General features: G+C 37.1%; 53 protein-coding genes, 2 tRNA genes and 1 riboswitch. Of the genes, 44 read left to right on the forward strand and 11 right to left on the reverse strand.

The window, feature by feature from the left end; all coding sequences use genetic code 11:
- Nucleotides 1-227: 227 nt before the first annotated feature.
- The 6 genes from RUH74_RS16050 (at nt 228) to tsaD (ending at nt 3,326) form a co-directional block, all read left to right on the forward strand.
- A tRNA-Met gene (locus tag RUH74_RS16050) sits at nt 228-301 on the forward strand.
- 3 nt (nt 302-304) lie between these two features.
- Nucleotides 305-381 (forward strand) — tRNA-Asp (locus RUH74_RS16055).
- A 309-nt stretch (nt 382-690) separates the two neighbouring features.
- A complete protein-coding gene (tsaE, locus tag RUH74_RS16060) occupies nt 691-1,146 on the forward strand; it encodes a tRNA (adenosine(37)-N6)-threonylcarbamoyltransferase complex ATPase subunit type 1 TsaE (RefSeq protein ID WP_313801763.1) in 456 nt (151 codons plus the stop codon).
- Complete coding sequence (tsaB, locus tag RUH74_RS16065) at nt 1,143-1,850, forward strand: tRNA (adenosine(37)-N6)-threonylcarbamoyltransferase complex dimerization subunit type 1 TsaB (protein ID WP_313801765.1); 708 nt, start codon at nt 1,143-1,145, stop codon at nt 1,848-1,850. The genes tsaE and tsaB overlap by 4 nt, the downstream gene beginning before the upstream one ends.
- Nucleotides 1,851-1,854: 4 nt before the next feature.
- Nucleotides 1,855-2,304: a ribosomal protein S18-alanine N-acetyltransferase gene (rimI, locus tag RUH74_RS16070; protein WP_313801767.1), complete on the forward strand. Its 450-nt coding sequence runs from the start codon at nt 1,855-1,857 to the stop codon at nt 2,302-2,304.
- Complete coding sequence (gene tsaD / locus RUH74_RS16075; protein WP_313801769.1) at nt 2,301-3,326, forward strand: tRNA (adenosine(37)-N6)-threonylcarbamoyltransferase complex transferase subunit TsaD; 1,026 nt, start codon at nt 2,301-2,303, stop codon at nt 3,324-3,326. Before rimI ends, tsaD begins: the two co-directional genes overlap by 4 nt.
- Nucleotides 3,327-3,687: 361 nt before the next feature.
- Here tsaD and RUH74_RS16080 read toward each other — a convergent pair whose 3' ends face one another.
- On the reverse strand, nt 3,688-5,610 hold the full coding sequence (locus RUH74_RS16080; protein WP_313801771.1) for an ABC-F family ATP-binding cassette domain-containing protein: 1,923 nt from the start codon (nt 5,608-5,610) through the stop codon (nt 3,688-3,690).
- A gap of 146 nt (nt 5,611-5,756) precedes the next feature.
- Between RUH74_RS16080 and moaC the strand changes: the two genes are divergently transcribed.
- The gene (gene moaC, locus RUH74_RS16085; protein WP_313801773.1) at nt 5,757-6,245 is read left to right on the forward strand and encodes a cyclic pyranopterin monophosphate synthase MoaC; all 489 of its coding nucleotides are present in this window, start codon (nt 5,757-5,759) and stop codon (nt 6,243-6,245) included.
- Between the two features lie 26 nt (nt 6,246-6,271).
- Nucleotides 6,272-6,928: a redox-sensing transcriptional repressor Rex gene (locus RUH74_RS16090; protein ID WP_313801774.1), complete on the forward strand. Its 657-nt coding sequence runs from the start codon at nt 6,272-6,274 to the stop codon at nt 6,926-6,928.
- Nucleotides 6,929-6,951: 23 nt separating this feature from the next.
- Here the strand turns inward: RUH74_RS16090 and RUH74_RS16095 are convergent, their stop codons facing one another.
- Complete coding sequence (locus RUH74_RS16095; protein ID WP_313801776.1) at nt 6,952-7,170, reverse strand: YdiK family protein; 219 nt, start codon at nt 7,168-7,170, stop codon at nt 6,952-6,954.
- Nucleotides 7,167-7,898 (reverse strand): CPBP family intramembrane glutamic endopeptidase, encoded by a 732-nt coding sequence (locus tag RUH74_RS16100; protein WP_313801778.1) that lies wholly within the window; start codon nt 7,896-7,898, stop codon nt 7,167-7,169. Before RUH74_RS16100 ends, RUH74_RS16095 begins: the two co-directional genes overlap by 4 nt.
- 298 nt (nt 7,899-8,196) lie before the next feature.
- Here RUH74_RS16100 and groES point away from each other — a divergent pair, with 298 nt between their 5' ends.
- From groES to RUH74_RS16115, 3 genes are all read left to right on the forward strand, one after another.
- Entirely contained in the window at nt 8,197-8,484 is a 288-nt protein-coding gene (gene groES, locus RUH74_RS16105) for a co-chaperone GroES (RefSeq protein WP_313801780.1), read from the forward strand.
- Nucleotides 8,485-8,544: 60 nt separating this feature from the next.
- On the forward strand, nt 8,545-10,173 hold the full coding sequence (gene groL, locus RUH74_RS16110) for a chaperonin GroEL (RefSeq protein WP_313801782.1): 1,629 nt from the start codon (nt 8,545-8,547) through the stop codon (nt 10,171-10,173).
- A 599-nt stretch (nt 10,174-10,772) separates the two neighbouring features.
- On the forward strand, nt 10,773-11,207 hold the full coding sequence (locus RUH74_RS16115) for an SRPBCC family protein (RefSeq protein ID WP_313801784.1): 435 nt from the start codon (nt 10,773-10,775) through the stop codon (nt 11,205-11,207).
- Between the two features lie 290 nt (nt 11,208-11,497).
- Here RUH74_RS16115 and RUH74_RS16120 read toward each other — a convergent pair whose 3' ends face one another.
- On the reverse strand, nt 11,498-13,153 hold the full coding sequence (locus RUH74_RS16120; protein ID WP_313801786.1) for a glycosyl hydrolase family 18 protein: 1,656 nt from the start codon (nt 13,151-13,153) through the stop codon (nt 11,498-11,500).
- 297 nt (nt 13,154-13,450) lie between these two features.
- On the opposite strand from RUH74_RS16120, the gene RUH74_RS16125 reads away from it, so the two are divergent.
- The 9 genes from RUH74_RS16125 (at nt 13,451) to RUH74_RS16165 (ending at nt 20,471) form a co-directional block, all read left to right on the forward strand.
- On the forward strand, nt 13,451-13,603 hold the full coding sequence (locus RUH74_RS16125) for a hypothetical protein (RefSeq protein WP_313801788.1): 153 nt from the start codon (nt 13,451-13,453) through the stop codon (nt 13,601-13,603).
- 156 nt (nt 13,604-13,759) lie between these two features.
- Complete coding sequence (locus RUH74_RS16130) at nt 13,760-14,077, forward strand: PadR family transcriptional regulator (RefSeq protein ID WP_313801790.1); 318 nt, start codon at nt 13,760-13,762, stop codon at nt 14,075-14,077.
- On the forward strand, nt 14,074-14,613 hold the full coding sequence (locus RUH74_RS16135; RefSeq protein ID WP_313801792.1) for a DUF2812 domain-containing protein: 540 nt from the start codon (nt 14,074-14,076) through the stop codon (nt 14,611-14,613). The genes RUH74_RS16130 and RUH74_RS16135 overlap by 4 nt, the downstream gene beginning before the upstream one ends.
- 377 nt (nt 14,614-14,990) lie before the next feature.
- Complete coding sequence (locus RUH74_RS16140) at nt 14,991-15,563, forward strand: glycerol-3-phosphate responsive antiterminator (RefSeq protein ID WP_313801794.1); 573 nt, start codon at nt 14,991-14,993, stop codon at nt 15,561-15,563.
- Nucleotides 15,564-15,820: 257 nt separating this feature from the next.
- Nucleotides 15,821-17,137 (forward strand): ABC transporter substrate-binding protein, encoded by a 1,317-nt coding sequence (locus RUH74_RS16145; protein WP_313801796.1) that lies wholly within the window; start codon nt 15,821-15,823, stop codon nt 17,135-17,137.
- A gap of 22 nt (nt 17,138-17,159) precedes the next feature.
- On the forward strand, nt 17,160-18,044 hold the full coding sequence (locus RUH74_RS16150; RefSeq protein ID WP_313801798.1) for a carbohydrate ABC transporter permease: 885 nt from the start codon (nt 17,160-17,162) through the stop codon (nt 18,042-18,044).
- 12 nt (nt 18,045-18,056) lie between these two features.
- Nucleotides 18,057-18,842 carry a carbohydrate ABC transporter permease gene (locus tag RUH74_RS16155; RefSeq protein WP_313801800.1) on the forward strand — a complete coding sequence of 262 codons (786 nt, stop codon included), beginning with the start codon at nt 18,057-18,059 and terminating at the stop codon, nt 18,840-18,842.
- Nucleotides 18,843-18,870: 28 nt separating this feature from the next.
- Nucleotides 18,871-19,641 carry a sugar phosphate isomerase/epimerase family protein gene (locus RUH74_RS16160; RefSeq protein WP_313801802.1) on the forward strand — a complete coding sequence of 257 codons (771 nt, stop codon included), beginning with the start codon at nt 18,871-18,873 and terminating at the stop codon, nt 19,639-19,641.
- Nucleotides 19,642-19,685: 44 nt separating this feature from the next.
- Entirely contained in the window at nt 19,686-20,471 is a 786-nt protein-coding gene (locus RUH74_RS16165) for an HAD-IIA family hydrolase (RefSeq protein ID WP_313801804.1), read from the forward strand.
- Nucleotides 20,472-20,664: 193 nt separating this feature from the next.
- On the opposite strand, the gene RUH74_RS16170 is transcribed toward RUH74_RS16165, so the two are convergent.
- Genes RUH74_RS16170 through RUH74_RS16180 form a run of 3 tightly spaced genes read right to left on the reverse strand, consistent with a single transcriptional unit; the run spans nt 20,665 to nt 23,094 of the window.
- Nucleotides 20,665-21,492, reverse strand: a complete 828-nt coding sequence (locus RUH74_RS16170; protein ID WP_313801806.1) for a DUF4097 family beta strand repeat-containing protein — start codon at nt 21,490-21,492, stop codon at nt 20,665-20,667.
- Nucleotides 21,492-22,181 (reverse strand): ABC transporter permease, encoded by a 690-nt coding sequence (locus tag RUH74_RS16175; protein ID WP_313801808.1) that lies wholly within the window; start codon nt 22,179-22,181, stop codon nt 21,492-21,494. Before RUH74_RS16175 ends, RUH74_RS16170 begins: the two co-directional genes overlap by 1 nt.
- Complete coding sequence (locus RUH74_RS16180; protein ID WP_313801810.1) at nt 22,159-23,094, reverse strand: ABC transporter ATP-binding protein; 936 nt, start codon at nt 23,092-23,094, stop codon at nt 22,159-22,161. Before RUH74_RS16180 ends, RUH74_RS16175 begins: the two co-directional genes overlap by 23 nt.
- Nucleotides 23,095-23,246: 152 nt before the next feature.
- On the opposite strand from RUH74_RS16180, the gene RUH74_RS16185 reads away from it, so the two are divergent.
- From RUH74_RS16185 to RUH74_RS16205, 5 genes are all read left to right on the forward strand, one after another.
- Complete coding sequence (locus tag RUH74_RS16185; protein ID WP_313801812.1) at nt 23,247-23,969, forward strand: response regulator transcription factor; 723 nt, start codon at nt 23,247-23,249, stop codon at nt 23,967-23,969.
- Nucleotides 23,966-25,063, forward strand: coding sequence for a sensor histidine kinase (locus RUH74_RS16190; protein WP_313801814.1), 1,098 nt, complete (start codon nt 23,966-23,968; stop codon nt 25,061-25,063). The genes RUH74_RS16185 and RUH74_RS16190 overlap by 4 nt, the downstream gene beginning before the upstream one ends.
- A gap of 182 nt (nt 25,064-25,245) precedes the next feature.
- Nucleotides 25,246-25,893 carry a TetR/AcrR family transcriptional regulator gene (locus tag RUH74_RS16195; RefSeq protein WP_313801816.1) on the forward strand — a complete coding sequence of 216 codons (648 nt, stop codon included), beginning with the start codon at nt 25,246-25,248 and terminating at the stop codon, nt 25,891-25,893.
- A gap of 133 nt (nt 25,894-26,026) precedes the next feature.
- Nucleotides 26,027-28,378, forward strand: coding sequence for an ABC transporter permease (locus tag RUH74_RS16200; protein WP_313801818.1), 2,352 nt, complete (start codon nt 26,027-26,029; stop codon nt 28,376-28,378).
- 38 nt (nt 28,379-28,416) lie between these two features.
- Nucleotides 28,417-29,184 (forward strand): ABC transporter ATP-binding protein, encoded by a 768-nt coding sequence (locus RUH74_RS16205; RefSeq protein ID WP_313801820.1) that lies wholly within the window; start codon nt 28,417-28,419, stop codon nt 29,182-29,184.
- A gap of 70 nt (nt 29,185-29,254) precedes the next feature.
- Here the strand turns inward: RUH74_RS16205 and RUH74_RS16210 are convergent, their stop codons facing one another.
- Nucleotides 29,255-30,610 (reverse strand): sigma-54 interaction domain-containing protein, encoded by a 1,356-nt coding sequence (locus RUH74_RS16210; protein WP_313801822.1) that lies wholly within the window; start codon nt 30,608-30,610, stop codon nt 29,255-29,257.
- A 372-nt stretch (nt 30,611-30,982) separates the two neighbouring features.
- On the opposite strand from RUH74_RS16210, the gene RUH74_RS16215 reads away from it, so the two are divergent.
- The 8 genes from RUH74_RS16215 to RUH74_RS16250 all read left to right on the forward strand — a co-directional run bounded on the left by RUH74_RS16215 (nt 30,983) and on the right by RUH74_RS16250 (nt 41,271).
- On the forward strand, nt 30,983-32,068 hold the full coding sequence (locus RUH74_RS16215; protein WP_313801824.1) for an aromatic ring-hydroxylating oxygenase subunit alpha: 1,086 nt from the start codon (nt 30,983-30,985) through the stop codon (nt 32,066-32,068).
- Nucleotides 32,065-33,513, forward strand: a complete 1,449-nt coding sequence (locus RUH74_RS16220) for an aldehyde dehydrogenase family protein (RefSeq protein WP_313801826.1) — start codon at nt 32,065-32,067, stop codon at nt 33,511-33,513. Before RUH74_RS16215 ends, RUH74_RS16220 begins: the two co-directional genes overlap by 4 nt.
- 2 nt (nt 33,514-33,515) lie before the next feature.
- Entirely contained in the window at nt 33,516-34,604 is a 1,089-nt protein-coding gene (locus RUH74_RS16225) for a tartrate dehydrogenase (protein ID WP_313801828.1), read from the forward strand.
- Nucleotides 34,605-34,764: 160 nt separating this feature from the next.
- On the forward strand, nt 34,765-36,312 hold the full coding sequence (locus RUH74_RS16230; RefSeq protein WP_313801830.1) for a BCCT family transporter: 1,548 nt from the start codon (nt 34,765-34,767) through the stop codon (nt 36,310-36,312).
- 281 nt (nt 36,313-36,593) lie between these two features.
- The gene (locus RUH74_RS16235) at nt 36,594-37,625 is read left to right on the forward strand and encodes an ABC transporter substrate-binding protein (RefSeq protein WP_313801832.1); all 1,032 of its coding nucleotides are present in this window, start codon (nt 36,594-36,596) and stop codon (nt 37,623-37,625) included.
- A gap of 23 nt (nt 37,626-37,648) precedes the next feature.
- Nucleotides 37,649-38,785 (forward strand): ABC transporter ATP-binding protein, encoded by a 1,137-nt coding sequence (locus RUH74_RS16240; RefSeq protein WP_313801834.1) that lies wholly within the window; start codon nt 37,649-37,651, stop codon nt 38,783-38,785.
- Nucleotides 38,782-40,476, forward strand: coding sequence for an ABC transporter permease (locus RUH74_RS16245; protein WP_313801836.1), 1,695 nt, complete (start codon nt 38,782-38,784; stop codon nt 40,474-40,476). Before RUH74_RS16240 ends, RUH74_RS16245 begins: the two co-directional genes overlap by 4 nt.
- Before the next feature lie 21 nt (nt 40,477-40,497).
- A complete protein-coding gene (locus RUH74_RS16250; protein ID WP_313801838.1) occupies nt 40,498-41,271 on the forward strand; it encodes an HAD-IIA family hydrolase in 774 nt (257 codons plus the stop codon).
- On the opposite strand, the gene RUH74_RS16255 is transcribed toward RUH74_RS16250, so the two are convergent.
- Nucleotides 41,266-41,829: a glycerol-3-phosphate responsive antiterminator gene (locus tag RUH74_RS16255; protein ID WP_313801840.1), complete on the reverse strand. Its 564-nt coding sequence runs from the start codon at nt 41,827-41,829 to the stop codon at nt 41,266-41,268. The genes RUH74_RS16250 and RUH74_RS16255 overlap by 6 nt on opposite strands.
- A gap of 188 nt (nt 41,830-42,017) precedes the next feature.
- Between RUH74_RS16255 and RUH74_RS16260 the strand changes: the two genes are divergently transcribed.
- Nucleotides 42,018-43,661: a glycerol-3-phosphate dehydrogenase/oxidase gene (locus tag RUH74_RS16260; protein ID WP_313801842.1), complete on the forward strand. Its 1,644-nt coding sequence runs from the start codon at nt 42,018-42,020 to the stop codon at nt 43,659-43,661.
- Nucleotides 43,662-44,112: 451 nt separating this feature from the next.
- The gene (locus RUH74_RS16265; RefSeq protein WP_313801844.1) at nt 44,113-45,072 is read left to right on the forward strand and encodes a DUF2268 domain-containing putative Zn-dependent protease; all 960 of its coding nucleotides are present in this window, start codon (nt 44,113-44,115) and stop codon (nt 45,070-45,072) included.
- A gap of 192 nt (nt 45,073-45,264) precedes the next feature.
- Here the strand turns inward: RUH74_RS16265 and RUH74_RS16270 are convergent, their stop codons facing one another.
- The gene (locus RUH74_RS16270; protein ID WP_313801846.1) at nt 45,265-45,606 is read right to left on the reverse strand and encodes a DUF7668 domain-containing protein; all 342 of its coding nucleotides are present in this window, start codon (nt 45,604-45,606) and stop codon (nt 45,265-45,267) included.
- Between the two features lie 175 nt (nt 45,607-45,781).
- Here RUH74_RS16270 and RUH74_RS16275 point away from each other — a divergent pair, with 175 nt between their 5' ends.
- The gene (locus RUH74_RS16275) at nt 45,782-46,660 is read left to right on the forward strand and encodes a MerR family transcriptional regulator (protein WP_313801877.1); all 879 of its coding nucleotides are present in this window, start codon (nt 45,782-45,784) and stop codon (nt 46,658-46,660) included.
- An 87-nt stretch (nt 46,661-46,747) separates the two neighbouring features.
- Here the strand turns inward: RUH74_RS16275 and RUH74_RS16280 are convergent, their stop codons facing one another.
- Nucleotides 46,748-48,010, reverse strand: a complete 1,263-nt coding sequence (locus RUH74_RS16280) for a helix-turn-helix domain-containing protein (RefSeq protein WP_313801847.1) — start codon at nt 48,008-48,010, stop codon at nt 46,748-46,750.
- Between the two features lie 155 nt (nt 48,011-48,165).
- On the opposite strand from RUH74_RS16280, the gene RUH74_RS16285 reads away from it, so the two are divergent.
- The 8 genes from RUH74_RS16285 (at nt 48,166) to RUH74_RS16320 (ending at nt 57,297) form a co-directional block, all read left to right on the forward strand.
- The gene (locus RUH74_RS16285) at nt 48,166-48,924 is read left to right on the forward strand and encodes an SDR family NAD(P)-dependent oxidoreductase (protein ID WP_057767878.1); all 759 of its coding nucleotides are present in this window, start codon (nt 48,166-48,168) and stop codon (nt 48,922-48,924) included.
- 424 nt (nt 48,925-49,348) lie between these two features.
- A complete protein-coding gene (locus RUH74_RS16290; RefSeq protein ID WP_313801849.1) occupies nt 49,349-50,884 on the forward strand; it encodes an ABC-F family ATP-binding cassette domain-containing protein in 1,536 nt (511 codons plus the stop codon).
- A gap of 599 nt (nt 50,885-51,483) precedes the next feature.
- Entirely contained in the window at nt 51,484-52,290 is an 807-nt protein-coding gene (gene minD / locus RUH74_RS16295) for a septum site-determining protein MinD (RefSeq protein WP_313801850.1), read from the forward strand.
- Between the two features lie 403 nt (nt 52,291-52,693).
- Nucleotides 52,694-53,125 (forward strand): MarR family winged helix-turn-helix transcriptional regulator, encoded by a 432-nt coding sequence (locus RUH74_RS16300; protein ID WP_313801852.1) that lies wholly within the window; start codon nt 52,694-52,696, stop codon nt 53,123-53,125.
- Nucleotides 53,112-54,317, forward strand: coding sequence for an MFS transporter (locus tag RUH74_RS16305; RefSeq protein WP_313801879.1), 1,206 nt, complete (start codon nt 53,112-53,114; stop codon nt 54,315-54,317). Before RUH74_RS16300 ends, RUH74_RS16305 begins: the two co-directional genes overlap by 14 nt.
- Nucleotides 54,318-54,604: 287 nt before the next feature.
- On the forward strand, nt 54,605-55,603 hold the full coding sequence (locus RUH74_RS16310; RefSeq protein WP_313801854.1) for an ABC transporter substrate-binding protein: 999 nt from the start codon (nt 54,605-54,607) through the stop codon (nt 55,601-55,603).
- Between the two features lie 253 nt (nt 55,604-55,856).
- Nucleotides 55,857-56,363, forward strand: a complete 507-nt coding sequence (locus RUH74_RS16315; protein WP_313801856.1) for an RNA polymerase sigma factor — start codon at nt 55,857-55,859, stop codon at nt 56,361-56,363.
- Nucleotides 56,356-57,297, forward strand: a complete 942-nt coding sequence (locus RUH74_RS16320; RefSeq protein ID WP_313801858.1) for an anti sigma factor C-terminal domain-containing protein — start codon at nt 56,356-56,358, stop codon at nt 57,295-57,297. Before RUH74_RS16315 ends, RUH74_RS16320 begins: the two co-directional genes overlap by 8 nt.
- 210 nt (nt 57,298-57,507) lie before the next feature.
- Nucleotides 57,508-57,604: riboswitch (guanidine-I (ykkC/yxkD leader) on the forward strand.
- Nucleotides 57,605-57,671 lie beyond the last annotated feature (67 nt).

A 57,671-nucleotide genomic window follows, 5' to 3' on the forward strand; every position in this document is an offset into this window, starting at 1 on the left:
AGCGCCGATGGTAGTTAGGGGCTGTCCCCTTGTGAGAGTAGGACGTCGCTAGGCTGTTTTAGAAAACATTTATAATATTATTATCGCGGGGTGGAGCACGATCGAATAAGCATCGAGGAGTAATCTTCAGCGCACCGATTGAGCTGCTACTTAATAATCTCTCTGAAATTGGGGCGGTTATACAACCGCAAGCTATTAGCATGATCAATCTTCATAAATACTATTATCGCGGGGTGGAGCAGTTCGGTAGCTCGTCGGGCTCATAACCCGAAGGTCGCAGGTTCAAATCCTGTCCCCGCAATTTGGTCCGGTAGTTCAGTTGGTTAGAATGCCTGCCTGTCACGCAGGAGGTCGCGGGTTCGAGTCCCGTCCGGACCGCCATTATACACAAAGTGTAAGTGCGAAACAATGTTTCGTCTTTTTTTTTGTCCATTTTTATTAACGCTTTTTTGCTCAGTAACAAAAAATCATGTAGACTATACATATAATAGATATTCCTTAGGAACCATCCTAAGGTTTTTTTGTCAGAATAAGAAGAATTAGTTTTCAAACTAAAAATCGTTTTTTCTTTTGAAAACAATTTTAATAGAAGACTGTGGTAAATCTAAATGTCGATTATTATCCTTGTTGATTGCAGCGATAATCAACAGCCAAGTATAACAGCCAAATGAAAAAAGGTGAGTAGTTAATATGACGCAATTTGAGTTTATTTCGAGCCAGCCCGAAGAAACAATGAATTTTTCTAAACGTCTTGCAGAATTTTTAAAGCCAGGTGATGTGATTGCATTAGAGGGTGATCTTGGTGCAGGAAAAACGACGTTTACAAAGGGACTGGCTCTTGGTTTAGATATTAAAAGAAACGTAAATAGCCCTACCTTTACAATTATTAAAGAGTATCAAGGAAGAATGCCTCTTTATCATATGGATGTGTATCGAGTAGAGGATTCATTTGAAGATTTAGGATTTGATGAATACTTTGAAGGAAATGGTATTACTGTTGTTGAATGGGCACATTTAATAGAAGAACAGCTTCCACAAGAATTATTAATGATATCTTTGTTTTTAGGAGAAGATGGGGCAAGGAAAATTGTCGTAACCCCTAAAGGAGAAAGATATGAGGAATTATGTAAGGAGTTTTTTATATGAAGTTGCTTTCAATCGATACGTCTAATTATGCATTAGGAGTGGCTTTATTAGATGGAAACCAAGTGATAGGTGAATATATAACAAATATAAAGAAGAATCATTCTGTACGCGTAATGCCTGCAATTGAAGCATTGATGAAAGACTGTGATATAAAGCCAAGTGATCTATCAAAGATTGTTGTCGCGAAAGGTCCTGGCTCGTATACCGGAGTTCGAATTGGTGTGACTATTGCAAAGACATTAGCATGGACATTGAATATTCCTTTGACAGGCGTTTCAAGCTTAGAAGTATTAGCAGCATCTGCCGGCCGGTATTTCAATGGTGTAATATCCCCAATTTTTGATGCACGCAGAAATCAAATTTATACAGGTCTCTATCAATATGATAAGGGAGAAATAATCACAAAGAGTAAAGATCAGTTAGTGCTATCTAAGGACTGGGCTGCTGAATTGAAAGAAAGAAGTGAAAAGGTCCTTTTGCTTGGGAATGATTTGCCGCTTCATCAAGAAACATTTGAAGAAATAATCGGTGCACAAGCTGTTTTCGCTGAAATAACGGAGCATAATCCACGGCCAGCTGAGCTCGCATTATTGGGCAGGAATAAGGAAGCAGAGGATATTCACTCTTTTGTCCCTAATTATATTCGTCTAGCAGAAGCGGAAGCTAATTGGATTAAAGCGAATAAAGAGAAGATAAGGAAGTAGCAGTATGAATAAGTCTTTAACCTTTCGATTGATGGATATAAATGATGTAGATGACATTCTAAAAATTGAGCATGAATCTTTTACCCTTCCATGGAGCAGGGAGGCATTTCAAAATGAGTTAACGAACAATCAATATGCCTTGTATATCGGCTTAGAAGAAGAGGGAAAAGTCATTGGCTATTGTGGTGTATGGATTGTCTTTGATGAAGCACAAATTACGAATGTTGCCATTTTGCCTGCGTATCGTGGTAGAAAGCTAGGTGAGGCTTTAATGAGGCAAGTGATGGAGATTGCATCGGAAAAAGGGGCGAGGACGATGTCGCTTGAGGTGCGTGTATCCAACTATATTGCCCAATCCCTTTATCGAAAGCTTGGATTTCAAGATGGCGGAATTAGAAAGAATTACTATTCGGATAATCAAGAGGATGCTTTAGTAATGTGGGTGAATTTATGACAAATAAAGATCAGTTTATTATGGGAATTGAAACTAGCTGTGATGAAACAGCAGTTGCAATTATTAAGAATGGAAGAGAAATTGCTGCAAATGTAGTGGCATCACAAATTGAAAGCCATAAACGTTTTGGCGGAGTTGTCCCAGAGATTGCTTCACGTCACCATGTAGAGCAAATTACAATTGTATTAGAAGAAGCGTTAAATCAAGCAAAGATCCGTTATGAAGATTTAAGTGCCATTGCTGTAACAGAAGGACCTGGTTTAGTTGGAGCATTATTAGTGGGGGTAAATGCAGCAAAGGCGGTTGCTTTTGCTCATGGGATTCCATTAGTAGGCGTTCATCATATAGCTGGACATATATATGCAAATCGACTTGTAACGGAAATGACATTTCCTTTGCTCTCACTTGTTGTTTCGGGGGGACATACCGAACTTGTATATATGAAGGAGCACGGTCATTTTGAAGTTATTGGTGAAACAAGGGATGATGCTGCGGGAGAAGCCTATGATAAAGTAGCAAGAACATTAAATCTTCCCTATCCAGGCGGCCCTCATATTGACAGGTTAGCACAAGAAGGTAAACCTTCTATTTCATTGCCTCGTGCATGGCTGGAAGAAGGCTCTTTTGATTTTAGCTTCAGTGGATTAAAGTCAGCAGTTATCAACACAGTCCACAACGCAGAACAAAGAGGCGACAAGATTAAGCCTGAGGATTTGGCAGCAAGCTTTCAACAAAGTGTAATCGATGTACTTGTGACAAAAACAAGTAAGGCTGCAAAAGAGTATCAGGTGAAACAGGTACTATTAGCTGGCGGTGTAGCGGCAAACAAGGGGCTGCGTACGGCTTTACAGGAAGAGTTTATTAAGTTTCCTGAATGTAAGCTCGTTATCCCGCCATTATCCCTATGTACAGACAATGCGGCCATGATTGCTGCAGCAGGAAGTATTTTATTTGAAAAGGGGGTACAATCAACCATGGCTTTGAATGCAAATCCCGGTCTCGATATTACTATCCACAATTAAGGAACAGGTAGGAAAAAGTCCTCATTGAAAAATGAGGACTTTCTTGTGGATAAATAGAAAAATCAGATAATTTTTGTAGATAATGTGGATAAGAAGCTTGTTTCTTGTGGATAATGTGGAAAAGTCTGTGGAAGTCTTTTATTTCAGTCTATAAGATGTGAATACTTTTGTGGATAAAAAAGGAACGAAGGATGTATATATCCCCAGTTCCTTTTTCTTATGAGCGCCTATCGCCTATCAAACTTCAGGTCCCCTCCCTGCGATAAGTCGACATCCATTCACTATCGTTCATTGTGTCTCCTTTATCTCAGTCACGGCTTTCTGCGTTTGTACGGCGATGGCCAAGGCGCTTTCTCTTTTCTTAATCTGCTAGTTCGGTCCATTCTTCGACTAATTCGTCTAATTTTCCCTTAGCCTCATTGTTTTTATTAGTAATCTCCAGCACTTTTTCATGATCTTGATATACTTCAGGTTCACATAATTGCTGCTCATATTCAGATATTAAACCTTCTAATTCTCCGATTTGCTTTTCTACTTCTTCTAATCTTCTTTGGCGCTGCCTTTCAATTTTCTTTGCTTCCTTATCCCGCTGATAGCTGTTTTTTTCCTGATTGGGCTGAGGGGCTGTAGAATTCTTTTGAATGGAATCCAATGCCTTTAGCTCTTCTTGCTCTTGTTTCTTTTCAATATAATAATCATAATCACCGAGGTACTCGGTTGTGCCATCCTTGCTAAGCTCAATCACTTTTGTTGTAATTCGGTTAATAAAATAGCGGTCATGAGAGACGAAAAGAATCGTTCCTGGATAATCAATCAGTGCATTTTCTAATATTTCTTTACTATCTAAGTCAAGATGGTTAGTAGGCTCGTCTAGGATTAAAAAGTTTGCCCTTTGCATCATTAACTTAGCTAGTGCTAACCGAGCCTTTTCTCCTCCACTTAAGGTCGATACATTTTTTAATACATCATCACCGGAAAAGAGGAAATTTCCTAACACGGTTCGAATATCCTTTTCAGGCTTTAATGGATATTCATCCCATAGTTCATTTAAAACTCGCTTATTTGATGATAGTTCAGCCTGTTCTTGATCATAGTATCCAATGAAAACATTTGAACCATGCTGAAAATGACCTGCAATCGGAGACAATTTATCAATGATCGTTTTTAATAGAGTTGATTTTCCAACCCCATTTGGGCCAACAAGGGCAATGCTTTCACCTCTTGTAATGCGGAAGGAAATCCCTTTTGAAATTTCTTCCCCATGATAACCAATAGCAATTGAATCTGCCTTCAATACTTCATTTCCCGATTGTCGATCAATTTGGAAGCCAAAAGAGGCGGATTTTTCATCCCCTAATGGCCTGTCCATTACTTCCATTTTTTCAAGCTGTTTTCTGCGGCTCTGAGCTCTTTTCGTGGTAGATGCACGTGCAAGATTTCGTTGGATGAAATCCTGAAGCTTCGCTACTTCTTCCTGCTGTTTTTCATATTCTTTCATTTCCCGTTCAAAGTTAGCAGCCTTCTGGTCAAGATAGGCACTGTAATTCCCTGTATATTTGCGAATTTGAAGTCTAGAAATTTCGTAAACTTGGGAAACTACTTTATCTAAAAAATAGCGGTCATGCGAGACAATTAATATAGCCCCGTCATATCCCTGTAAATATTGCTCTAACCAGGTTAACGTATCTATATCTAAATGGTTAGTAGGCTCATCGAGGATTAAAATGTCAGGTTTTGTTAATAATAGCTTCCCAAGAGCAAGTCTTGTCTTTTGCCCTCCGCTTAGTGTTGAGATTTTTGTATCGTAGCTAAATGAATGAAAGTTTAATCCGTGGAGGACTGAGCGGATATCAGATTCGTATTGATAGCCGCCTTCCTCTTTGAATTGAACCTGGAGTTTATCGTATTCTGACAATATCCGCTCATATTCCTGCTGATTTCCCATTGCTTTGGGATCAGACATACGTTCTTCAAGTCTTCGCAATTCTCTTTCTTGGGTTTGAAAATGCGCAAACACTGTTAACATTTCATCCCAAATGGATTTATTGGATTCTAGGCCAGTATTTTGAGCTAAATAGCCAATTTTTACTTCCTTAGGTTTAATAATTTCTCCAGAATCGTAAGACATTTGTCCTGCAATAATTTTTAAAAGAGTAGATTTCCCGGCTCCATTACGGCCTACAAGGGCAATTCGATCCCTTGTTTGTACTTCTAGCTTTATATTCGATAAAATAGGATCAGCACCAAAATTTTTCATTAATTGATTTACTTGTAACAAAATCATTTTTTTCACCTCTATATTCTAGAGTTAGTGTAACTCATTCATATATGTTGGGCAATAACCGAAGCTTATTGCGAAAGTGAATGATTGTACAAATTGCATACAAATGGATAAAAATAGTGTATCATTTTGTAGAGAGGTGTATGTACATGACAGATTTTACTCATTTTAATCAAGAGGGCCGAGCAAAAATGGTCGATGTAAGTGATAAGCCTGAAACTGTCCGAACAGCGATTGCTCACTCAAGTATTATAGTAAATAAAGAAATATATGAAAAAATAACTTCGAATAAAATGAAAAAAGGGGACGTTCTTGCAGTTGCTCAAGTAGCAGGAGTAATGGCGTGCAAGAAAACCTGGGAAATCATTCCAATGTGTCATCCGATTCCGTTAACGGGTGTAGATATTTCTTTCTCATGGAAAATTGAACATGAGGAATATATACTATTAATTACCGCATCTGCAAAAACGAAAGGTAATACTGGCGTAGAGATGGAAGCGCTCACAGCGGCGTCTGTTTGTGCTTTGACCGTTTATGATATGTGCAAAGCGGTGGATAAGGGAATGATCATTGGCAGGACGTATTTAGTTGAAAAAACAGGCGGTAAAAATGGAGATTTTAAAAGAGACACTAAATAATGTAGCTTTGGGAGAGTGGATGAATAATGGCGAATGAATCAGTGAAAATTCCGCAAGCAACTGCAAAAAGGCTCCCTTTGTACTATCGATTTCTGAAAAATTTACATTCCTCTGGTAAGCAAAGGGTATCATCTGCTGAGTTAAGTGAGGCTGTAAAGGTTGACTCTGCAACCATCCGCAGGGATTTTTCCTACTTTGGAGCACTAGGGAAAAAGGGGTATGGATATAATGTCAATTATTTGCTTACCTTTTTTCGAAAGACATTAGACCAGGATGAACTGACAAAGGTAGCGTTAATTGGAGTAGGGAATTTAGGTACCGCATTTTTGAATTATAACTTTTTAAAAAATAATAATACAAAAATTGAAGTAGCTTTTGATGTAGATGAAAATAAAGTTGGTACAAAAATTGGGGAAGTGCCTGTTTTCCATATGGATGATTTAGAAAAAGTGATTGAAGAGCATAATATTCAAGTGGCGATATTAACCGTTCCTGCCCCTGTTGCTCAGTCGATCGCTGACCGGATTGTACAGGGAAGTGTTAATGGAATCTTGAACTTTACCCCAGCAAGGCTATCTGTCCCATCGACAATAAGAATTCATCATATTGATTTGGCTGTAGAGCTTCAGTCCCTTATCTATTTCTTAAAGCATTACCCAACAGAGAATGAAAAAGAAGAATAAATCGATAATAATAAATGAGCCTCTCACTTTGGAGGCTCATTATTTTTTAGACTTTTCTTTATTTTAAAATGAAAGGCGACCATTCGCAGACCGCCACCTAAGTCAAAGGTTGCAATGATAATCAGAAATACAGTGAAAATTCCCCAGCCTTGTTCTCTTTGTATATTTTGAATAGCAATGTATGTAAAGAGGAGACCGAGAATAATATAGATAATGCCCGAAAATAAAGGTGACCTTCTCATATAAATCCTCCAATAAAAGATTGTATTTTTTCCATTTTTTCTAGCCAGTTTTCTATAGGCTCCTTATTGAGCTGGAGAATGACAACGAGTGTATTCATTGTTACATGTGCGAAAATCGGTACGATAATCCGCTTTGTTTTTACATACAGAAAAGCAAACGTAAATCCCATAGCGGAATATAAAAGTGTATGCTCAATCTCTGCATGTGCAAGGGAAAAGATGACAGAACTGATTAGTGCTGATAAAAAGAAATTCAATCGCTTATGCAGTGATCCGAAAATAATTTTTCGAAAAACGACTTCTTCCAATATTGGGCCAATAATGGAACTGACAATGATTACGGCTGGAAAGGTTTGAATAAGCATTAGGATGTCTTGTGTATTTTCGGACCCCATTTCAATGCCGATCATGCTTTCGATACTTGCAGCCATTATTTGGGCAAAATAGGCTAGGAAGATTCCGCCAAAGGCCCATGCGATAGATGTTGGGACAGAAGCAGAATCCTGTAATTCCCGGACTGATTTCATTTCTTTCCTTAATAGCACAAGAGTAATAATTAAGGTAATTGAAAAGCTAATGACAATCCAATAGGGAACGGAAAGCATTTGCATGTCTTCAGGGCTCTTGCCAAAAAAACCACCAGCAAACATGAGAAGTGGTACACCTAGTATGCTTGAAAATTGCATGATTATATATGCAATAAGAATGATCCAGTATTCTTTTTTCAATGTATTGTCTCCTTCTATTAGGTTGGTTGGCCGAGATGATACTCACTCGATTCTATACCATCTTTCATTTTACTCATAATTAGGTCCTAGTTTCAAATGGAACAGTTCGATAGTCATAACTATTGCAAAATAATACGATGACGGGTGCAAATTTCTGCTGCAAATATTTTTTGTAAAAAATTGAGCTTTCGCCCTTGCAAATAGAGTCCGTTTTCTTTAATATAATAATTGTGTTAGCACTCAGATGGATAGAGTGCTAATAAAAAATATTACATATAAATTGAGGAGGTTGTTTCACTTGTTAAAGCCACTAGGTGATCGAATTATTATCGAGCTTGTTGAAACTGAAGAAAAAACTGCAAGCGGCATCGTTTTGCCGGACACTGCTAAAGAAAAGCCTCAAGAAGGTAAAGTTGTAGCTGTAGGTACTGGCCGCGTTCTTGAAAATGGTGAGCGTGTAGCCCTTGAAGTTGCAGACGGCGACCGTATCATCTTCTCAAAATATGCTGGAACAGAAGTGAAATACGAAGGCAAAGAATACTTGATTTTACGCGAAAATGATATTCTTGCTATTATTGGTAAATAAACAAAACGCAAATAGATTCTAAAAGATAATTTTTCATAATTTTAGAGGAGGTTTTTACAAATGGCAAAAGAGATCAAATTTAGTGAAGATGCTCGCCGCGCTATGCTTCGCGGTGTTGATACACTTGCAGATGCAGTAAAAGTAACTCTTGGACCAAAAGGACGCAACGTGGTTCTTGAGAAAAAATTCGGTTCTCCATTAATCACAAATGACGGAGTAACAATTGCGAAAGAAATCGAATTAGAAGATGCTTTTGAAAATATGGGAGCAAAGCTTGTTGCTGAAGTAGCAAGCAAGACTAACGATGTTGCTGGTGATGGTACAACAACTGCAACTGTACTTGCTCAAGCGATGATTCGTGAAGGACTTAAAAACGTAACTGCTGGTGCAAACCCAATGGGCATTCGCAAAGGAATTGAAAAAGCAGTTGCCACTGCAGTTAAAGAATTACAAGCAATTTCTAAACCAATTGAAAACAAAGAATCAATTGCACAGGTTGCTGCAATTTCTGCTGCTGATGAAGAGGTAGGACAATTAATTGCTGAAGCAATGGAACGCGTTGGCAACGACGGCGTTATTACCATTGAAGAATCCAAAGGCTTCACTACTGAACTAGATGTAGTAGAAGGTATGCAATTCGACCGTGGATATGCTTCTGCATATATGGTAACAGATACAGAAAAAATGGAAGCGGTTCTAGAGAATCCTTACATTTTAATTACTGATAAGAAAATTTCAAGTATTCAAGAAGTATTGCCTGTTCTTGAGCAAGTTGTTCAACAAGGCAAGCCACTATTATTAGTTGCTGAGGATGTTGAAGGGGAAGCTCTTTCTACATTAGTAGTAAACAAACTTCGCGGAACATTCAATGCTGTTGCTGTTAAAGCTCCAGGCTTCGGTGACCGTCGTAAAGCTATGCTTGAAGACATCGCTATCTTAACTGGCGGAGAAGTAATCACAGAAGAATTAGGCCGTGATCTTAAATCTGCTACAATCGATTCTCTTGGACGCGCTTCTAAAGTTGTCGTTACAAAAGAAAATACAACAATTGTTGAAGGTGCTGGAGACAGTGCACAAATCGCTGGTCGTGTAAACCAAATCCGTGTTCAAATGGAAGAAACAACTTCTGAATTTGACCGTGAAAAATTACAAGAACGCTTAGCTAAATTAGCTGGCGGTGTGGCAGTCGTTAAAGTTGGTGCTGCTACTGAAACGGAACTAAAAGAACGCAAGCTTCGCATCGAAGACGCTCTAAACTCTACACGCGCTGCTGTAGAAGAAGGTATCGTTTCTGGTGGTGGAGTTGCCCTTCTAAACGTATACAATAAAGTAGCTGCTCTTGAAGCTGAAGGTGACGTTGCTACAGGTATCAACATTGTCTTACGTGCAATGGAAGAGCCAGTACGCACAATCGCTCACAATGCAGGCCTAGAAGGATCTGTTGTTGTTGACCGCTTAAAGCGCGAAGAAATCGGCACAGGCTTCAACGCTGCTACAAACGAGTGGGTAAACATGGTTGAAGCTGGTATCGTTGACCCAACTAAGGTTACTCGTTCAGCTCTTCAAAACGCAGCATCTGTTGCGGCTATGTTCTTAACAACTGAAGCAGTTGTTGCTGACAAGCCAGAACCAGCTGCACCTGCAATGCCTGACATGGGTGGAATGGGCGGAATGGGTGGAATGATGTAAGGTTTTAAGCCAAACATCTGAGAAATAGTTCTGCTATTTTTCAACCATTTTGTGAACTAGTCATGTAAATAAATTTATAGCAATTGCAAAAACCACTTCCTATTAACATTAGGGAGTGGTTTTTTGGTTTTTAAAATTTGCATATTAAGCAAGGTGTATGTAAGGAAATTAAAGACTACTGTCTTGACTACTTTTCATATTTTTACCACTTCTTTATAATTCAAATTGAAGTTTTTTCTAAAGAAGTGGTTAGAGCTAATTGAATATAAGTAATACATGATTTTAAACACAGAGCTAGTTTTTCATTCTTTACAACAGAAGCTGTCGCCGGTAAAAGTAATAGATGCGATTGAAGGATTAACCGATCATTCGCAGTATTAATGGATGGAAATTGTTTGGTTCGTGAAATTAATAACTTTATAAATAAATAATGCTATTAAATATTTTTTAAATAATAAATCAAGGAAAAAACCTCCGGGTCATGGGATCAATAAGTTATTTGAGCGATTTAATATGGGAAATAAACAAAAATAGGCAATAATGGGTCAGGATTTGGCGTTGCAATATCAAAAAGAAAAGTTGCAGAGGAGTTGAATCGCATGGCAAGTATTGAACAATTGCAAAAAATAAACACACCAGCCCATCAGGTATACTTTGCATTAACAACGAAGGAAGGTTTGTCTGAAGTATGGACAAAGGATCTGAAAGTGGAAGCGGTCGTAGGAAAGGTGAATGAGTTTCGCTTTGGTCCTAATGATACAGCCAAACTGAAAGTCATTGAGCTTATTCCAGACAAGCGGGTCAGCTGGGAATGCGTGGACGCTGATACCGAACCGGAATGGATCGGGACTACAATCACATTTGAATTAACTGAATCTAACGGCACCACAAAGGTTGATTTTAGCCATGCCCAGTGGAAGGAAATTACGTCATGTTACAAGTTTTGCAATTACAACTGGGCGATGTTTTTGCTGAGCTTGAAGCAGTACTGTGAGCTTGGGAAAGGCACACCTTACCAAGAAAGAACTTTTTAGGGAAGAAGCGTTCCTGGAATTTTCGGAAAGAACGAATATACAGCCTCTGTTTAATGATTATGTAACACTCGAGTGCTTTTCTTCAATATCACAAATAATAAATATGCCAAATTTTATATTCAAAAAATATACTGCCATGAACAGCATTTTTTAATTGCCGAAAACAAGATAAAAGAGCAGAGAATTTTAAAAGTATAGCAAAAGGGTCAGTCCCCCGCTGAGTTAAATCAGTGGGGAACTGATCCTTTATTTCCTGGATATCTGTTAAGGCACTTTCGCTATCCTCATGTCTAGTCTACCAGTTCCCACACATCACTTTTGCCGGGTGTTTCACCAAGTGTCCACCATTTGGCTTTATATGTTTTGCCGTCGTATGTGACGAGATCTCCGGCTGTATAGGCGGCAGTGCTGCTCCATGCTTCAACTGGAGCGGGATTACCAGCGGCTTCGCCTTTTTTCCATGCATCACTGGAGCTAGGTTTTTCACCAAGTGTCCACCATTTCGCAGTATAGACATATCCGTTATAAAGGACCCGTTGTCCGGCGATATATACTTTGTTCTTATCCCAATCAGTTACAAAGTGAAAGATTGGAGAATCTGGTGTAGTCCCATTTTTAAATTCCTTACTAATTGCTGAAAGTAACGTGAATTGACGGTCTGATGATAATTCCCAAATCATTGCGCCGCCAAGACCAAGGTTTTCAATATAGGCTACTTTCGCTGCAATGGACTCTGCATCATCGTATGTGACGAATTGTTTATTTGCTGCATTGTAGAGGTAAGGGACCTGTGCAGCATCGTTCCAATACCGTTGATAGCCATTCTTATTGACGTAATTTGCTACTAAATCATCAAATTCTAATGCGCCTGCTTCCCATGTGCCCGTACCGGCTCCTTCACATGCTAAATACCCGCCATTGTTTGCATCACCATTACAGTTCGCCCAAGACTTCCCGTAGAAAGGGAGGCCCATGACTAGTTTTTTAGCTGGTACACCATTTTCTAAATGGCCTTTGATAGCCGTTGCTACATCTGCCCCGACGTTATCAACACCTGCGTTTGCTGCCTGATAATCACCGAATAATGGTGCGTTATGTCCGCTAGTAGACTGCCAAGTACCACTGAAATCGTAGGTCATAATGTTAATGAAGTCAACTGTCTCGGCGATTTTATCCAATTCATTGTTCTTAGGATAGGACAGACCCGCACTTGAAGCAATGGTTAATAGATATTTCTTGCCGTCTTCTTTCCCGGCTTTATCCAATGCTTTTCTAATATCTTGTAAAAGTAATGTATGATTTTGCTTATCTTCAGGGCGTTGACTATTGCCCTCCATTCCGCCAGATACCGGGTATTCCCAGTCAATATCTACACCATCCATTTTAAATTGACGAACGAAATCAACTGCCGAATTAGCAAAGTTTTTTCTCAATTGCGGATCTGCAGCAACATCAGAGAAGCGATTAGACCATGACCAGCCACCTACCGAAATCAATGTTTTGAGGTGTGGATTTTCTACTTTCAATTGTGCAAGTTTACCAAGGTTGCCGTAAATCTTGTTAACCCCGCCATTAAAGCTTCCTTCCCAGTCGCTCTGTGCATCAATCCATGGGTCACCAAGCACAATAGAGCCATTAGGAATATCTTTTGGAGCAGTCCCATCACCTTTATCACAAACCTCTTTTGCTGGATTGCCATGAATGCCATCAAAACAAATATCAGCGAAAGCATAGTTTATATGTGTCAATTTTGTTGGGTCTAAATCTTCAACTTGGAAATCTCTCCCGTAGGAACCCCATGAGATAAAGTACCCAACAACCTTATAGTCATCTTTAGTGGCTGCCTTAGCATTTGCCGGTGAGAAAACCGGCATTAAAGACAAGATTAAGAGCATGCATAAAGCGATAAGTGATGCTTTTTTACGATTTACGAAAGCTATTGTCATTAAATATACCTCCTTAGGTAAAAGTAAATAGATTGCCATTTTTTGTTCTTAAAAAAGAACGATTAGACATAACAGAGTTCGACCTAAAGGCGATAAACCTACTCTAGGATGGAAACGGACATTCTAAAGACTAAAAAATCCTTATTTCATCTACCACATACCTCCTAAAATCATTTTGTAGAAAATATGAAACTCCGTTTCACGTAAACTACATTGTATAAACAATAAGAGAGATTGATTGGAATTTCAACTATAATTTTAAATATTATGAAAATTTAGGTAATTAGGACTATATGTATGATCGGTTTTACTTTTGTCACTGTCTTCAGTCTTGTAATTGGATTAGCAAGTGGAATGATCATGGGAAAGTTAATGTTTTTGCTCTCAAATAATATTTTACAGTTTGAAGTGTCGCTTACGATTGTCTATCTCAAGCGTAAGTATGACTAAGAGGATTCATGATTTATTCGAGCGATGCACGAGTTTTGGCAAGAGGTGCTCTGTGTTTTAGAATGTGTGCCAAAAATTTCTTGACCGTTATATCGACTGCTGATATAATTTGTATATCAACATCCGATATAACGGTTTACGATAGGTGGTGTAAAGATGGAGGAAAAAGCTCCATTAACAGAAGGGGTATATTATATTCTTTTATCTCTGTATGAACCTAGGCATGGGTATGGAATTATGCAGTTTGTTTCTGAGCTGAGTAATGGCCGTGTTGTGCTTGGAGCGGGAACCATTTATGGAGCGATTAAAACATTAGTTAATAAAAAATGGATTGTTCCACTGGATGAGGACGGGCGAAAAAAAGAATACATGATTACAGATACTGGTAAAAGGGTAGTTAAATATGAAGTCAAAAGACTTTCTGAGCTGTATAACAATGGGTTGATGATTGCGAAGGGAGAGGACTTATCATGAGGAAAGTATTGTATCGCTTTTTTGTGGATTTTGAAAAAGAAGAAAAATGGGTTAATGAAATGGGCGCGCAAGGCTGGCATTTAGAGAAATATTCTTTCGCACGCTTTTCATTTACAAAGGGAGAACCAGGGGAATTTATTTACCGCAACGAATTTATTAGTGGGATGTCTTCGGCTGACAAAAAGGATTACTTTGAATTTTTGAAGGATAGCGGGATTTCAATTATTAATGAAATGGGTAGCTGGGTATACATGAAAAAGGCAGCTGCTGATGGGCCATTTGAGATATACACCGATACAAAGTCAAAAATCTCCTATTATAAACGCATGTTAAATATTTTTGCTTTACTCTTTTTCATTAATGCTTGGATGGGGATTGCAAACATAAGTATTTTTGGGGATAAAACAAGTCTCGAATTCGTTAATCAAAGCGCCGGGGTTTTTAATATCGCTGCAGCAACACTAATCGCATTCCCAATTTTAAAAATAATAAAGTGCAAAAGGTCGTTAGAGAAAGACCAGCAGTTCTTTGAGTAACTGTAAGAAATCATTCTCGAATCCATTTAAAATTAGTGGAAAATTGCATATTGAGCTAAATTAACGGAGGCTTCTCATGAGTTCAGTGAACTTTTGAAAAGTCCTTTTTTATTTTTTTTTGGACACGTTGGAGTACTATTTTTCGTAATCTGATCATCGGCATGACCAAGCCTGTCCGTGAGTTGCCTGAGTGATACACAAGATTCAGCCAGATTCGAGGTATGAAGAAATGCCAAATCTTCTTTATACTGAATTTGAATTATATCTTGATGCAACATTCACTATAAAATTTACAATAAATTTATTATTAGCTTATATGATCTTAACAATTTTTCTCTATTCTAAGTGATAGATGGTTTATACAAAGGGGCGTTTGAATGACAATCGAATCGATTTTCTCAGTTAACCGGATTATAGCAGCGTCACAATTAAAAGATATAGAAATAGCAGAGAAATCACTTTGTTCAGCTATTATTTTAATGAATGCTAAACTATCTGAATTAATGCATTTGCCAAAAGTCCAAAAGCCATTATTCATACATATTGATCTTTTAAAAGGGCTGAAGAATGATAAAGATGGAATTACTTTTCTTAAACATGTGTTACAACCAACTGGGATTGTTACGACAAAAGGGAATGTAATAGAAGCAGCAAAAAAGGAAGGCTTACTTACCATCCAGCGTATTTTTTTAATAGATTCTAATTCACTGAAGACAGCCATTCAAAATATTAAAGATAATCGACCGGATGCCATTGAGGTAATGCCAGGGATTGCTCCTTCCATTGTTAAGACTTTAAAGCAAGAGCTTGATATTCCAATTATTTTAGCGGGTTTAATATCAACAAAAGAGGCGATGCTGCAGGCGTTTAATGCTGGAGCTGAGGCTGTTTCCTTAAGTAATCAGCTGCTTTGGAGTGAAACACCGAAGGCGGTTATTAAAAGCATATAAATTTTATAAGGACTTGGGTGGAGACCATAGAAAACCCATTTGTTCCCCATTTGTTAGTGTATTTGGCATGAGAATTTTTGTCAAATAAAGGGAGTAAATGTGTTTGCTATTGTCTCCCTTTTTTGTCTACAGGGAAAGGAGGTACTAAACATTTTATTGAGTAATAGTTTTAACTAAGTGCGAGTTATCCGGAAATACGAAATTAGATCTACTAATGAATATACCAAAGTCTTTCACATTAGAAAGGAGAAATATTTATGAAACGTATTTCCATTTTATTAAGTGTCATCGTTTTAATGTTTGGTATTCTAGCAGGATGCAGCAGCAGTGCATCTGAAAGGTCGGGTGATGCAGATTCAAACAGCGAGACAATCGATTTAACTTGGTATTATCCAGTCAATGTAGGCGGAGCGATAACAGAGGTTATTGATCAATATGCTAAAGACTTTAATCATGCAGGAATTAAAGTAAATGGAAAAAAAGTATCAGTTACACCAGTATATAGCGGCAACTATGATGAAACGATGACGAAAGTTCAAACAGCTATTAAAAATGGAAAATCTCCAGACTTATCTGTTCAATTATCTGTTGATCTATTCCAAATAAAAAATTCTATCATTCCTTTAGATGACTTTATTAAGAATGATTCTGAAGCCCAAGAAATGGTAGATGACTTTTTTCCCGGCTTTATGAAAAATGCACAGACGGATGGAAAGACGTGGTCCATTCCATTCCAAAGAAGTACGGTCATTTTATACTATAACAAAGACATGTTTAAAGAAGCCGGATTGGATCCAGAAGCACCACCTACAACTTGGGAAGAAGTAATTGAATATGGGAAAAAACTGACCAAAAAAGGTCAGTGGGGGATTGAATTACCGGCTACTGTTAGTGGTTACTGGATTTACCAAGCACTATATTTACAAAATAGTGAGAGTAATATGATGAGTGATGATGGAAAAGAAGTGTATTTAAATACAGATGAAGCAAAGGAAGCTCTTCAGTATTGGGTTGATTTAAATAATAAACATAAAATTATGCCAGAGGGGGTACTGGATTGGTCTACTGTACCAACCGACTTTATTGAAGGGAAGACGGCAATGATGCTGTCAACTACAGGTAACTTAACAAATGTAAAAAATAATGCGAACTTTGACTTTGGTGTAGCATTTTTACCTGGAAATAAGCGTGTGGCTACTCCAACTGGAGGCGGTAACTTCTATATATTTAAGGATACATCTGAAGAAAGACAACAAGCAGCTTTTGAATTTATAAAATGGATAACTGAACCAACGCGTGCAGCTGAATGGAGTATGAATACCGGATATATTGCTACTCGCCAATCAAGCTATGAAACAGAAGCATTAAAGGAATACGTAGGGGCATTTCCACAAGCTAAAGTTGCCATGGAGCAGATCGAATTTGCAAATAAAGAAATTTCGGTCTATGAGCAAGGTAAAATTCAAAAAATTATTCATGATGCCTTACAGGCAGCCATTAATGGTGCTGATGTGAATGAAACATTAGACAAGGCTCAAGCGGAGGCGGAAGCAACTTTAAAAGCATATCAATAAACGATGTCGTGAGGTGAAGGATTTGAGGAGAAGTAATATTGTCAAAGAAAATTTGACTGCTTGGGTTTTCCTCCTTCCATCCCTCATTTTTCTTGTCATGTTTACTTTATATCCGATTTTGAGTACATTCATTTCAAGTTTTTATAAATCGGATTTATCGACGATAGAACCAATATTTATAGGGTTCGATAATTATACAATCATGATGAAAGATGAGGTATTTCGGAAGGCGTTTATCAATAACGTTTGGTTCACTATTGGTACTGTTCCGACAAGTGTATGTTTAGGCTTATTACTAGCAATATTAGTAAATCGGACTTTTGTTGGAAAAGCATTGTCTAGAGTGTTTTTCTTTTATCCAGTTGTTATTCCAATGGTTGCAGTATCTTTTATTTGGTTGTTCTTCTACACACCAGATTATGGGATGATTAATTCGATTTTGAAGCTTATTGGATTTGAAGAATTAAACTTATTAGGTAATTCAGATACAGCGCTTTTGTCAATTATTATGATGGTTATTTGGAAGGAAGCAGGCTTCTTTATGATTTTTTATTTAGCCGCTTTGCAAAACATTCCAAAAGATTTAATTGAAGCTGCACGTATGGATGGTGCTTCAAAATGGAGACAATTCCGCAGTGTGATCTTTCCTTTATTAATGCCAACGACTTTATTTTCAACCATTATAGCGACAACGAATGCATTTAAAACAGTGGATCAGCTAGTAGTTATGACACAAGGTGGTCCAAATAATGCAAGTAACCTGCTGCTTTATTACATCTATGAAAATACATTCCGTTTTATGGATTATGGAAGGGCAGCGACAGTAACTGTGATTGTATTAATGATCATGGTTAGTATTGCAGCTATTCAATTTTTCACTACAGATAAAAAAATTCATTATAGTTAAGGTGGGAGTTCATTGAATCGGCTCATATCAATTTCTACATATATATTAGCACTTTTATGGGCACTCCCATTTTTAGGTATTGTTTATATGGCCTTTAAAGACGCAAGTGAACAGGGATATTCTCTTACTTTTAGAAACTTTATTGATGCTTGGAATGCGGCACCTTTTGGTCAATATTATTTGAACACAATAATTATTGTAATAGCCATTTTGTGTGTACAGCTTATAACAATTACATTAGCTGCGTATGCTTTTGCCAGAATGAATTTCGTTGCCAAAGGTTTTACTTTTATGCTAATTCTAATTCAAATTATGATCCCAAGTGATGTTTTAATATTTCCAAACTCCAATACAATCGCACAACTAGGAATATACGATACTAAATTAGCAATTACGATCCCCTACTTCATTTCTGCATTTGGTATTTTTTTATTAAGACAAACGTTTAAAGGAATTCCTTATGAACTTGAGGAAGCAGCAAAGATGGAAGGGTGTAATCGTCTGCAAATTATTCGGAACGTATATATCCCATTAGCAAAACCGACATACCTTGCATTTGGGTTAATTTCAGTTAGTACGCAGTGGAGTAATTTCTTATGGCCACTGATTATAACAGATTCAGATGAGAATCGTCCGTTAACAGTCGGACTATCCATGTTTGCAAAAGCTAGTGATTCAGGAGCTCAGTGGGGGATTGTATGTGCTGGTACATTATTCATTATCTTTCCTTTATTGTTGGCCTTCTTACTCTTTCAAAAGCAATTCGTTTCAAGTTTTATGCAATCAGGCATCAAGTAAAACTAATTTTTATATTGGAGGAAGTATAGTGAAATTTTCTATCTCAACATATACTTTATTTTCCCAACCAATAGATAAAGCAATCACACAGTTGGTGAAAGGTGGATGGAAGTCGATTGAACTTATGGGTGAGGGAGAACACCATGGAGAACGGTTACTAGAAATGGATGATTCAAAACTTATGAGTATTGCACAATTTGCTAAAGAGAATGAGGTATCTTTTGGTTTTCATTTACCAATTAAACATTTTAATCCAGCATTAGTAGATAGAACAACTGAAGAGCTATGGAATAACTGTTTGCGAATTGTCCGTATCCTTGAAATGAATTATGTATTACTTCATCCTGGTTTAAATCCTTCAGTAGAAGATGGGATCGATTCAACTTCTCGATATATAACAGAAATGCTTAAAAACTTACCTAAACAGACAAAGCTTGCCATTGAAAATGTCCCTCTTGCTGAAAATGTAATTGGCTCATCGATTGATCAGCTAAATACAATCATTCAAAAAGTAAATGATAGCCGAGTGTCCATCATGTTAGATACAGGTCATTGCTATATGAATAGTCAAGATGCAATTCTTCAGGAATGCAGGAAAGCGCATAACCATCTTTTCGGCATACATATCAATGATAATCATGGAATCAGTGATGAACATCTTGCAATTGGAGAAGGGGATATCCCTTTTAAACAATTGCTTCAAGAATGTAAAGAAAAGGACTATGTATATGTATTAGAAACAAATTCTGTAGAAAGGGCAGAGAGATCAAGACGTGAAATAGCGCAATTTTTAAGATAGTCCCTTTACAGAATAGAAGTGCAACAGAGAGGAAGGAGAATCCTATGGTTCATGTTAATGACTATGATGCTTTTTGTTTTGATTTAGATGGAACGATTTATGTGGAAGATACATTATTACTAGGGGTAAAGGATCTTATAAGCAGTTTAAGAAACCATAATAAAAAAGTCTTATTTATCTCAAATACTTCTATTCACACTAGAGAAGCATGTAAAGAGCGTTTAGGGAAGATGGGGATAGAGACAAGCGTAGATGAGATCATTACAACGAATTATTTGGCTGCACGTCTTTTTAAACAAAACATTCCGAATGCTAAAGTGTATATTGTAGGTGAACATAGCTTAATAGAACAATTAATGAATGTTTCCATTAAATTAACTACTAATCCCCTTGAAGCAACACATGTTCTTGTTGGGCTAGACCGTGATTTTACGTACAATAAATTAGGTCATGCTATGCAAGCTGTTCGAAATGGTGCAAAAATTATCGTCACAAATCCGGATGTTGTTTGTCCTGTAATGGATGGTTATATTGCAGATACTTTCGTTTTAGCACAGGCAATTGAAACGGCATCAGAGAAGAAAATTGATATGATAATTGGGAAGCCTTCCGCTTATTATAGTCGTGCTATTATAGATTTGTTAAGAGTTCCATATGAGAAATGCTTAATTGTCGGTGATCGGTTGGAAACAGATATTATGCTTGGGTTAAATAGTGGAATGAAAACATGCTTAGTATTAACAGGAGTCACGAAGAGAGCAGATATTGAAGACACGAGAATTTATCCAGATTATGTTGTTGAAAACCTTTCAGAGCTCCTGTTTGCTTAATGTAAAAATTATTGAGGATAAAACAAATGAATTAGATCACGGGTGCATGATGTCATACGAACCAATTCATTGTATTTCAAGAATATTAACTACATACTAAGTATTTTACCCCCTCCTAATGAAAGAGGGGGGGTTCTTTTTATAAGCTGTATTCCGTTCGATTATCAATTTGTGAAATTCAAAAGATGGTGGGCTACTTTATCAAAACTGCACCATCTTCCGTTTCAGCTGTAAGGATGTTTACACCTTCACCAATCATATGTGTGCTCTTATTGTAATGGGGCAACAGTATTTTAATATCTTCACCATCCGTTGTTAACAGAAGGGAATTGGGTGTTTGTTTATAGTGAATTTGAATATCACCTGATGTACTTTTTGCTTGGACTTTTGGCTGTTCTATTGCCTCTGAAATATTAATTTGTCCATCAAATGTTTGTATCATATGGTTGATGCCTGTGCTGTCTTTTATGGATACATCACCAGCATTTGTTGTAATCGAAAAGTTTTCAATGGAACTTTTCGCGATGGATACACTGCCATCTTTTGATTGGATATCTGCATTTGAGACGGACATCCCTTCTAAAATGGCATCACCAGCAGAAGTCTTTACATCTACAGAATCCAGCACTAAATCATTACTATTTAAGTTACCATCAACCGTATGAAGTGTGAGTGTTTTAAGTTGACGCTTGGGCATTTGTAGGAGAATAGTAGGTGCCTGACGAATGTGAATATAATTTGTCCATTTTTTCTTTTGTTGTTTCTCTTCTATCACGAACCTATTTTTTTCTTCGCGGATGTTTACCATATCATTATTTACTTTCTGTCCTTTTATTTGTACATGTATTTTATCATCAGGTGAGTTGGTAAAATCGATATTTAACATATCAAGTGATACATCGATATTTGCGGCTGATTCGTAATCACCAATGGGTATGGTTTTTACAGGCTGTTTCATAAATAGAAAAATACTTGCACCGATGATCCCCAACAATAGTACGGCTAAAATTATTCGTTTCATTAGGCTACATCCTTTCTATCAATATGACGGAAGGATAAATAAGCAATGCCGATTCCAATTAGCGCTAGAATCAGTGGAATAATGACGACATCGGCTAGGCTAAATGTCATTCCATTATCTGAAAATGTTGAGTTTACTAAAACGCCAATAATGACAGCTGAAGTGATCGTTGTTGCTGTTGATTTTTTTCGCATGCCGAAAAACAATGGAATTAATGCAATTGCACCCATCGAAAATGCGTTTGTGACTGTTTTTGGGAAACTGGCTACGATTTCTTGCCAAGTGATTATACCTGTAAATAGCTCTAATGAAGGCTGCATAAAATTTGCGATGATTTGTATGAGCAAAATACTCATAAATAAACTTCCTGTCGTAAAGGCATAGGCAAGGATTAATTTAGCCAGTAACAATTTTTTTCGCTGGATTGGATAGGTGAATAGCACTTGCATCGTTTTCGTTCGAAATTCCGAAATGATTAAGCGCGATAGGAGGACACTGCCAAAAGTAATAAATGTAATATTAGAGATAATTGTAATAAGTGACATATACTCTTGGAACGAACCCATCTCCCCACTGTCAAGTGATATTAACGTGACAAAACCATAAATGCTCAAAATACAGATAACAAAGGTTTTAAAATAACGTGTCATCTGATTTTTGTTCCACTCAAGCTTGATGATCTGCAGCATTTGCAATCCCTCCGTTAACTCGGCGTACAAAGTATTCTTCCAATGTTTGCTGCCTTATTTCCACTTTTTCGATATCTACCCCATGAACAATTAAATGCTTGGTCATGGAGGTTGTCTTTTCGTTTATTTTTGTAATCTGCAACGTCTTTTCGTTAAAGATTTGTACCTTGGCACCAAATGCCTCTTCTAGTAAACGTTTTGCCTTATCAGTGTCACTCACTACAATTTCAATCATTGGCTGTTGCAGCTTGCGGAGCTCAGTCATTGTGATTTCTTCAATTAATTCACCATGATGTAATATGCCAATTGTATCGGCAATGGACTCAATTTCAGAGACAATATGACTGGAAATGATAAGGGTCATTCCATACTGTTTTTTTAATTTGATAAATAACTCACGCATTTCTTTTATGCCGATTGGATCCAGCCCATTAACTGGCTCATCCAAGATTAATATTTTTGGTTTTGTGACAATTGCCCGTGCAATTGCTAGGCGCTGGCGCATACCGAGTGAAAATTCCTTTACTTTTTTCTTCTCAATCTTCCGTAGTCCTACAATTTCTAAAACCTTAACAATGTGATTATGATCTTTATATCCGATATATGCACAATGAAATTGCAGGTTTTGATAGGCGGTAAGGTTATCGTAAAATACTGGATATTCAATTAAACTGCCGATGTCTTTTAAATAGTGATAAGAATCTTTAGTGATCTGCTCGTTTTGAATAATGATTTCACCAGAGGTCGGTTTAACTAAGTTTAATATCATTTTCATTATCGTGGTTTTACCGGCACCATTTGGTCCGAGAAACCCATAAATTTCTCCTTCTTTTATATTCATGTTTACATTGGTAATGACAGGTTCGCGTGTAAATCGTTTTGTTAACTGGTGTGTCTGAATAATATAGGTCATACATAAGCCTCCTGTTTCTATTTGCTTATTCACAGCTTAAAAGATGAAAGTAAAAACAAAGTAAACAGAATGGAAAATATACGTAATTTTTATTTGAAAGGTGGGTAGAGGTGGGAAAAAATGCTAAAATGAAAATAAAAAGAGGAAATTGTATGACAGATCATGCAAGAATTTTAATTGTAGATGATGAGATGGGCATTTTAAAAATGCTAAATATCACTTTGAAAAGAGAGCACTTCTCCCATATTACAACAGCATCAACAAAAAAAGAGGCATTACAGGCTCTAGAGGAAAAAGAATTCGATATTATTTTATTAGACGTCATGCTGCCAGATGGTAATGGATTTGCATTATGTTCAGCCATTCGTCAGCAAACGACAGCGCCGATTTTATTTATAAGTGCACGTTCTAGTGACTTTGATAAATTAACAGGTCTCAGTGTGGGTGGTGACGATTATATTACAAAGCCGTTTAATCCACTTGAAGTGGTGGCGAGAATACGTGCCATTTTACGCAGACAGCGAATGTACGAATCCAAGACAGTGCAATCAGAAATGAAGAGCTATGAATACGAAATATTCTCATTTTCACCAAATGAGGCGCTATTAACTGTGCAAGGGGAAGAAGTAAAGGCTACTGCAAAGGAATTAGAACTATTGCATTTCTTTTGTAAAAATCCAAATCGTGTATTTACAACCTCACAGATATATGAACGTGTCTGGGGAGAGGATGTGTTTGGAGAAGAAAAAACGGTCACCATCCATATTGCCAAGCTGCGAAAAAAATTAGGCGATCACTCGAAAAATCCAACGATCATTGTTAACTTGCGAGGGATTGGCTATAAGTTTATTCCTCCAACAGGTGATGCAAGGTGAAAGTTCAACACCGCTTTATTCGGTACTTATTATTAGGATTTGTTTATTGGATATTGCTATTAGGTTTCTTAATACCCATTGTTGTGGAGTTCTTCCTACCCAAGCTAGGGCTTGCTGGCGAGGAATATGAGTGGATCGTGCCCATTGTCATTGGTATTGTGTCACTGTTATGCATCATTCTATTTGGCTGGTATTTTGGCAGTCCCTTAATGCTCGTGATGAAAGGGATTAACCAGCTTGCTCATGAGGACTTTACTGCTCTTCAAGAGCAAAAAAATATATATACACGCAAAGGGAAGTTGAAAATTCGCTATCGATTATATCAGGAAGTGATCACACAGCTTTCTGATCTGCGCTTACGACTAGAGAAAGCAAAGGTCGAACGTGAGCAGGTAGAAGAGGTGAAGCGGGATTGGATTGCAGGAGTTTCACATGATTTAAAAACACCATTAACCTATATTAAAGGATATTCAAAACTATTATTAAGCCCGGATCATAATTGGTCAAAAGAGGAGCAGCATAATTTTATTCAAGAAATTGATGATAAAGGCACACATATGGAGCAGCTTGTGGAAGATTTAAATTTAGCCATACGTTTCGAGGGTGCACAATTTGTGCCCATTCGTAAAACGGCACAAAATATGGTTACTTTTATTCAACAAGTGCTTGCAGATGTTAGCAATGATTTGCGAGCGCAAAAGCATCAATTTGAAATGTATACGGAACTCGATGCTTTAATGATGGAAGTTGATTCTCACTTATTAAAACGGGCACTGCAAAATATATATATAAATGCAGTAGTTCACAATGAAGCGCCTATTACAATTACGACTACCTTGGAAAAGGGCGAAAATATATTAATCATCTGTATCCAAGATAATGGAATCGGTTTGACAAAGGAAACACAGCAAAATTTGTTTAATCGTTATTACCGGGGCACAACAACGGAACAAAAATCTGAGGGAACTGGGCTTGGTATGGCGATTGTGAAAAGTTTAATTGAAGCGCATGAGGGTGTGATTACCGTAGAGAGTTCATTACAGCAAGGGACAAAATTCACAATCACATTGCCCATAAATCATGCAATCTCTTAATGAAACAAAGTTTTATCAGTCATGATCCATTAAAAATGCCATTTTGTTTGAGGCCACTGAAATTTTCAGTGGCCTGTTAGTTTTGTTTTATATTCCCTGTTTTTCCAACCTATTGACAAATAAAGGCGGTGTGTTATGATAATACCGACAGACAGTCGGTCTATAAACAAGGAGATGTAAAAATGAGAGTTGTAAAAGGTGCAGAGATACGGAGAAATGAAATACTTGATGTAGCGGAGGAGCTCTTTGGTCAGAAGGGTTTTGACGGCACAAGTACAAAAGATATTCTAGAAAAGGTCGGAATTGCAAGAGGAACGCTTTATTACCACTTCCAGTCGAAGGAGGCTATTATGGATGCGCTAATTGACCGCTATGGTGACCGTATTTTACATGCAGCAAGGGAAGTTGCTGTAGACAAGAGTATACCTGTAAATGAGCGCATTATTGGTGTTGTAATGGCTTTAAATGTAAAGGGGGATAGCGGCGAGGAAATGAAGGAACACATGCATAAGCCGCAGAACGCGCTTATGCATCAGAAAATACAGAAGGTCATCATTAACAACGTTCCTGGGATACTAGCAGGTATTATCCGCGAGGGCATTGAGCAAGGACTGTATGATACGCCGTACCCGTATGAGTGCATGGAGATGGTTGTGGCATATATGAATACTGTTTTTGATGATGATATGGTGGAGATGACGAATGAAGAAAGAGTATCACGTATACGTGCGTTTGTTTTCAACTTAGAAAGACTGCTTGGTACAGAAAGCGGAAGTCTTATGTACATCATGCAACTGTTTGGTGGCGAAGAGAGCAATGATGATGAATAATTTATAGTGTCATTTTAGTGAAAAACATAGAAATTACTAATAGAAGGTGGAAATGAAGGGAGCTTGCAGTTAGAACGACTCTCTCAATAATCTGGATACTAAAGAAGAGGAATACAAAGTCAGGGGGAAAGTGATGTTTTTTAAGATTGTAAAGAACGATTTTAAAAGGACCAAAATAATAACGACAGCAGTATTTGTATTTATTACGATGGCAGTTATTTTGGCAGCTAGCGCGATCAACAATATTGCCAATTTGATTCAATCGATGTCAGAATTACAGGAACGTGCAGTGCCAGCTGATATTACACAGATGCATTCTGGAGAATTTGATCAGGCAAGGATTGATCAATTTACAGAGAGACATCGTGAGAATATTGCGATGCAGGAGACAATGGTTCTTCTGACGCTTGATGGAAGGCATATTCATTTTGGCAAAAATCAAACGATGGCGGGAACTGTACAGGATATTTCATTTGTTGTTCAGAATGAAAAATTTGATTTCATCTTAAATCTAGACAACGAAAAGCTTGAGGTAATGGAAGGCGAGGTTGCGGTTCCTATTTATTTCATGCAATATTATGACTTAAAAATCGGTGAAACAATTACAGTGAAAAATGGAGACTATGAAAAGGAGTTTGTCATTTCCGATTATGCAAGAGATTATGAGATGAACTCTTCTCTTACTTCTTCGAAACGGTTTGTTGTGAATCAAGTTGATTATGATAATATGCGGAAAATGCAGGTAGGGGAACTAGAATATTTGATCGAATTCAAACTAAATGAAAATGGAGATTCCCAGGCTGTTCAGACTGCCTACATTGAAGCTGGACTTCCAGCAAACGGTCCTGCAATAGACGGGAAAATATTCCTGGTATTTAATGCTTTGTCAGATACCGCTGTGGCCATGGTCATTATACTAATCAGTATTCTATTGATTATAATTGCTTTTCTCTGTATTAGACTTACGTTTTTAGCAACAATTGATGAAGATATAAGAGAGATTGGTGTAATGAAAGCTATCGGTATATCCAAAATGGAAATAAGTAAGGTTTATCTGAACAAATATAGAATGATGTCGGTACTAGCTGGTACAATCGGGTATTTGCTTTCCTTTGCGCTTGTTAATCTGTTTAACGGTAATATGAAACTTTATATATCCTCAGATTTATCAGGAAATTTGAAGTATGTACTTTCTCTTATCGCTCCAATCATATTTTATTTCATGATTGTCATGTACTGCAAGAAAGTACTGAAAAGAATCGATAAAATTTCAGTGGTGGAAGCCTTGCGTTCCGATATGATGGAGCGTGGAAAGAACCGTAAATACCGTTTTCCACTGCATAAGAATAAATGGTTTAGCACCAATATCTATATGGGACTTAGGGATGTTTGGATACGACGCAAACTATATAGACTGCTGTTCTTAATTTTTATCGTATGTACATTTATTATCATACTTCCTATCAATCTTTATAACACCATGAATTCACCGAAATTTTCCACTTACATGGGCATTGAGAAATCCGACATTAGAATTGATTTTCGAAAGACAGATACAATAACAGAAGATTTTAACAAGCTGCTCGAAGAGATAAAGAATGATTCCGAGATTGCGAAATACGCAGCATACGTCACAAGTTCATACCAGATTAAAAATACGGAAGATTCATGGGACTATACTAATATTGAAATTGGGGATTTTTCCATATTCCCATTAAAATATCTTGAAGGAAGGGCACCAAAGGCTAAAGGAGAAATCTCACTATCTTATGCAAATGCCTCAAAAGACGCATTAAACAAGAGGGTTGGGGATGAGGTAGTAGTAAAGGTTAATGGGAAAGAAAAGAAGTTGAGAGTTACTGGTATTTATCAAGATATTACAAATGGCGGAAAAACAGCAAAAGCAGATGCAAGTCTTGAAATAAATAAAGAAGCCGTTCTTTGGTATATTGTGAGCATGGATGTGGCCCCTAGTGTGGATATTCACGAGAAAATGAACAACTATCAGAATACTTATGACTCTGCACAAGTTAATGATATAAAAGAATACACACAACAGACACTTGGAAATATTATTAAACAAATGTACACCATGGTATTAGGGGGGATTGCCATTGCTGTCATGATTATTGTATTGATTACTGTACTATTCCTCCGGATGTTATTATCAAAGGATATGTCTCAGATTGCCATTATGCGAAGTATGGGATTAACTTCTAAGAATATTAGTCATCAATATTTGGCAGGAACGTTGACGGTACTCGTCTTTGGAATCATATTTGGAGCATTCGCTTCCAGTTATTTAGGAGAGATTCTAGTAAGTATAGCTATGACTTTTATGGGAGCTGCAAAAATTGAATTAATTAATGTTGCATGGCAGACTTGGCTATTATGTCCATTAGCATTGATTGTAATAGTTGGTATGACGATATTTGTGTCTTGTAAAGTAGCTGTAAAAGATGATTTATCTGTAACTTTAAGATAGTAGATGTGAATTTTATTAGTTTGCAAGGGGGGATATAAATGAGTCTGATAGTAGAAGCAAGAAATATGAACAAAAAGGTGAAATTAGGAAATGATCATGAGCTTCATATCTTAAAAGATATAAACCTGAAAATCGAAGAAGGTGAATTCGTATCGGTTATGGGGCCATCCGGAAGTGGGAAAACAACTTTGCTTTATAATATAAGCGGTATGGATAAAGTAAGTTCCGGCAGTGTAAAGTTTAAAGGCAGTGAAATCACCAATCTGAAAGAAGAGCAACTAGCGCGGATTCGCTTGAATAACATGGGGTTTATTTTTCAGGATATTAATCTCTTAAAGAATCTATCACTGATCGACAATGTGATGTTTCCTGCTCTCGTATCAAAAGGTGCCGATAAACATGAGGTAAATCTTAAAGCAAAGAAACTATTGAAAATGACAGGTATTGAAAAGCTTGCAAATAATACAATAACTCAAGGCTCTGGAGGACAGCTGCAGAGAGTCGCTATTTGCAGGGCATTAATAAATGAACCGGACATTATTTTTGGAGATGAACCGACCGGAGCGCTGGATTCCAAATCAACAGTAGAAATTATGTCAATTCTTACAGAGATTAACAGAAAAGGGACAACAGTCATACTTGTTACGCATGATGCTAAGGTGGCTGCAAAAACTGAAAGAGTCTTGTTTATGTTAGATGGGAATCTTGTTGCACAGAAGAAAATGAGCAAATTCGATAGCAGGTTTGAAAATAGTAAGAACAGAGAGGAAAGCATTATGAAGTGGTTAATAGAACAAGGCTTCTAACTAGCATCTTCATATCGTTTAGCGAAAAGACCTGCTGCATTATTTTATAAAGAGACAGGTCTTTTCAAAATTAAATTTTTCCCACCATCCCTCCGCAATACTGGCTAATTAGCTTTACCGCCTTCGTTTGACTGATGTTTAAATCTTTTGCAACCTTTCTTGAACTTTTATATTTTTTATACGATTGAACAACTAATGTTTTCTTTACATGTTCTAGGGCATCATCGAGCTTTGATGGGAGTGTGTATTGTGCATGTGGTCGGATATTCCTTGTGATTAACTCCGGCAAGTCACTGGTTTGGATAATCGAGTCGCTGGTGACAACAAGCCTCTCCATGACATTTTCAAGCTGACGAATGTTTCCCGGCCAAGAGTATGAATAAAACGTGTCTAAGCATTCCTGTGAGATAATTTTATTCATCTCATATTTCTTATTAAATTTATATAAAAAATTATAGGTCAGTGGAATAATATCTTCCCTGCGATCCCTTAAGGGTGGCAGATGGAGATCGATGATATTCAGACGATAAAATAAATCTTCGCGAAATAAATTTTTACTAACCATATCTACCAAATCGCGGTTGGTTGCAGCGATAATGCGAACATCTACTTTTTTTATTTCGTTTTTTCCAATCGGTATAAATTGTTTCTCTTGGATGACTTGCAGCAATTTTGCCTGCAATGATAAAGGCATCTCGCCGATCTCATCAAGAAATAATGTGCCTTGGTCTGCTAATTCCAGCAGCCCTTTTTTTCCGTACTTGCTGGCACCGGTAAATGCCCCTTCGGCATAGCCGAAAAGCTCAGATTCGAGCAAATCCCCAGGCAGGGCAGCACAATTTATTTTTAGAAATGTTTTATTTTTCCGTTTGCTAATCTCATGAATGTAATGAGCCAATACCCCTTTTCCTGTTCCGGACTCCCCTTGAATAAGAATGGTTGAATCCACTTTGGCTATTTTTTCGCATACCTTTAAAAGGTCTTTCATCTTGCTGCAATTTGTAATGGGTGTAGAGCTATTGATGCTGGCAGGATTACTTTCTCTGCCCTTTTTAATATTTTTAAAGGTTTGTATCTCCTGTGAGGTAGTTACTACTAGTTCAATTTCATTTTCCTCATTTAAAATTGGAACAGCCGTTGTTATTAATTCTGCCCCAATATAAGTAGTTTGTTTGATGGATACTGGCTTCTTCTGTTCAAAAACCAATGGAACAATGGATGGTTTCCAATACCCCTTCTCAAGTAATTCTATATTACATTTGCCTACAACTTCTGAGGGCTTTAAACCGTAATGCTTTTCACACACGCTATTCACGAAAATAATCCGCTGATCTTTATCAATGACAAAAATCTCATCGGATGAATGATCAAGAATTCTTCTTAATGTTTCTCCTGTAATTTCTGGTATTTGTATTTTATCTAACATCGAGCTCTATCTCCTTTCTAATTGAGTTGTTTTTAATTCATATGAGTTGAAAACGACTCAAATTCCTAGAGAAATTTGAAGAAAGATTGACACTTTCCAATGATATAGGAGGTTTTTGAAAGTTGGCACGATAATTGCATAAATTTAAAAATAAGTGCAGTAAGAGATTTATTTTATATATAAATGCTCTTATTCTAATTTAACTAAATATTCTGCATCCTGTAAACGCTTTACACTATATTTGTAGTGTTAAATAGATTTACGAGATGAATTGTTTCTGACTCATTTTTTAAGAAGGAAATAAGCGGAGTGTTTAGTGTAATAAAAGAATGAGCTTTTAAAAAAATAAGTGAATGAAGGAGTGTATTTTCAATGGCAACTTATAATCCAGTGATAAACAAGGCAGGTAAAATATTCGAAAGAACATTAACTTATGATCTATATACAGATCCAAAGGTATATCAACAGGAAATCAATGATGTGTTTGCAAAGTCATGGCAGCTCGTCGGTCATGTAAGCCAAGTTGAAAAAGTTGGTCAATTTTTCACAACTGAAGTTGCTGGAGAGCCAATTCTTGTAACACGTGGCAAAGATGAAGTTGTTCGTGCATTCTACAATGTATGTCCTCATCGTGCAACAAAGCTTGAAAAAGCTGACTCAGGAACAAAGAAAATATTTGCCTGCGGCTATCACGGCTGGACTTTCCATTTAGATGGCCAATTAAATAAGGCTCCAAACTTTTCTGGTGAAGATGCTCATTGTGTAAGCGACCGCTGTTTGCGTCAAGTAAGGATGGAAATGGGAGAGGGACTCATTTTCGTTAATCTTGATGACCATGCAGCACCTTTAGCTGAAGCGTACGGTGATTTCTTTGCTCGTTTAAGAAAGTTCCCATTCTTAGGCGAGCTTAAGAGAATTAACCAAAAGACCCGTGTTATTAAAGCAAACTGGAAAGCGTTTATTGATAACTATTTAGAGTGTGACCACTGCCATGTAGCCCATCCAAGTTTTATCGCAACGTTAGATATGAAAAACTACCAAATTATTACCTGTCAAAACTATTCAGTCCAGGCATCTGTTGTGAAACCAGATAAAAAAATGGGTACAACAGACTTAAATGAAGCAGAGTTCCAGGGAGGAGAGTTCTACTGGTTATGGCCAAATCTGATGGTGACCATCTATCCAGGTCCAGCAAATATGGCAACGATTCAGATGGTCCCAATTGACCACGAAACTACTTTAGGGGTTTATACTTACTTTTTCAGAGATGAAAACTTAACGCAAGAAGAACAAGACTTAGTAACATTTGCTGAACAAGTAAGAGCAGAGGATGTTGAATTAGTAGAATTGGAGCAAGTAGGCTTCCGTTCACGTGCCTTTAACCAAGGCATTTACTCTTCATCTGAAAAGGCAATTGTACAATTTCACGAAATGGTATTGGAGGCGTTAGGACGATGACAAAAGTAAAAATATCAGTGAAAAAGCATTTATTTATTAATGGTGGAGATGTAGAAGGGGCAGAGTATGCTCCTCTATTCTCACCGTATTCAGGAGAAGAAATCGCCCAAGTTGCACTCGCAGATGAAACATTGACCAAGGATGCTATTAAAGTGGCAGTTTCAGGATTTCAAGTGATCTCCAAAATGCCAGCTTATAAGCGGGCAGCTATTTTAGAAAACGTTGTAAAGCTGTTAGAAGAAAGAATTGACGAAGCAGCAGAGGTTATTTCAAAAGAATCCGCAAAGCCGATTGCATTTGCTAAAGGCGAGGTTTTAAGAACAGTAGAAACATATAAATTCGCTGCAGAAGAAGCAAAACGAATTCACGGGGAAACGATTCCTTTCGATGCTTCTCCTGGCGGTGTTGGAAGAATCGGTTATACGGTACGCAAGCCGATTGGTGTGATTGGAGCAATTACCCCATTTAATTTCCCTATGAATCTAGTAGCACATAAGGTAGGTCCGGCTATTGCTTCAGGCAACTCGATCGTGTTAAAGCCTGCTTCACAAACACCATTATCTGCGCTATATATTGCAGAGCTGTTTAAAGAGGCGGGTTTGCCAGATGGTGTGTTAAATGTGGTGATGGGTTCAGGGGCTATCGTAGGAGAGGCGATAATTAGAGATGAGCGTGTAGCAATGATTACCTTTACTGGCAGCCCGGCAGTAGGTATTTCCATCCGCAGCAAAGCTGGGTTAAAGCGAACAACATTGGAGCTTGGTTCAAATGCTGCTGTAATTTTAGATAAAGATACGAATGTTGATCAAGTTGTTGACCGTCATATAACAGGTGCTTTCTCGAATCAAGGACAGGTCTGTATCTCCTTACAGCGCGTTTACGCCCATGAAGAAGTGTACAATGAATTTGTAGAAAAGTTTACTGCGGAAGCAAAACAATTAAAAATAGGTGATCCGCTAGATTCAAATACTTATATCTCAGCGTTAATTTCTGAAAGGGAAACAGAACGTGCTTTAGGCTGGATTGAAGAGGCGAAACAGAATGGGGCAGAAGTATTAACCGGCGGAAAATTAACAGACGAGGGTGTATTGGAGCCAACTATTATTACAAATGTAGATCCAAAGCTGAAGGTTTCCTGCCAAGAAGTGTTTGCTCCAGTAGTTATTGTTAATAAAGTGAAATCTGTTGAAGAAGCGATCGAATACGTGAATGATTCTAGATACGGTCTGCAGGCAGGGGTTTATACGAAAAATATAGATAAAGCATTGCTTGCTAGTGAAGTGCTGGAAGTTGGGGCTGTAATGATCAATGATATTCCAACATTCCGGGTTGACCATATGCCTTACGGCGGGGTAAAAGAGAGTGGAACCGGCCGTGAAGGAATTAAATATGCAGTGGAAGAAATGACAGAATTAAAGCTAGTTGTTTGGAACCGAGGGGAATAGCAATGAACATATATAATTTTGCAGTGATTGCCGGGGATGGAATTGGTCCTGAGGTACTTCAAGAAGGGATCAAAGTGTTGAATACAATCGCCGAATTAGATGGTTCGCTTCATTTTGAATATACGTATTTTCCGTGGGGCTGTGAGTATTATTCCCAGCATGGTGTCATGATGGATGAGGATGGGGTTGAGAGATTAAAAGACTTTGATGCTATTTTTCTAGGCGCAGTCGGATTCCCGGGTGTCCCTGATCATATTTCACTATGGGATTTACTGTTAAAAATTAGAAAGAACTTTGATCAATATATTAATATCCGTCCCATTAAGTTGATCAAAGGTGCCCCATGCCCATTGAAAGACGTGAATCGTGAAGATATCGATATGCTGTTTATCCGTGAAAATAGCGAGGGTGAATATGCAGGTGCCGGCGATTGGTTATTCAAGGGGGAGGCAACTGAGGTCGTGCTGCAAACCGGTGTATTTTCGCGTAAAGGGACTGAGCGTGTGATCCGCTATGCGTTTGAAACAGCGAGGAAAGCAGGAAAATCACTTACAAGCATTAGTAAAGGGAATGCCCTAAATTATTCAATGGTATTCTGGGATCAAGTGTTCGAAGAGGTTGCAAAAGATTTCCCGGATGTCCAAACGGCTTCTTATCTTGTTGATGCAGCCGCAATGTTGATGATTACCGATCCGAAAAGATTTGAAGTCGTCGTTACGTCGAATTTATTTGGTGATATTTTAACAGATTTAGGCGCAGCTTTAGCAGGAGGAATTGGACTTGCAGCTGGTGCGAATATTAATCCAGAAAGAAATTTCCCATCAATGTTTGAACCAATTCATGGCTCTGCACCGGATATTGCCGGAAAAGGTCTAGCCAATCCACTTGCAGCCATTTGGTCTGCAAGTCAGCTGCTCGACTTTATTGGGCATGAAAAATATGGTCAACTCGTTCTTGATGCGATTGAAGAGTTGCTTTTAGAAGGTGAAGTGCTAACACCGGATATGAAGGGAGCGGCATCGACAGCTGAAGTTGGCGATAGGGTGTCTAAGATTGTTAGCTCACTGATGCCATCTGTGATGGTAGAGTAATAAGTATACTGGCAGCATATGAAGTTCTATCTTTTATATGTTGCCAATCCTATTTCTGACTAACAACTATATTCAATCGATTTATGATTGGTATTTTAGAAATCGCTTACATATATAAAGGAAGCCCTGTACTAAAATCAATTGAATAAGGAGTGGTTAGATGAATAGCAAGAAAGCTGTTTTTCATATTTCTTTGGTACTTAGCCTATTGTTGATTAGTTTGGGTGTTTTTGCTCCAAAGCAATTAGAGACATTCTCGAGTTCATCGCTAAATTTTATTTATAATCATTTAGGATGGTTTATTCTTGGAAGCACCTTTATTTTCTTTATTTTCAGTATGTATATCGGCATCTCTAAATTTGGCCATATTCGTTTGGGGGATGACGATGATCGCCCTGAATATAAAACAACTACTTGGATTGCTATGCTTTTTAGTGCATCTATTGGTATCAGCCTCGTATTTTGGGGTGTAGCAGAACCTGTTTCCTACTATATAGATCCTCCGTTTGGTCAAGCAAATTCCGAGCAGTCAGCCAAGCTTGCCATGCAAACTGTCTATCTGCACTGGGGAGTTTCCGCTTGGGCATGTTATGCTGTTGTTGGCGTTTCATTAGCCTTCTTCCAGTTTAGAAAAAAACTGCCATCATCCTTAAGTTCAGTTTTCTATCCATTGGTAGGTGACAAAATTTACGGTGCTTTTGGAAAATTTATTAATATAATTGTCATCCTTTCCATCGTTATTGGAATTGCTACTTCCTTAGGATTTGGAACACTTCAAGTGAATAGCGGCATGCATGATCTTTGGGGGATTCCGGTTAGTTTTTACACTCAAGTAGCCATCATTGCTATTACAACCATTCTCTACCTTTCCTCATCTGTATCTGGATTACAGGCTGGCATCAAACACTTATCCAATTTGAATATGCTATTAGCCTTTGCTTTATTAGGATTTATGTTGATCCTCGGTCCTACACAATCTATCTTAAAAATTTTTTTACAAGGAATTGGCGATTATGTCCAAAACTTTGTAGGCATGTCATTTCGATTGGAGCCGTATAATGCGGAGCAGGGGAAATGGATTGGCAGCTGGACATTATTCTATTTTGGCTGGTGGATTGCATGGGCGCCACTGGTGGGGAGCTTTGTTGCAAGGATTTCGAAAGGAAGAACCATTAAAGAATTTATGATGGGGGCTGTCTTTATTCCTGTTATTGGCGGATTTTTGTGGTTCGCAGTAATGGGTGGTTCGGCGCTTGATCTTATCCAAAATCACGGCAAAACAGCTATTGCAGAAGCTGTTTCTTCCGATGTGACGTCTGCCTTATTTAAGTTTTTTGAATTCTTTCCAATGAGTGCGTTTTTAAGTGTTTTGGCCATGGTGCTTGTGATTATATTTTTTATTACCTCTGCGGATTCAGCGATTTTTGTACTAGGTATGATTAGTGAAAATGGAAATCCCAATCCTGCTTCGTTCACAAAGATCATTTGGGGCGTTGTTATTGCTGCTGTATCTGCAGTTTTAATTGTGACAGGCGGCTTACAGGGACTGCAGTCGGCACTTGTAGCCACCTCTATCCCTCTTGCGATATTAATGCTATTTATGTGTTATTCAACCTATAAAGGACTTAAAGGGGAGCTAATCCATACTTCCAAGACAAGCAACAAACCAATGAGCAATCCAACATCTTCAAAAAAACAGGCATTATAAAAAGTACCCCTTTCAAGCGTATCAATATAATTAAATAAGATTATATATAAAAAAGTCTGACTAGAAAAAATCTTTTGCAATATGGATAATTCTAATAAATTAAAATTTTGTAAATTTTATATTGCTAATTTAATTTCTGTCTACTATACTTATAAACAAATATAAAAAAGGCAGAGAACCTGAGATGAATGCCTAAATGGGAGCGCTTTCGGAGAAATCCTGGAGTGTTGCTATTTAGCATTCATTTTTTTCTTGCCAAAAAAATCTAAGGGGGATTTCTGATGAAAAAAATGTTTAAGTTCACTGGGGCCATGTTACTTGCTGTTAGCATGTTAACAGCATGTGCTGGGGAAAAATCAGGAGGCAGCGGTGAAGGAGATGGGAAAAGGATTACCTTATATTCACCTGAAACACCAGATTTTACAAAAGAGCTAGCGAAAAAGTATGAAGAAGTAAATGGTGGGAATGTAGATGTACATTACGCTGGAACGAATGTTTTAGTCAATCAAATGTTAGCGGAAAAGGAAAATCCTAAAGCCGATGTCTGGTATGGTGGCGGAGGTATTTTACCGTTTGAAGCTGCAGTAGAACGAGGCATTTTAGCATCCTATATCCCAGATTTTGCAGCTGACTGGGACATTACTGAAAACGGTATCAAATTAAAGCACGAAGACGGCAAATATGTAGGAGTAGAAATTTTTGTACTTGGTTTTTCTTATAATCCAGAGCTTGTTTCTGAAGAAGAAGCACCAAAAACTTGGGAAGATTTATTAGATCCAAAATGGAAAGGGAAAATTCAGTTCCCGAACCCAGCGGCATCAGGAACAGCAACTCTTATGGTTATGGACCAAATGATGAGGCAAGGGGAAGATCAGGCATGGGAGTATTTTGAGCAATTAGTAGATCAAGCAAATTCCACACCGGATTCTGGATCTGCTCCAACGAAGGCGGTAGCAATGGGTGAAGCTCATATTGGAATAGGCTTTGATTTCATGGCTTATGAGCAAAAGGCTAAAGGAGAGACAGTTGATTTTATCGTACCGGATAAAACACCAGTCCTTGTAAATCCAGCAACATTAATTGAAGGAGCTCCAAATGCAGAAGGCGGTAAAAAGTTCATTGATTTCTTACTTTCTAAAGAGGCACAGCAAATTATGGCGGACTGGTATCATATCCCAATCAATCCAGAGGTGGAATCTAAAACGCCGTTATCCATTGATAAAGTAAAAGAGGTTGCAGTTGATTTAGATATTGACTGGGTAAATGAAAATTATGACCGTGTGCGTAATGAGTGGAAGGACAAGTTTCAGTAAGTAAGAACGTAGGAGGAATATGAATGGGTTCAGTAATTATTGAAAATATGACAAAGCAGTTTGGCGATTTTACTGCACTCCACAATATAAACCTTGAGATCCAAGAGGGCGAATTTTTTGCTCTCCTGGGGCCTTCTGGGTGTGGAAAAACAACGACAATGCGCTGTATCGCAGGGTTTGAGCATCCAACATCAGGTAAGATTAAAATCGGTGATAAAGAAGTTGAGAAAATCCCTGCTAACCGCAGAAACTGTGGAATGGTCTTTCAAAGCTATGCATTATTTCCACATATGAATGTTTTTGACAATGTTGCCTATAGCTTGAATATTAAGCAGTTAAATGCAAGTAATCCTGTTAAGCAATTAGGCATCTATGCACGATTATTATCAAAGCGTCTAGGACGTACACCAAAAGATATTCAAGAAAAAGTAATGAAAATTTTAAAATATGTTGAGCTTGATCAGCATGCGGAACGATTAACAAGTGAGTTATCTGGAGGTCAGCAGCAGCGTGTCGCCTTAGCTCGTGCACTTGTCATGGAACCTGCTGTGTTATTAATGGATGAGCCGTTATCGAATCTAGATCAAAAGCTTCGCCATTCGATGCGTAATACGATACGTACGATTCAGCAGGATTTAGGGATTACAACAATTTTTGTTACACATGATCAAGAAGAAGCGATGAGCATGGCAGACCGTGTAGCTGTTATGGATAAAGGGAATATTGTTCAAATTGGCACGCCAACCGAGCTTTATAGTAATCCGCTTACTCCGTTTATTGCTGATTTTGTAGGAACATCGAATATTTTAGAAGTAGAGGTTGTTGATCATAATCAACTGAATGGACTGACTACATTAAAGGGAGATAGTTTTCTGCTTCAATCAACAAATACGATTGAGAAGAAACAGGCTAAGGCTGTTATTCGGCCAGAGCATATTCAAGTTTTACCCTATGACACGGCATTAAATAATAAGGAAGTAACTGTTTTAGAAGGAATTGTAGTAATGTCTACTTATTTAGGTCCAACCGTAAGATATGACATGAAAGTTGGGAATCAAGAAATGATTGTAGATACTACATACTCATCTGGAACGAGCATTTTTGAAGAGGGCAGAAAGGTAAAACTCTCGATTGAACATGGGAGGGTACTTCTCATATGAAGGTAAAGTTTAATGGTCTCTCCTTAGTGAAAATATTCATTTATGTCTTTTTTGGACTTTTCCTAATTATCCCTTTGCTAGCTGTCTTTCTAATCAGCTTTACAAATGAGCCTGTTAATATTATTGGTTCCTTTACTGATCCAGCTGTTTTCAGTTCGACTATCGATAAACTAAAAGCAATTAATCTAGAAAACTATCGGCAAATATTTTCAAATGCGGGTTACTTAGATTCATTAAAAAATAGTCTGTCTTTAGCTCTTATTGTTATGGTTCTTGTAATCTTGATTTGTATTCCATTAGCATACGGAATTGCCCGTACAAATATGCCCTTCAAAAAAACGATCTCAGCATTATGTACAATTCCGTTGATTATTCCTACCTTTATCTCAGCGTATGCTTTCATTATTATGTTCGGTCGAGCGGGCTGGGTAACGTACTTTTATGAGCTGCTCGGCGGGGAAGGAATGCTGATAGATCCTTATTCAATGACGGGAATCATTCTAGTTCAAGTATTTTTCTTTTTCCCGTATGCGCTTTGGCCGCTTGTTGCCGCTTTTAAGATAAGCGATGTAACACTCGAAGAAGCTTCGCTCAATTTAGGTGCGAAAAATTGGTTCACCTTTATATTCGTGACGTTTCCATTAGCCATTCCAGGGATTATTTCAAGTGCACTGTTAATATTTACAGTAAGCTTTTCAGATTTTGGAACACCGATCGTTTTGGCACCAAAAGACTTAAATTTAATGGTTGTTGAAGCATACCGTGAAATCTCAGGATTTTTCAACTGGGGAGGAGCAGCGATTTTAACTGTCATTATGATTATCGTTGCTGCACTTTTCTTCTGGTTACAGCATATTCTGACAAAAGGGAAAAATTACGGATCAGTGTCAGGAAAGCCGAAACAACAAAAAATGGTTACAAATAAAGTAGTGACTCGTTCACTATCAGTATACTCTTTTATCATTGTGCTCGTGCCGCTGCTTGCTATGCTTTCTGTATTGCTTCAGTCGGTTGCTACAACTTGGGGGAAGGATTTACTCCCTTCAGGCTATACCCTTAAACATTATCAAACTATTTTCTCAACATCATTAGGAAATATCCAAAATAGTATTGTTCTAGCGATTGGTGCACTTGTATTAAGTGTAATTATTGCTACGTTTGTTTCATATTTCGTTGTAAGACAAAATTCAGCAAAAATGGATTTCATGACATCCATTCCACTAGTTGTTCCTGGTATAGCATTTGGTATTGCGTTAATCCAAACATTTAATGTGGCTCCTTTGCAGCTGACAGGAACAGCGATTTTATTAATTATTGCTTATACCATTCGCCGTCTTCCTTACATGGTTCGATCAACAATGGGTGCGATGCGGGCAATTAAACAAGATATTGAAGAAGCAGCAATTAATCTTGGCGCGACTCCTTTAACAGCTGCGATCACTGTAATTGGTCCTTTATTATTACCAGGAATTGCGGCAGGGTCCGTTCTTGTATTTATAACTGTGATAAAGGAAACAAGTATATCGATTTTACTTGCACCACCAGAGTGGGCACCTATGAGCTTAGCGATCTTTCAGAATATCCTTCGAGCAGAGTACTATTCAGCAGCAGCTATGTCAGTTATACTAGTAGCTTTAGTTTTGGTGCTTCAAGGGCTTGCTAGTTATATCGGGAAAAAGCAGCGCTTGTAGGGATTAAGGAGGGAACATAAGGTGAAAGGCTATGTATTTGATTTAGATGGAACGATTTATGTAGATGATCATGTCATTGATGGAGTGCCAGAAGCCATTAGCCGTCTAAAAAAAAGAGGGGATAAAGTTATTTTTTTAACAAATAAATCCATCTCGAGGCGCTCTGATTATGTTAGGAAACTAAATGATTTAGGCATTCAAGTGGAATTAGAAGAAGTGATTAATTCGAATTATATTACTGCGCTCTATTTAAAATCGGTATTGCAGCCGGACGAAAAAGTGATGTGTATCGGTGAAGAGCCTTTGTTAGATGAACTTAGAGAGCAGGGGATTCAGCTATCAGACAAGCCGAATGATGTATCCTATGTTGTGTTAGGCTGGGATAGGGAATTCACATATAAAAAAATTAATAATGCCTATCAAGCGTGGAAGAATGGTGCGAAAATTATTGCGACGAACCCTGATCGTACTTGTCCTGTTCAAGGAGGAGAGATTCCGGATTGCGCCGCGATGATTGGAGCGTTAGAGGCTGTGACTGGCGAGTCTGTATTTCAAGTGACTGGAAAGCCATCACAGCTTACGGCACAGTATGTATTAAAAGAAGTATTGAAAATGCCTGTGGATCAATGCTTCATGATTGGTGATCGTTTAGAAACGGATATCAAAATGGGCAATGAAGCAGGCATGTCATCCGTGCTAGTGATGACTGGCATAACGACAAAAGAGCTTTTAGAAGATTCAATACACCAGCCTAAGCATATATTAGATAGTGTGAAATACATTGATCAATTATAAATCATAGTTCCACATGGAGTGGTCTCCAGCGGAAACTGCGAGTGCACCAGCCTTTAAAGCAGATAGCACTTCTTTCTTTTCAGTTACGAGCCCCCCTGCAATGATTGGATGCGGCAGGCGATTCACAAGCTGATCGATAATTTTTGGCATGATTCCAGGGAGAATTTCGACTGCATTAGGATTACAGGATTTAACCATTTCAATCCCCTTTTCAATGGCTGCAGCATCTAGCAGGAAGATACGCTGAATGGTCACTAATCCATATTCCTTTGCATACTTTACAACATGGCTTTTAGTTGTAATAATTCCAGTAGGTTGCAAGTTCTTAGCAATATATTCAACAGCGGATTTTGAATTTGATAATCCTTCAATAAAATCTAAGTGAAGAAAGACCGTTTTTCCATTAGTTTGAAGTTTTTTAATGTAGTCTGCACTAGTTAATAGGTCGCCTGTTAACAAGAACACGACGTTTGGATTTGATCTGCAGGCGATGTCTAAATCTTTTTCATCAACAACAGAAGCTATGATTTGTGATTCTACGAGGTCAACAATATTCATATTTAATAGTCTCCTTTAATGTAAAAAAGTAAATATAAGTAAGCCAATTATATCATTTTCAGAATAAAATAAATATAAAGAATTTTGGTTAGAGAATAGATGAGAGACCATACTTTTCACACTACAAAATAAAGTGGTGTGTTAAAGTATGGTTTTTTCATTTAGTCATATTAGAAAGGGAGAGCAGAATGAGTAAATTTTCTTTTACGAATAGAGAGCAATGGATGAAGGAAGTGGAACAGGAACATTTCGATGTGGTTATTATTGGCGGAGGTATCACAGGTATTGGGACCGCTTTAGATGCGGTGACAAGAGGGATGTCGGTTGCACTTATTGAAATGCAGGATTTTGCAGGAGGCACTTCAAGTAGATCAACGAAATTAGTACATGGTGGCCTTCGGTATTTAAAACAGTTTGAAATAAAAATGGTTTCTGAAGTAGGTAAAGAGCGTGAAATTGTCTATAATAATGCTCCACATGTTACACATCCCGAGTGGATGCTGCTACCAATTTATCGAGATGGAACATTTGGAAAATACTCTACTTCAGCTGGTCTTCGAATCTATGATTTTCTAGCAGGTGTTAAAAAACAGGATCGGCGAAAAATGCTAAGTAAAGAATCAACGCTTGCTAAAGAGCCTTTGCTAAAAAAGGATGGTCTGATTGGTGGAGGGTATTATGTAGAGTATCGCACCGATGATGCACGTTTAACAATTGAGGTAGCTAAAAAGGCAGTTGAAAAGGGGGCGAAACTTTTAAACTATGTTAAAGCTGAATCGTTTATTTATGATAAAGATACAATTATAGGAGTGGTAGGAGTTGACCAATTTACTGGAAAGAAGATAAATGTGTTAGGCTCAAAGATTGTTAATGCAACTGGCCCCTGGATCGAGTCTTTAGTAAAAAAAGATCGAATCATCGAAGGAAAACATTTATTTCATACAAAAGGTGTACATATTGTTATCGATCAATCCAGTTTTCCGTTAGAACAGGCTATTTACTTTGATACACCTGATGGACGAATGGTGTTTGCGATTCCGAGAAAAGACAAAACATATGTTGGTACAACGGACACCAAATATCATGGTGATTTAAAAAATCCGATTGCCGGATTGGAGGATAAACAATATTTAATAGAAGCAATTAATTATATGTTCCCTGATGTTCAAGTTCAAATGAAGGATATTGAATCTTCGTGGGCAGGAATTCGTCCGTTAATTCATGAAGAAGGGAAGGGACCATCCGAAATATCAAGAAAGGATGAAATTTGGACATCTCCGACAGGCCTAATTAGTATTGCGGGTGGGAAGTTAACAGGCTATCGAAAAATGGCTGAACAAATCATAGATGTTGTGGCAGAAGATTTTAAAAAACGGGGAGCTAATATTGGTCCATGTATAACAAAACTTTTACGCATTTCTGGAGGAGAATTTGAACGTCCGTCAGACTATGAGCGCTACGTAGAAGAAAAAACGGAAGAGTTTATTCGTGCAGGATTTTCTCATGAAGAGGCTTATAGCCTAGTTTCTACTTATGGAACAAATTCAGAGATTCTCTTCCAACTTGCAGAGGAAATAGAAGAAACGGAAGGGCTGCCTCTATTTATCCGCTTATTAATACGGTATTCGGTTTATTATGAAATGACTATGACTGCTAGTGACTTCTTTGTTCGCAGAACAGGTGCGTTGCTCTTTAATATAGAATGGGTAAAAAAATGGAGAAAGCCAATTATGAAGGAATTCGAAAGTATTTTCAATTGGGAGAAAGAGTTGGTAGAAAGAAACAATAAAGAGCTAGATAAAATGCTTATGGAAATAGAACAAGTAGTGTAAGTGAATGTGTTTGTTAATGATCGAAAATAGGAAATCCTACTGCGTGAGTAGTCCGTTCAAAGTAGAAAGAACTTATTGTACTATCCTGATGAGAATAATAAAAAGGTTAATGTGATGATTTATTGGAAAGACAATAATAATTCAGATGGGTATGGGAAGTACATGATTAACGGATCTATTCTCGAATGGTTATTAAATAAAGTTTCCAGCCTTTTTAAGCGAAAGATTTTAGTAACAAAACTTCCATGTAGAGTGAAAGCAGAATGATAACATTTGCTTTCACTCTATTTATTTTAGTCTTTTTATTGCCATTGAGTATAGGATCTAATGATATACTATTAATAAACTGGAATTATTTGTACCAAATGTCTATTTATACCTTTAGTGTCTTTAATGCAATTTGAAATAGTGGATTGTAGAAAACTATTTTTACTCTGGAGGTTCAAAGAAAATGAAAAAAATATTTTTACCAATTTTTATTATTCTTATACTCTTTGGATGTTCAAATGATAAGGCAAATTCTATTACAGAGGAAATTGATAGTAAGAACCACTCTGTCGAAATAGTAAATGTAAATGATCAAGTATTTGAAATTATCCCTACGTATAGTTATTACTTGGACTATATATCTGAGCAACAAAGTAGTGATACCAATAAAGATGAATCTTTCTATGACACTGTGATTGCACCAATAAGTAATGAAGTTTATGGAAATAAATTTTCGCTAAACGGCAATATCCATTTTTCTACACCGAGGAGTATTAGCAAGTTAAATGAATATATCAATCAATTGAATGAAATGCATAGTGAAATTATTCATATTCTTAAGGAGGGATTAAAAGACTCTACAGATATTCTTTCTGGAGGGGATTATAAAATTTATCTAATTCCTTATAATCCTGACGAGAGTTCTTTATATATGGAAGGGGTTGCTGGATTTGCTGATAAGGGAAATATTGTTCTCCAATTAGATCCGTATCAATTTACGAAGGACAGTTTAAAGTCTATATTGGCACATGAATATCATCACGCTGTTTATATGGAGTTCTCCGATTATAATACTCGTCTCCATCATTTGTTAGATAGTGTCCTTATGGAGGGAAAAGCGGATTTATTTACAAAAATTATTTACCCTAATTACTCAGTTCCCTGGATCGAACCACTTAGTCCAGATACAAGCGAAATCGTTTGGAATTATATTAAGGAAAATAAATATTCATATAAAATAGAGGATATTACAAATTTGCATTTTGGGAGTGGAACGGATGGTTTGCCGCAATGGTCAAATTATAAAATGGGTTACCAAGTAATGGAGAGTTATTTGTCTCAAAATCCCAATATGTCAGTAGAAGACTGGACGTTTCTTCCTGCTATGGATATTGTAGATGGTACGGAGTATAGTCTTAAATAATCTGGTGTAACATTTAAATAGAACAGAGCACTTTTTGTTAATTGTTTTGGAAGATCTAAAATATAGAAGAAAGATGTTTTTTTTATGGATATTCCACTATTAATTTTTTGAGGCATGATGATATCTGCCCCAGTACTACGAAATAAAAAAACACCCCTTTCGATTGGCAGCTTAACTCGAAAGGGGCTTTCCTTATGCATCAAGCGTTTCAATATAAAACTCAGTTACTCTTGTTTTTTCCTCATTTGCTTTTGCCTGGCAAAAGAGTACGATTGGGCTTTCTTCATCGTCAAACCATAAGTACCTTATTTCAGCGCAATATCCGCTGTTATCATTATATTCATACACATCTATATCCATTTCTTCGTTGCTTGGCGGCAATGAGAGGATTCCTTGTTCCTGAAACACTTCCTTCAAGAAGTTTTCCGTTTCCTCAGTTAATTTATTCTCTTTTTTCAGTTTATCGTAGCGTAAATGAACTAAATCGAAAAAAGCTTCTTTGGCTAATTGCCTAATTTGCTCTTCTATAGGCATTTTCCTGTCACCTCCTAAGGTTATATTTTGACATTACCATATGGCAACATTTTGATGGAGCAGCTAAAGTCACTTATGGCTAGGAAATTTGTATTATGCAGATTGCTCTTTTTAGAGCTATTGACTATTCCCTTGGGTGCTAGTTTAAGATGAAATGGAGGTGAAGAACGTGTTGATGAGTGAGGCAAGCAAATTAGCAAATTTGACTAAAAAGGCAATTAACTATTATATAGAACAACAGCTTATTTTTCCTGACAGCTTAGAAAATGGATATCGAGTATTCAGTGTCAAGGATGTTGAACGCTTAAAGGAAATTTCCGTTTTACGAAAGCTTGGTCTTAGTATAGAAGAAATTAAATTAATATTTGCGGAGGATACTAGCTCTGCACTTCAAAAAATAGCGGTACAGAAGGAATTAAGTATACAGCGGGATATGGCCAAAAAGGCGATACTTGATAAGCTTAGCTGTGGCTATAGCTTTGCTGATATTCACAAGGAATTAGAAACGATTGAGCAGAGTGCAACGGTAACAGAAAAGTTGTTGGAGGCATTTCCAGGATACTATGGCCGATTTATTTGCTTACATTTTGCACGTTTTTTGAACGAACCTATTGAAACTAGTGAACAGCAAGCTGCTTATGAAGAAATTATCGCATTTTTGGATAATGCACCACCAATGGAATTTCCTAAAGACATACAATTGTTTTTAATTGAAAGCACAAAACATATCTATACAAACGACATTCATGACATGATAGAGAATACAAAACGATCGATAGAAGATCCCCAGAAATTTTTATCTGGAAACAGGGAATTGTTAGAACAATACTTAGAATACAAGCAATCTGAGGAATATAAACAATCTCCGGTTTATAATATGGAAAGAATGCTGAAAGAATATAATCGTACAAGTGGGTATAATGACGTCTTTATTCCCGCGATGAAAAAGTTAAGTCGTTCTTACACGAAATATTATGAGCAAATGAAAAGTGCAAACGAAAAATTCCTTTTACAGTACCCTGAAATTGAAGCATTGAACAAATTAAATGAGTAAAGACTGCGTCCTAAAAAATCAGGAGTAAGTCTTTTTTCTTTGTCTCTTCGTAATCATGTGGTTACAAATAGAGACTTTTGGACAGGATCATTGTCCTAACTGGGACAATGATCCTGTCCCTCTGTCCCTTTTTCTATATTGCTTAGGGGTTAGTCCGGTATGTTTTTTGAAGGTTTTTATGAAATAGCTTTGATCGTTGAAGTTTAAGAATGTACCGATTTCGGCAATGGAATAGTTCGTTAAATCTAATAGCTTTTTTGCTTCGTCTATTCGAAGCTGCTGAATAAATTCGCTTATAGGGATACCCACTTCCTTTTTAAAAAGAGAGGATAAATAATTAGGACTTAAATGACATAATTCTGCTAGGTGATCAAGTGAGATATCACCATACAGATGGTTATAAATATAGTTCTGACAAGCAGTGATGGGTGCTGAATATTTCGCTTCATTTAATTGGTGCACACGATTAGTAAAATCACTTATCGCTTCTTCCGTTAATTTCAGAATGGCTTTCAAACTACCTAATTCCTCGAGTTGCTGAATATAGAAATCACTTAAAGTGAAGGCTATTTCATCATTTAAACCACCTTCAATCGCCGCTCTGCAAACAAGAGCAATTCCCGTTATCATCAAATTTTTTTCACTTCTTAAACGGTTTCGTTTTGACAATAAACCTAATTCCGCCTCACCAATAATCGAGTAGTCGAAAATATCCTTTAATTTATCTTTCTGACCGTGTTTGACATAATCAAGTAAAACACGTTCATATGAAAGATTTGAATGGAAAATTAAATTTTGCCTTCCTTTAGAAAGCTCAAGATCCAAATCCTTTGATTCAATGTTAACAAGGTTTAGTGCAGTATTGTTTTGTATGACAAAAGATTTATCTAACTTTTTGCGGTAAATCAAATCATACATTAATAGACTAATCGCCAGCAGCTGCTGTTTATCAATAATAGGAATGGAGTGATAGTAGTCAATAAGCTTTCTTTTATTCACGCTTCCTTTATAGGCGTCAACTATTTTAGTGATATTTTCATCAGAAATTTCCGCTTCAAGAACAGGCCCTACTATAATAGAACCTAAAAAGTGATTCTCCCTTTTTAGATGAATAAAAAAGAAGTTCAAATTAGAATTCGAAAGGAAGATAGGAAAATCAGTAGGATCCTCTTCATTGGAATAAATACTTATCTGCTGCTTGAACGGGAAATCATATGGGTTTTGCTGCAAGGCAATGGTTGAAAATTCGTATTCGAACTCTCCAAACTGATTGACATAATACACAGGGATATGATGAGCTTCATTTATTAATTGGCAAAAATATCTTAGATCTTCATCGGCTAATTCCATATTCCATAAGCTCCATTCAAGATTATTGAATTCATTTAATGTATTTAAAGATGATAAAAAAATACTATTATTCGTAAAATATTGCAATTCATTTTACTTTGCAAGTTTTAAAATAATTGATGTATCAACTATTTAATAACAAGGGGGAGCTATAAATGGAATTAACAAACAAAATTGCTGTCATAACTGGTGCAGGAAGCGGAATTGGCAGAGCGAGCAGTTTGAAACTTGCTGGAGAGGGCGCAACCGTTGTATTAGTCGATTTCAATAAAGAAACAGGGGAAGAAACATTAAAGCTTGTCAAAGAACAGGGCGGAGAAGGGATCTTCGTTCAAGCAGATGTTTCAAAAGATGAAGAAGTACAAAATTATGTAAATAAAGCAGTCGAAACATATGGACGTATAGATGTATTTTTCAATAATGCAGGTATTATACAGAAGTTTGCTCCATTCACTTCAGTGGAAGAATCTGAATTTGATCGGATTATGGCGATCAATGTAAAAGGCGTCTTCCTTGGCATGAAGTATGTGCTAAAAGTAATGGAAGAGCAAGGCAGCGGTTCTATTATTAACACCGCTTCTACTGCTGGAGTTCGTCCTGAGCATAGTGTAGCAGTGTATTCTGCAAGTAAACATGCAGTTATAGGCTTTACAAAAGGGGCTGCATTAGAATATGCTAATAAGGGAATCCGCATTAATGCCCTATGTCCGGGCGGTGTTCAAACAGCCTTAACTGCTAGTGTGGCCACTCAATTTGAAAAAGGCGGTTATGTTCCAGAAGAGATTTCAAATATGAGAATGGGCCGTTATGCTGACCCGAAAGAACTAGCTGAAATGGTTTCTTTCTTAGCATCAGATCGAGCAAGCTATATGACAGGTTCGGTTGTTCTTGTGGATGGCGGATTGACATTATAGACTGTATTTAGCAAGCATCCTTATAAATTAATCGTAATATAGAAAGAGGAAAGGAGGTGCTTCCATACAATGAATAATCAGAATAGGGTTTTTATTAGAGAGATTTGCTCCGCACAAATGTATACGATGAAGCATTGTGTCAGGAGCCTAATCAGGAAGCACGCTGCTTCCTCTATTCATCGGTAAATAGTTTGCTGATAAAAGTGTAGGGTACTATGCTTATTTGAGTATGACTATTTGCCGATGATACAAAGATTAAAGGGCCATAGACAATGCTTTGTCTATGGCCCTTTGTTTTGGATTTTTCAATGAATTTTGAAAGGATTTTGTTGCATCGATTGCAGCAAAGCCCCCGAAGCAAAGAGCTGGCGTCTAAAAACGCCGTCTCTTTGCTTTTTTTATTTTTAGGAAATGAGGAATGAACATGAGTTTACTAGAGGTCAGAAATTTAACCCACAGTTATATAGATAAAGTTCTATATGATAAAGCAAGTTTTGATTTATACAAAGGCGAACATATGGGGATTGTAGGACAAAATGGTGCAGGAAAAAGCACCCTGATAAAAATATTGATGGGAGAGATAATTCCGGATAACGGTTTGATTAAATGGCAATCTTCTATTCGTATAGGGCATCTTGATCAATATGCCAAAATGAAGGGAACACAAACAATTATTGAATATTTAAACACAGCTTTTGCAAATCTATTTGATCTAGAACAGAAAGTAAATGATCTCTATCAGCTGATGGCGGATACAGGTAATTATGATTTACTGGAGCAAACAGCAGCCTATCAGGAACAACTTGAGGCGAGTGATTTTTATTTCATTGACAGTCAGATTGATAAAGTCGTATATGGGTTAGGGATACATGCAATCGGCACGGATCGCTTAATTAATGAGCTGAGCGGGGGGCAGAGAGCGAAAGTCATCCTCGCGAAGCTTTTGCTAGAAAAACCCAATGTTCTATTGCTGGATGAGCCAACGAATTTCCTTGATAAAGAACATGTAGAATGGCTTGCCAATTATTTAGCCGTTTTCGATGGTGCCTATATCGTCGTTTCCCATGATCATGATTTTTTAGAAAAAGTATCTTCATGCATATGCGATATTGAGTTTGGAACAATTAAAAAATATACAGGGAAATATTCTGATTTTCTCAAGCAAAAAGAGCATTTGCGGGAGGATTATATTAGACAGTATGAGGCCCAACAAAAAAAGATTGAAAAGACGGAAGAGTTTATTAGAAAAAATATTGCCGGAGTTAATACGAGGATTGCACAAGGGCGCCGGAAACAGCTTGAAAGGCTGGAACGATTGGCACCGCCGGCATTCACACATAAACCTGCTTTTGCCTTTAAAGAAATCCCACTTTCCGGGCAGATCGCACTCTCCGTAAATGAGCTAGAGGTTGGTTACGGAAAACCGCTATTGCCTAAATTGAATTTCTCTGTGCTAGGCGGGGAAAAGCTAGTAATTACAGGCTTTAACGGAATCGGTAAATCTACATTGCTAAAAACACTTGTACAACGCATATCGGCTATAGCAGGCAGGTTTCGATTTTCAGAATCAGTAAAGATTGGTTATTTCGAACAAGATTTAGCATGGGAAGATGGAACGAAAACACCGCTGCAAATCATCTCAGATTATTATCCAAAATTAGGTTTGAAGGAGATTCGAAGCCGTTTGGCTCAATGTGGTGTAAAGAATACCCATACGACTCAAGCAATAGCGACGCTGAGCGGCGGAGAACAGTCGAAGGTGAAGTTATGCCTGCTCGTACTTTCGCCGTGTAATTTTCTTATCTTAGATGAACCAACCAATCATTTAGATGCGGAAACAAAAGAAGCATTACAAAAAGCGTTAATTCAGTTTAAAGGCAGTGTATTACTAGTCTCGCATGAAGAAAAGTTCTATCAGCAGTGGGCTGATCGATCATTAGCTATAGAGGATTGTATATAGTTATATTAAAAAGGGAAAGGTCCCTTAAATAGGGACTTTTCCTTTTTTTTAGAGGAAATAGTTATTAAAGGGCTGGTGTCTGGGAAAGTGATTTGCGAAGATGGAATACATGTACATGCAAGTCAGGCTAATTATTATCTCCTTCCGGCTACTTGTAATCATGTAGAGTTTTTGTAGAGAGTGTTTTGCTAATATAATATTTCAGGATTAATATGATAGAAAATTTCTTCGAATGAATTCTTTGGGTTTTGTCACGTTCATAAAACGAATGGCTTCATGAGGTGTTTGTTCGATTGAAAAATAGCAGATTAAACTATAAAATCATTCATTGACGCTTGGTATCTGAATATCCTTTTTTAAACAACGGTATAAAGGAGGGCGCTTATGTTTTTGTTTTTAATTGGGGTGCTTGCCTTTCTGCTCATAATGATAAGAATACTTATTAGAAAAAAACAGCGAGTGCAGAGAAAGAAACTATCACAACGATTACATATAGCTCTGAAGTTTAATCAACAAATATAATGGAACAAAATAGATGCTGATTAGGAGCAATAACAATGATCATTACTGCATTTTACTAGGCAACAGGAGGTATAACTATGGCTCGAATCATTACGATTACTTCTGGTAAAGGTGGTGTTGGAAAAACTACTATCACTGCTAATATAGGGACCTCCCTTGCATTAATGGGGAAAAAGGTGTGTCTTATTGATGCAGATTTCGGTTTAAGAAATTTAGATATCCCATTAGGGTTAACGAATAGGATGATCTATGATATTGGGGATTATTTAAAGGGCAATTGCCAGCTAAAACAAGCGTTAATTAAGGATAAAAGGTTTCCTGACCTTTGGTTTCTGCCGGGGAGTAAGGAATATACATCGTTAAATATCAAGCCAGAGCTTTTCAAGGAAACGGTTGAAAGCCTTTCTGAAAGCTTTGACTTCGTCTTAATCGATTCACCTGCTGGAATTGAAACGGGATTCAGGAATGCAGCTGCAGCAGCTAATGAAGCGATTGTTGTATCGAATACTTATCGTACGTCCATACAAGATGCAGATCGTGTCATTGGCTTATTGGAAGAGTTCATTTCTATTCCACCCCATTTAATAATTAACATGGATCCGGGGAAAAAGAAAAGCAGTCTTCATTATGAGAATATTTCAAGTATCTTAGATACACTTCAAATTAATTTACTTGGGGTTATCACCCAAGATCATGAAATTGTTCATTCCATTCATCAAGGTATCCCGATAACATTAAATACTAGCAATGATAATGGACTGCGATTCCGCCATGCTGCAAGAAATCTGCTAAGAAATGAAAATAAAGAGTATATCTCCGCTCAAATAAAAGAGAAGAAAAGTCTCCATTTATTTAAATGGAAAAAAATGATAAGAAAAATATAGACAATCGGCAGTATTCCATTCTTCAGTAACGAATTATCCTTTAGGAAAGAAAAACTGAATCAAAGACTGAAAGAAAGAATATAAATCAAAAAAACATTTGAGTTTCGAACGTTTTTTTGATTTATATTCGCCTATAAACTTCGTATAGCGAAAGATATTTAATCCATCCTAGGCTTTTATTCCCCTTCATTAAAGGAGTCATCCACACTCCAGTTTGTTTGTACACTATCCCCGTTTGCTGGCTAAATAGATTGAGCATCAGAATTATGAAATGTAACAGCCTTAGTACTTCGAAATTTTTCCATATTATAAAATCAACTTGACATTCTTTTGAAGAACCTTTATAGTTACCTTTGGTAATAGTTATCCTTGGTAATTATTTTTTTGAGAGGAAGTGGAAGAATTGGAAGGTTTTTTTCAACGATATTTAAGTCTTTATCGATCACTAATAACTACATTAAATGAATTATTAAGCACGTATGAGCTTTCTTATTCTTTATGGCAAGTTATTTTTTATATAAAAAACAATGGACCTTCAACACTTGTGGATATTTCAAATAAATATAATGTAGAGAAACCGACGATTACAAGGAGGGTTCACCGTTTGGAAGAACTGCAAATCGTGAAACAAATTCCTGGTAAGGATAGGAGAGAAAAAATCATTCAGTTAACTGAATTAGGAGAAAAGATTTATCTGGAATGCAGAAAAAAAATAAACGACTTAGAAAATAGTGTAATGGAAGGGATAAAGAAAGAAGAGCAGAAGGCTGCTTTTCATATTCTGCCTAAAATACAAGAGAATCTTTTAATTAGAGAGGGTAATAAAAGTGAGTAAGTCAAAATTATGGACGAAGGATTTTATTATCGTGTCCAGCATCAATTTTTTGTTAACGCTAGTCTTTTATTTATTAATCGTTATTATAGGTGTTTATGCAGTGGATGAATACCATGCTACGACAAGCCAGGCCGGTCTCGTTACAGGAATTTTTATTGTAGGAACTTTAATTGGTCGCCTGTTTATTGGTCGCAGTATTGATTCAATTGGCCGCAAGAGAACATTATTTATTGGATTAATTCTATATATTTTATCTTCAGCTTTATATTTTATCCATTTAGGGATTGCTTTCCTGCTTATAACACGTTTATTACATGGGATAACATTAGGTATTGCGAGTACAGCAACAGGAACGATTGTTGCCCAAATTATCCCGGCTTCACGAAGAGGAGAAGGAATCGGTTATTACAGTATGAGTGCGACATTGGCTACAGCAATCGGACCTTTCGTTGGATTGTACATGAGCCAGCATACTAGTACACAAATCATTTTTAGTCTTTGCCTTGTGTTAGGAATCATTAGTCTGATTACAGCATTCTTTGTAAATGTACCGGTATTGGAAGGAGCAACAAAAAGAAAGGGGGAAAATGGATTCAAGCTTTCACAATTTATTGAGCCAAAGGCAATTCCAATTGCATTGATAACTTTAGTAGTAGCCTTCTGTTACTCTAGTGTTTTATCATTTATTAATTTCTATGCAATTGAAATTGACCTTGTTAGTGCTGCGAGCTTTTTCTTTCTTGTCTATTCAATAGCTGTATTGGCTTCACGTCCATTTACTGGTCGATTAATGGATGTAAAAGGAGCAAACTATGTGATGTATCCTGCATTTATTTTCTTTACAGCCGGTATGCTGCTTTTAGGATTTGCTCATAATAGCCTTACGCTATTAGCTGCAGGCGTCCTAATTGGGCTCGGATTCGGAAATATGCAGTCTTGTACACAGGCAATTGCCATTAAGCTTACTCCCCCTCATCGCATGGGATTGGCTACGTCAACATTCTTTATTTTTCTTGATGCTGGGCTTGGATTTGGACCTTATCTGTTGGGATTCTTCATCCCATTTACGGGCTATAGTACACTTTACATGATATTGGGCGTTGTTGTTTTGGTATCCTCTGGTCTTTATTATTTGCTGCATGGCAAGAAAGAAAAGGCTACGATTAATAATGCAGTTGAAACGCTTGGTTAAGTTTCCAAGCGTTTTTTGCTATTTATCCGTATAAATGATGGTTAATTGAAGGGCCAGATCAATTACAATATCTTCATAAATGGTTTGATAATTTAGGAGTATCGTAAAAGATGAAATATATAGAAATAATCATTGTTTACATGTTTCTAAATGTGATAATATCTAAATATTATGAATAATTAAAATGTAATATTGGCTAAAAGGACGCTATCATTGAGTACATCTGAGTACATATCCTTATGCCTTCAACTAGAAAATACACGAAATAGTCGAAGGAGGGAAAGTGCTTGAAGAGGACTTTATCTGCATTACTATGCATCTTCCTGTTATTGCTTTCTGCTTGTGGATCAGGAAGCAAAGAAGCAGGGGGAAGCAAGGAGGAAAAGGAAACGATCAAAATAGGAATTACGCAGCTGGTTGAACATCCATCATTAGATGCTGCCCGTGAAGGATTTATTGCAGCTTTGAAGGATGCTGGTTATGAGGAAGGAAAAAATCTTAAGCTAGATTACCAGAATGCGCAAGGAGATATGAACAACAACATGACGATTGCTCAAAATCTCGTTGCTGACGATAATGATTTGATTTTAGCTATTGCAACAGCAAGTGCACAAGCAGTTGTTCAATCAACAAAGGAAATTCCTGTCCTGTTTACTGCAATCACTGATCCAGTAGGTGCTGAATTAGTTGAAAGCTTTGAAAAACCGGGTGGAAATGTAACTGGTACATCTGATACACATCCAGACGCGATTAAAAATACGATGAATGCAATTAAAAGATTTTTTCCTGATGCTAAGAAAGTAGGGATGATCTATAACTCTGGGGAACCTAACTCTGTTGTTAATGTCGAAAACGCAAAAAAGGCTCTAAAGGAGCTTGGATTAGAGGCAGTTGAAACAACCGTTTCAGCAAGCTCTGAAGTGAAGCAAGCAGCAGAGTCATTAGTCGGAAGAGCGGATGTTTTTTATATTCCGAAGGATAATACAGTTGTTTCCGCCCTTGAATCGGTTATTACTGTAGCCAATGAGAAGGATATTCCCACCTTTGTAGGAGAAAGCGATTCAGTTAAACGCGGAACATTTGCTTCATATGGCTTTGAATATCATGATTTAGGGTATACAACTGGCAAAATGGCAGTCGAAATTCTCGAGGGGAAAAAGCCAAGTGAGATCCCAGTCGGTTTTCCAGAAAGCTTAGAGCTTGTTATTAACAAGGCTGCAGCTGAGCAAGAAGGAATCACACTAACAGAAGAAATGTTAAAGGATGCAAAAATAGTAGGGGAATAAAAAGCAATGGAAAACTGTTTACCGAAGCTATAAAGAATTCGAAGGGCTCGTAAATGAGACATTGCTTATGTATGAAAATTTTAAAACGGAGCTAATCCATACATACACTCAACAATAAGTAAGCTCATCGAAAAACCTTGACAGGCTATTGCCTTTCAAGGTTTTTATTTTTCAACTTTTATTTTCATTTTGCTGTAAACTTTTTAAGGGAAAAGGACTCTATACTTATAGAGGAGAGTAGAGAGGAGGAGCTATGGATTCTCAGCTACTATTAGAGTTATATAAAAAGCAAGCAAAAATGATTTACTTTTACTTGAAAAAGAACGGATGTAGTCATGAAGATGCAGAAGATATTGTCCAAGAAAGCTATACAAAATATATAGCTTATAGCAACGGTGTTTCTTCAAATAAAGCTCTTTCGTATATTTTTTCTATTGCTATGAATGAGTTTAAAAAAAATCTAAAGAAAAAAGGAAAAGAACAAGTGATTTCGATTAATGATGATCGCTTCTGGAGTAATTTCACCAATGACGATGATACGGTATTTAGTGTATTAACTATTGAAATGAATAAAGAAATAGCACTTACTTTAAATCGTATACAAGAAAATTACAAACAGCTTTTATTATTAAAATACGAACTGGAACTAAGTTATAAAGAGATGGCGCTTTTACTAGGAATGAAAGAAGAAACCATTAGAACATATTTATTTAGAGCAAGAAAAGATTTTCAAAAGAATTGGAGGAATCTTCATGAATGACTTTACAGAAGATGTTTTTGATGAGAGGAAGATAAAAAAGGCGATAAGGAAGGGCAAAAAGAAGACGATTATTACAATTGTTTCCGTCTCATTAATCGTATTTGTTGTTTTGAACATTTTGAATTTCGCTATTTCTGTTTATTTTAGCCAGAAGACATTTAAAAAATGGGATGCTTATACCAGACTAAGTACCCCAAACGGTTATATAAGTGAAACTGTTGATTCAAGAGGATTTTTAGGAGGAGTGGGCAATTATAAAGTGGCAAAAAATATGAAAATTAAATCGGTTGTTATCGAACAAAAACAATATCAATTTGGTCTTATTCCATCTGTTTTGATTTCAAGAGGTTCTGGTGGAGGCATTGGGGTCACAGGAGAGGATTGGCAAGTTTCCTATAAAGAAAACGGCTGGAAAGAAATGATGTTTTTTCATCCTAATGTTAAATATAAAAAGTATAAAAATGATAAAGATCTGATTCAAAGAATGCAGGGAGATAAAATATACGAGGTTGCGCTCTCACTTGATAAGCCTTACAAGCCGAATGAGTTACCTTTTACTGAACTTTCTGAAGTGACTTGGTTTTGGATAAATACGTATACGAATAGCGAAATAAAAACATTTCAAAAGGAAGCAAAAGAAAATGACTGGTCCTCAGCATTTATTAGAGAACGTGATGCGTTAGGTTTTTCTACAAATAGTTCTTATACCTCAACAGCAGATTTAGACGATGATTATGATCGGTTTCTCAGATTACTTCGAACTAGTATTTCCAGTGAGCATAATAAAGTATATAGTACCTTTAAAGATAAAAAAATAGAAGATATAGAAATTTTAGGAGTAGTTGTTTATGGGACAAAGGATCAAATTTTTAAAATGATGAAAGAACCTAGTATAAAAGCTGCATCTTTAGGGGGAATCGTTGACAACTATTAGTTCTTAAAGGTTAATAACCTCAATAGTACTGTATGGTGAGATTAATTCCCTAAGATCATGTCAATAAATTTGACTCCGAATTATATGGATGTTTCTAGTGAATTAAGTAAAAACTTCAAAAGTTATCCTATAAAAAGAAATTTTTGAATTTCCATCATTTTAATCTTGAAAAAAATATAAACGTGAGTATAATATAAGAAAAATGAAGAATTAAATGTTTTCTAGGGTTCCGCAACTAACTGTTGGTCTGGTCCGAGAGGAAACTCACAGCTCTGCTGTGTCACGGAGGGATAAAAGCCTGGGAGATAACTGTTTAACAGTTTCTCGCAGGCTTTTTTGTTTTTATGGAAAAATAAAATTGGAGGTGTCATCTA

Origin of the sequence: Cytobacillus sp. (assembly GCF_032154635.1) — a bacterium.
Lineage (GTDB): Bacteria > Bacillota > Bacilli > Bacillales > Cytobacillaceae > Cytobacillus.

Coding starts and splice junctions, on each gene's coding strand:
- RUH74_RS16090 (WP_313801774.1), top strand. CDS start 6,272: ATGGCGAATGAATCAGTGAAAATTCCGCAAGCAACTGCAAAAAGGCTC.
- RUH74_RS16265 (WP_313801844.1), top strand. CDS start 44,113: ATGAAAAAAATATTTTTACCAATTTTTATTATTCTTATACTCTTTGGA.
- RUH74_RS16235 (WP_313801832.1), top strand. CDS start 36,594: ATGAAAAAAATGTTTAAGTTCACTGGGGCCATGTTACTTGCTGTTAGC.
- RUH74_RS16275 (WP_313801877.1), top strand. CDS start 45,782: ATGAGTGAGGCAAGCAAATTAGCAAATTTGACTAAAAAGGCAATTAAC.
- RUH74_RS16115 (WP_313801784.1), top strand. CDS start 10,773: ATGGCAAGTATTGAACAATTGCAAAAAATAAACACACCAGCCCATCAG.
- RUH74_RS16285 (WP_057767878.1), top strand. CDS start 48,166: ATGGAATTAACAAACAAAATTGCTGTCATAACTGGTGCAGGAAGCGGA.
- RUH74_RS16225 (WP_313801828.1), top strand. CDS start 33,516: ATGAACATATATAATTTTGCAGTGATTGCCGGGGATGGAATTGGTCCT.
- RUH74_RS16315 (WP_313801856.1), top strand. CDS start 55,857: ATGGATTCTCAGCTACTATTAGAGTTATATAAAAAGCAAGCAAAAATG.
- RUH74_RS16175 (WP_313801808.1), bottom strand. CDS start 22,181: ATGCTGCAGATCATCAAGCTTGAGTGGAACAAAAATCAGATGACACGT.
- RUH74_RS16140 (WP_313801794.1), top strand. CDS start 14,991: ATGACAATCGAATCGATTTTCTCAGTTAACCGGATTATAGCAGCGTCA.
- RUH74_RS16290 (WP_313801849.1), top strand. CDS start 49,349: ATGAGTTTACTAGAGGTCAGAAATTTAACCCACAGTTATATAGATAAA.
- RUH74_RS16170 (WP_313801806.1), bottom strand. CDS start 21,492: ATGAAACGAATAATTTTAGCCGTACTATTGTTGGGGATCATCGGTGCA.
- RUH74_RS16260 (WP_313801842.1), top strand. CDS start 42,018: ATGAGTAAATTTTCTTTTACGAATAGAGAGCAATGGATGAAGGAAGTG.
- RUH74_RS16135 (WP_313801792.1), top strand. CDS start 14,074: ATGAGGAAAGTATTGTATCGCTTTTTTGTGGATTTTGAAAAAGAAGAA.
- RUH74_RS16125 (WP_313801788.1), top strand. CDS start 13,451: ATGATCGGTTTTACTTTTGTCACTGTCTTCAGTCTTGTAATTGGATTA.
- tsaE (WP_313801763.1), top strand. CDS start 691: ATGACGCAATTTGAGTTTATTTCGAGCCAGCCCGAAGAAACAATGAAT.
- RUH74_RS16200 (WP_313801818.1), top strand. CDS start 26,027: ATGTTTTTTAAGATTGTAAAGAACGATTTTAAAAGGACCAAAATAATA.
- RUH74_RS16245 (WP_313801836.1), top strand. CDS start 38,782: ATGAAGGTAAAGTTTAATGGTCTCTCCTTAGTGAAAATATTCATTTAT.
- rimI (WP_313801767.1), top strand. CDS start 1,855: ATGAATAAGTCTTTAACCTTTCGATTGATGGATATAAATGATGTAGAT.
- RUH74_RS16210 (WP_313801822.1), bottom strand. CDS start 30,610: ATGTTAGATAAAATACAAATACCAGAAATTACAGGAGAAACATTAAGA.
- groL (WP_313801782.1), top strand. CDS start 8,545: ATGGCAAAAGAGATCAAATTTAGTGAAGATGCTCGCCGCGCTATGCTT.
- RUH74_RS16280 (WP_313801847.1), bottom strand. CDS start 48,010: ATGGAATTAGCCGATGAAGATCTAAGATATTTTTGCCAATTAATAAAT.
- RUH74_RS16270 (WP_313801846.1), bottom strand. CDS start 45,606: ATGCCTATAGAAGAGCAAATTAGGCAATTAGCCAAAGAAGCTTTTTTC.
- RUH74_RS16165 (WP_313801804.1), top strand. CDS start 19,686: ATGGTTCATGTTAATGACTATGATGCTTTTTGTTTTGATTTAGATGGA.
- tsaB (WP_313801765.1), top strand. CDS start 1,143: ATGAAGTTGCTTTCAATCGATACGTCTAATTATGCATTAGGAGTGGCT.
- RUH74_RS16120 (WP_313801786.1), bottom strand. CDS start 13,153: ATGACAATAGCTTTCGTAAATCGTAAAAAAGCATCACTTATCGCTTTA.
- RUH74_RS16130 (WP_313801790.1), top strand. CDS start 13,760: ATGGAGGAAAAAGCTCCATTAACAGAAGGGGTATATTATATTCTTTTA.
- RUH74_RS16145 (WP_313801796.1), top strand. CDS start 15,821: ATGAAACGTATTTCCATTTTATTAAGTGTCATCGTTTTAATGTTTGGT.
- minD (WP_313801850.1), top strand. CDS start 51,484: ATGGCTCGAATCATTACGATTACTTCTGGTAAAGGTGGTGTTGGAAAA.
- tsaD (WP_313801769.1), top strand. CDS start 2,301: ATGACAAATAAAGATCAGTTTATTATGGGAATTGAAACTAGCTGTGAT.
- RUH74_RS16195 (WP_313801816.1), top strand. CDS start 25,246: ATGAGAGTTGTAAAAGGTGCAGAGATACGGAGAAATGAAATACTTGAT.
- RUH74_RS16320 (WP_313801858.1), top strand. CDS start 56,356: ATGAATGACTTTACAGAAGATGTTTTTGATGAGAGGAAGATAAAAAAG.
- RUH74_RS16180 (WP_313801810.1), bottom strand. CDS start 23,094: ATGACCTATATTATTCAGACACACCAGTTAACAAAACGATTTACACGC.
- RUH74_RS16220 (WP_313801826.1), top strand. CDS start 32,065: ATGACAAAAGTAAAAATATCAGTGAAAAAGCATTTATTTATTAATGGT.
- RUH74_RS16080 (WP_313801771.1), bottom strand. CDS start 5,610: ATGATTTTGTTACAAGTAAATCAATTAATGAAAAATTTTGGTGCTGAT.
- RUH74_RS16230 (WP_313801830.1), top strand. CDS start 34,765: ATGAATAGCAAGAAAGCTGTTTTTCATATTTCTTTGGTACTTAGCCTA.
- RUH74_RS16215 (WP_313801824.1), top strand. CDS start 30,983: ATGGCAACTTATAATCCAGTGATAAACAAGGCAGGTAAAATATTCGAA.
- RUH74_RS16255 (WP_313801840.1), bottom strand. CDS start 41,829: ATGAATATTGTTGACCTCGTAGAATCACAAATCATAGCTTCTGTTGTT.
- RUH74_RS16205 (WP_313801820.1), top strand. CDS start 28,417: ATGAGTCTGATAGTAGAAGCAAGAAATATGAACAAAAAGGTGAAATTA.
- moaC (WP_313801773.1), top strand. CDS start 5,757: ATGACAGATTTTACTCATTTTAATCAAGAGGGCCGAGCAAAAATGGTC.
- RUH74_RS16240 (WP_313801834.1), top strand. CDS start 37,649: ATGGGTTCAGTAATTATTGAAAATATGACAAAGCAGTTTGGCGATTTT.
- RUH74_RS16095 (WP_313801776.1), bottom strand. CDS start 7,170: ATGAGAAGGTCACCTTTATTTTCGGGCATTATCTATATTATTCTCGGT.
- RUH74_RS16185 (WP_313801812.1), top strand. CDS start 23,247: ATGACAGATCATGCAAGAATTTTAATTGTAGATGATGAGATGGGCATT.